Origin of the sequence: Cloacibacillus sp. (assembly GCA_036655895.1) — a bacterium.
In the GTDB taxonomy this organism is placed as follows: domain Bacteria; phylum Synergistota; class Synergistia; order Synergistales; family Synergistaceae; genus JAVVPF01.
Window position 1 is genome coordinate 1 of sequence record JAVVPF010000009.1, and the last position, 57,671, is coordinate 57,671.

48 protein-coding genes and 3 tRNA genes (1 of these 51 running past the window's edge) are annotated in these 57,671 nt (G+C 52.5%); 15 read left to right on the forward strand and 36 right to left on the reverse strand.

The window, feature by feature from the left end:
* From RRY12_04270 to RRY12_04375, 22 genes are all read right to left on the reverse strand, one after another.
* The coding region (locus tag RRY12_04270) for a CvpA family protein (GenBank protein MEG2183872.1) at positions 1 to 189 on the reverse strand (189 nt) is incomplete at its 3' end.
* Complete coding sequence (locus tag RRY12_04275) at positions 186 to 479, reverse strand: hypothetical protein (GenBank protein ID MEG2183873.1); 294 nt, start codon at positions 477 to 479, stop codon at positions 186 to 188. The genes RRY12_04275 and RRY12_04270, both read right to left, overlap by 4 nt.
* A 10-nt stretch (positions 480 to 489) precedes the next feature.
* Complete coding sequence (locus RRY12_04280; GenBank protein ID MEG2183874.1) at positions 490 to 783, reverse strand: hypothetical protein; 294 nt, start codon at positions 781 to 783, stop codon at positions 490 to 492.
* Between the two features lie 81 nt (positions 784 to 864).
* Entirely contained in the window at positions 865 to 3,291 is a 2,427-nt protein-coding gene (gene pheT / locus RRY12_04285) for a phenylalanine--tRNA ligase subunit beta (GenBank protein ID MEG2183875.1), read from the reverse strand.
* Positions 3,292 to 3,305: 14 nt separating this feature from the next.
* Entirely contained in the window at positions 3,306 to 4,391 is a 1,086-nt protein-coding gene (locus RRY12_04290; GenBank protein MEG2183876.1) for a phenylalanine--tRNA ligase subunit alpha, read from the reverse strand.
* A gap of 24 nt (positions 4,392 to 4,415) precedes the next feature.
* The gene (locus RRY12_04295; protein ID MEG2183877.1) at positions 4,416 to 5,123 is read right to left on the reverse strand and encodes a TrkA family potassium uptake protein; all 708 of its coding nucleotides are present in this window, start codon (positions 5,121 to 5,123) and stop codon (positions 4,416 to 4,418) included.
* Positions 5,124 to 5,142: 19 nt separating this feature from the next.
* Positions 5,143 to 6,468: a potassium transporter TrkG gene (locus RRY12_04300; protein ID MEG2183878.1), complete on the reverse strand. Its 1,326-nt coding sequence runs from the start codon at positions 6,466 to 6,468 to the stop codon at positions 5,143 to 5,145.
* A gap of 33 nt (positions 6,469 to 6,501) precedes the next feature.
* A complete protein-coding gene (gene rplT, locus RRY12_04305) occupies positions 6,502 to 6,852 on the reverse strand; it encodes a 50S ribosomal protein L20 (GenBank protein ID MEG2183879.1) in 351 nt (116 codons plus the stop codon).
* A gap of 49 nt (positions 6,853 to 6,901) precedes the next feature.
* Positions 6,902 to 7,099, reverse strand: coding sequence for a 50S ribosomal protein L35 (gene rpmI, locus RRY12_04310; protein ID MEG2183880.1), 198 nt, complete (start codon positions 7,097 to 7,099; stop codon positions 6,902 to 6,904).
* 49 nt (positions 7,100 to 7,148) lie between these two features.
* The gene (infC, locus tag RRY12_04315; GenBank protein MEG2183881.1) at positions 7,149 to 7,829 is read right to left on the reverse strand and encodes a translation initiation factor IF-3; all 681 of its coding nucleotides are present in this window, start codon (positions 7,827 to 7,829) and stop codon (positions 7,149 to 7,151) included.
* A gap of 231 nt (positions 7,830 to 8,060) precedes the next feature.
* Complete coding sequence (locus RRY12_04320; protein MEG2183882.1) at positions 8,061 to 9,602, reverse strand: acyl-CoA carboxylase subunit beta; 1,542 nt, start codon at positions 9,600 to 9,602, stop codon at positions 8,061 to 8,063.
* A gap of 100 nt (positions 9,603 to 9,702) precedes the next feature.
* Positions 9,703 to 10,695, reverse strand: a complete 993-nt coding sequence (locus tag RRY12_04325; protein ID MEG2183883.1) for an amidohydrolase family protein — start codon at positions 10,693 to 10,695, stop codon at positions 9,703 to 9,705.
* 52 nt (positions 10,696 to 10,747) lie between these two features.
* Positions 10,748 to 11,533 (reverse strand): enoyl-CoA hydratase-related protein, encoded by a 786-nt coding sequence (locus tag RRY12_04330; protein ID MEG2183884.1) that lies wholly within the window; start codon positions 11,531 to 11,533, stop codon positions 10,748 to 10,750.
* Positions 11,534 to 11,579: 46 nt separating this feature from the next.
* A complete protein-coding gene (locus tag RRY12_04335) occupies positions 11,580 to 12,764 on the reverse strand; it encodes a thiolase family protein (GenBank protein MEG2183885.1) in 1,185 nt (394 codons plus the stop codon).
* A 28-nt stretch (positions 12,765 to 12,792) separates the two neighbouring features.
* The gene (locus RRY12_04340; protein ID MEG2183886.1) at positions 12,793 to 14,001 is read right to left on the reverse strand and encodes a CoA transferase; all 1,209 of its coding nucleotides are present in this window, start codon (positions 13,999 to 14,001) and stop codon (positions 12,793 to 12,795) included.
* Positions 14,002 to 14,023: 22 nt separating this feature from the next.
* The gene (locus RRY12_04345) at positions 14,024 to 14,476 is read right to left on the reverse strand and encodes a cobalamin B12-binding domain-containing protein (GenBank protein MEG2183887.1); all 453 of its coding nucleotides are present in this window, start codon (positions 14,474 to 14,476) and stop codon (positions 14,024 to 14,026) included.
* 15 nt (positions 14,477 to 14,491) lie between these two features.
* Complete coding sequence (locus RRY12_04350; protein ID MEG2183888.1) at positions 14,492 to 16,087, reverse strand: methylmalonyl-CoA mutase family protein; 1,596 nt, start codon at positions 16,085 to 16,087, stop codon at positions 14,492 to 14,494.
* Positions 16,088 to 16,124: 37 nt separating this feature from the next.
* Positions 16,125 to 17,711, reverse strand: a complete 1,587-nt coding sequence (locus RRY12_04355; GenBank protein ID MEG2183889.1) for a CoA-transferase — start codon at positions 17,709 to 17,711, stop codon at positions 16,125 to 16,127.
* Between the two features lie 56 nt (positions 17,712 to 17,767).
* Positions 17,768 to 18,727 carry a 2-keto-3-deoxygluconate permease gene (locus tag RRY12_04360; protein MEG2183890.1) on the reverse strand — a complete coding sequence of 320 codons (960 nt, stop codon included), beginning with the start codon at positions 18,725 to 18,727 and terminating at the stop codon, positions 17,768 to 17,770.
* A 100-nt stretch (positions 18,728 to 18,827) separates the two neighbouring features.
* Positions 18,828 to 19,931: an NADH:flavin oxidoreductase gene (locus RRY12_04365; protein ID MEG2183891.1), complete on the reverse strand. Its 1,104-nt coding sequence runs from the start codon at positions 19,929 to 19,931 to the stop codon at positions 18,828 to 18,830.
* Between the two features lie 87 nt (positions 19,932 to 20,018).
* Complete coding sequence (locus RRY12_04370; GenBank protein ID MEG2183892.1) at positions 20,019 to 21,731, reverse strand: AMP-binding protein; 1,713 nt, start codon at positions 21,729 to 21,731, stop codon at positions 20,019 to 20,021.
* Between the two features lie 216 nt (positions 21,732 to 21,947).
* The gene (locus tag RRY12_04375) at positions 21,948 to 22,367 is read right to left on the reverse strand and encodes a MarR family transcriptional regulator (GenBank protein MEG2183893.1); all 420 of its coding nucleotides are present in this window, start codon (positions 22,365 to 22,367) and stop codon (positions 21,948 to 21,950) included.
* A 176-nt stretch (positions 22,368 to 22,543) separates the two neighbouring features.
* Between RRY12_04375 and RRY12_04380 the strand changes: the two genes are divergently transcribed.
* Positions 22,544 to 23,671, forward strand: coding sequence for an AAA family ATPase (locus RRY12_04380; GenBank protein ID MEG2183894.1), 1,128 nt, complete (start codon positions 22,544 to 22,546; stop codon positions 23,669 to 23,671).
* On the opposite strand, the gene RRY12_04385 is transcribed toward RRY12_04380, so the two are convergent.
* The 7 genes from RRY12_04385 to rpsO all read right to left on the reverse strand — a co-directional run bounded on the left by RRY12_04385 (position 23,664) and on the right by rpsO (position 33,327).
* Positions 23,664 to 24,467, reverse strand: a complete 804-nt coding sequence (locus RRY12_04385) for a nitrilase-related carbon-nitrogen hydrolase (GenBank protein MEG2183895.1) — start codon at positions 24,465 to 24,467, stop codon at positions 23,664 to 23,666. The two genes, RRY12_04380 and RRY12_04385, sit on opposite strands and share 8 nt — an antisense overlap.
* A 68-nt stretch (positions 24,468 to 24,535) precedes the next feature.
* Positions 24,536 to 25,615 (reverse strand): butyrate kinase, encoded by a 1,080-nt coding sequence (gene buk, locus RRY12_04390; protein MEG2183896.1) that lies wholly within the window; start codon positions 25,613 to 25,615, stop codon positions 24,536 to 24,538.
* A 163-nt stretch (positions 25,616 to 25,778) separates the two neighbouring features.
* Complete coding sequence (gene thrS / locus RRY12_04395) at positions 25,779 to 27,668, reverse strand: threonine--tRNA ligase (GenBank protein MEG2183897.1); 1,890 nt, start codon at positions 27,666 to 27,668, stop codon at positions 25,779 to 25,781.
* A gap of 352 nt (positions 27,669 to 28,020) precedes the next feature.
* A complete protein-coding gene (locus RRY12_04400) occupies positions 28,021 to 30,033 on the reverse strand; it encodes a BACON domain-containing protein (protein ID MEG2183898.1) in 2,013 nt (670 codons plus the stop codon).
* Between the two features lie 146 nt (positions 30,034 to 30,179).
* On the reverse strand, positions 30,180 to 30,617 hold the full coding sequence (gene dut / locus RRY12_04405) for a dUTP diphosphatase (protein MEG2183899.1): 438 nt from the start codon (positions 30,615 to 30,617) through the stop codon (positions 30,180 to 30,182).
* 2 nt (positions 30,618 to 30,619) lie between these two features.
* Positions 30,620 to 32,947 (reverse strand): polyribonucleotide nucleotidyltransferase, encoded by a 2,328-nt coding sequence (locus tag RRY12_04410; protein MEG2183900.1) that lies wholly within the window; start codon positions 32,945 to 32,947, stop codon positions 30,620 to 30,622.
* 113 nt (positions 32,948 to 33,060) lie between these two features.
* Positions 33,061 to 33,327, reverse strand: coding sequence for a 30S ribosomal protein S15 (gene rpsO, locus RRY12_04415; GenBank protein ID MEG2183901.1), 267 nt, complete (start codon positions 33,325 to 33,327; stop codon positions 33,061 to 33,063).
* A 329-nt stretch (positions 33,328 to 33,656) separates the two neighbouring features.
* On the opposite strand from rpsO, the gene pgsA reads away from it, so the two are divergent.
* Positions 33,657 to 34,208 (forward strand): CDP-diacylglycerol--glycerol-3-phosphate 3-phosphatidyltransferase, encoded by a 552-nt coding sequence (pgsA, locus tag RRY12_04420; protein ID MEG2183902.1) that lies wholly within the window; start codon positions 33,657 to 33,659, stop codon positions 34,206 to 34,208.
* 53 nt (positions 34,209 to 34,261) lie between these two features.
* Positions 34,262 to 34,347, forward strand: a tRNA-Leu gene (locus RRY12_04425).
* A gap of 143 nt (positions 34,348 to 34,490) precedes the next feature.
* Here the strand turns inward: RRY12_04425 and RRY12_04430 are convergent.
* The 3 genes from RRY12_04430 to RRY12_04440 form a co-directional block, all read right to left on the reverse strand.
* On the reverse strand, positions 34,491 to 39,548 hold the full coding sequence (locus RRY12_04430) for a PAS domain-containing protein (protein MEG2183903.1): 5,058 nt from the start codon (positions 39,546 to 39,548) through the stop codon (positions 34,491 to 34,493).
* An 85-nt stretch (positions 39,549 to 39,633) separates the two neighbouring features.
* On the reverse strand, positions 39,634 to 42,492 hold the full coding sequence (locus RRY12_04435; protein ID MEG2183904.1) for a response regulator: 2,859 nt from the start codon (positions 42,490 to 42,492) through the stop codon (positions 39,634 to 39,636).
* Entirely contained in the window at positions 42,482 to 45,280 is a 2,799-nt protein-coding gene (locus tag RRY12_04440) for an EAL domain-containing protein (protein MEG2183905.1), read from the reverse strand. Before RRY12_04440 ends, RRY12_04435 begins: the two co-directional genes overlap by 11 nt.
* 233 nt (positions 45,281 to 45,513) lie before the next feature.
* On the opposite strand from RRY12_04440, the gene plsY reads away from it, so the two are divergent.
* Positions 45,514 to 46,119 carry a glycerol-3-phosphate 1-O-acyltransferase PlsY gene (plsY, locus tag RRY12_04445; protein MEG2183906.1) on the forward strand — a complete coding sequence of 202 codons (606 nt, stop codon included), beginning with the start codon at positions 45,514 to 45,516 and terminating at the stop codon, positions 46,117 to 46,119.
* A 90-nt stretch (positions 46,120 to 46,209) separates the two neighbouring features.
* Here the strand turns inward: plsY and RRY12_04450 are convergent, their stop codons facing one another.
* Positions 46,210 to 46,389 (reverse strand): hypothetical protein, encoded by a 180-nt coding sequence (locus tag RRY12_04450; GenBank protein MEG2183907.1) that lies wholly within the window; start codon positions 46,387 to 46,389, stop codon positions 46,210 to 46,212.
* 409 nt (positions 46,390 to 46,798) lie between these two features.
* On the opposite strand from RRY12_04450, the gene RRY12_04455 reads away from it, so the two are divergent.
* The 8 genes from RRY12_04455 to RRY12_04490 all read left to right on the forward strand — a co-directional run bounded on the left by RRY12_04455 (position 46,799) and on the right by RRY12_04490 (position 53,976).
* Positions 46,799 to 47,716, forward strand: coding sequence for an ABC transporter permease (locus RRY12_04455; protein MEG2183908.1), 918 nt, complete (start codon positions 46,799 to 46,801; stop codon positions 47,714 to 47,716).
* A 12-nt stretch (positions 47,717 to 47,728) separates the two neighbouring features.
* Positions 47,729 to 49,000: an ABC transporter permease gene (locus tag RRY12_04460; protein ID MEG2183909.1), complete on the forward strand. Its 1,272-nt coding sequence runs from the start codon at positions 47,729 to 47,731 to the stop codon at positions 48,998 to 49,000.
* 9 nt (positions 49,001 to 49,009) lie between these two features.
* On the forward strand, positions 49,010 to 50,047 hold the full coding sequence (locus RRY12_04465) for an ABC transporter ATP-binding protein (GenBank protein MEG2183910.1): 1,038 nt from the start codon (positions 49,010 to 49,012) through the stop codon (positions 50,045 to 50,047).
* A complete protein-coding gene (locus RRY12_04470) occupies positions 50,037 to 51,005 on the forward strand; it encodes an ATP-binding cassette domain-containing protein (protein MEG2183911.1) in 969 nt (322 codons plus the stop codon). Before RRY12_04465 ends, RRY12_04470 begins: the two co-directional genes overlap by 11 nt.
* A 146-nt stretch (positions 51,006 to 51,151) precedes the next feature.
* Positions 51,152 to 52,840 (forward strand): peptide ABC transporter substrate-binding protein, encoded by a 1,689-nt coding sequence (locus RRY12_04475; GenBank protein ID MEG2183912.1) that lies wholly within the window; start codon positions 51,152 to 51,154, stop codon positions 52,838 to 52,840.
* A gap of 284 nt (positions 52,841 to 53,124) precedes the next feature.
* Positions 53,125 to 53,200: transfer RNA gene (locus tag RRY12_04480), tRNA-Lys, on the forward strand.
* Between the two features lie 9 nt (positions 53,201 to 53,209).
* Positions 53,210 to 53,285, forward strand: a tRNA-Glu gene (locus RRY12_04485).
* 82 nt (positions 53,286 to 53,367) lie between these two features.
* Positions 53,368 to 53,976: a nucleotidyltransferase domain-containing protein gene (locus tag RRY12_04490; GenBank protein MEG2183913.1), complete on the forward strand. Its 609-nt coding sequence runs from the start codon at positions 53,368 to 53,370 to the stop codon at positions 53,974 to 53,976.
* A 74-nt stretch (positions 53,977 to 54,050) separates the two neighbouring features.
* Here the strand turns inward: RRY12_04490 and RRY12_04495 are convergent, their stop codons facing one another.
* From RRY12_04495 to RRY12_04505, 3 genes are read right to left on the reverse strand one after another with little or no spacing between them, the layout of a single operon-like run.
* Positions 54,051 to 54,959 (reverse strand): MBL fold metallo-hydrolase, encoded by a 909-nt coding sequence (locus RRY12_04495; protein MEG2183914.1) that lies wholly within the window; start codon positions 54,957 to 54,959, stop codon positions 54,051 to 54,053.
* Between the two features lie 15 nt (positions 54,960 to 54,974).
* The gene (locus RRY12_04500; GenBank protein ID MEG2183915.1) at positions 54,975 to 55,721 is read right to left on the reverse strand and encodes an ABC transporter ATP-binding protein; all 747 of its coding nucleotides are present in this window, start codon (positions 55,719 to 55,721) and stop codon (positions 54,975 to 54,977) included.
* On the reverse strand, positions 55,718 to 56,485 hold the full coding sequence (locus tag RRY12_04505) for an ABC transporter permease (protein ID MEG2183916.1): 768 nt from the start codon (positions 56,483 to 56,485) through the stop codon (positions 55,718 to 55,720). The genes RRY12_04500 and RRY12_04505 overlap by 4 nt, the downstream gene beginning before the upstream one ends.
* A gap of 120 nt (positions 56,486 to 56,605) precedes the next feature.
* Between RRY12_04505 and RRY12_04510 the strand changes: the two genes are divergently transcribed.
* The 3 genes from RRY12_04510 to RRY12_04520 all read left to right on the forward strand — a co-directional run.
* Entirely contained in the window at positions 56,606 to 57,163 is a 558-nt protein-coding gene (locus RRY12_04510) for a flavin reductase family protein (protein MEG2183917.1), read from the forward strand.
* A gap of 7 nt (positions 57,164 to 57,170) precedes the next feature.
* Positions 57,171 to 57,332, forward strand: a complete 162-nt coding sequence (locus tag RRY12_04515; GenBank protein ID MEG2183918.1) for a hypothetical protein — start codon at positions 57,171 to 57,173, stop codon at positions 57,330 to 57,332.
* A 271-nt stretch (positions 57,333 to 57,603) separates the two neighbouring features.
* Positions 57,604 to 57,671, forward strand: the 5' portion of a protein-coding gene (locus tag RRY12_04520; protein MEG2183919.1) for a 4Fe-4S binding protein. Its footprint extends 322 nt past the window's final position; 68 of the gene's 390 nt are visible here — the first part of the coding sequence; the start codon lies at positions 57,604 to 57,606; the stop codon falls past the right edge of the window.

The following is a 57,671-nucleotide window of genomic DNA, read 5'->3' on the forward strand; positions in this document are numbered from 1 at the left end:
TGGGTTTATTCCCATAGAGTGCGCGATGATGCCGCTCATTGCTCCGCAGTAATGGAACGAGAGGTAAAACGATGCGAGGAAGCCGGCAAGAGTTATCACTTCGCCGACGAAGCCTCTGCAGCAGCCCCGGATGATGAAATAACAGCCCAGGATCAAAATGAAGAGATCCCAGTAGTTCCATCCGCTCAAAGCGCGCAGTCCCCGCCGTTATGCCCCTGAAATTTATTTTTCATCTCTTCCGCGCGCAGCCCAAGCTCCTGCATCTGGTGCGTAAGCGCCATAAGTGCTAGAAACAGCCGTTCGTCCTGGCTTAAGTTCTGCGGGAACATCTCGACCAGAGCGCGGGCGCTTTCAACGTCGCGTTTTAAGCTCTCAGCCTTCAGCTTCGTGGTCAGGGTATATTTCTGGCGTCCAACCCAAAAGGAGTATCTGCCCTCTCCCAGGGACTGTATTTCGGACGTTTCGTCCATCTGTGTCATAGACTAATTATTACTGCCGCTCTTCCGCGGCGGGGGCGGTTTCTTTCTGCTGAGCCGTTATTTTGCACATGCGGCCAAGCAGGCCCTCGAGGCAGTTGCCTATTTCTTCTTTTTCGGCCTTTGATTCGGCCGCGAGCTTTTCGGAGTCCTCCTGAAGCTGGAGGATCTCAAGATCCCTGTCCTCTATGATGCCTTTAAGTTCGCCGACTTCGCGGCGCAGCGTTTCGTTTTCCGCGTCTTTTTTGCTGAGCATAGCCTCAAGGCTGTCCAGCGCTTCGGCAAATTTTTCAAACTGCTCCATCATATCAATGCACCTCCGGAATATTATCCTGCAAATAGCAAAAAAGGGAGAGAGTCTTACTCCCTCCCATAGTCTATCAGATTTTTAGGCTCCGCGGACATCTCCGCCGAATTTCTTGCCTATTTTTTTAACGGTCTGTTTCGACGCGGTCTCAATTTGCTCCGATGTGAGCGTGCCCTTGTCCGAGCCTATCCAGACGCGGAAGGAGACGGATTTTTTGCCAGCTCCTATCTGAGCGCCGCGATATTCGTCAATGAACATTACTTTTTTGACGAGGTCGACCTTTTTTACTATAGCTTCGATGTCGGCCCAGGCCACGCCGTCGTCAAAGACGATGGAGAGGTCGAAATCAGAGAGCGGATACTCTGGCAGATGCGTAAATTCGTTCTGGCGCGAGGGCAGAGGCGCGAGCTTTTCGACGTCTATCTCAAAGAGCACGGCGAGGCTTCTTTTGATGCCGGCCGCCTTTGCGCTCTTTGGCGAAACTAGAGCTATACTGCCTATCGTCTGTCCGCAGCAGGCGACGTTGACCCACAGCTTTTCATCGGCCCAGTCGGGCTTTGTCTCCTGCGCAAATGAGAGCGGCTCCATGCGCGCGCCCCTGTGCATATATTCCAGCACGCCTTTTGCTTCGCGGAATAACTGACGCGCGTCCCCTCCCACGAAGGCAGCGCCAAGGTGACGCGCCATCTCGGGCAGCATTTCATCGGTTCCGCTGGGGCTGGTGTAGTTTCTGTCAAAGAAGACCTGCGTCAGCTCAAATATTTTAAATTCAGAATAATAGCGCAGGTTCGTCGTTATCGCTTTGAGCAGTCCCGGCACGAGCGACGAACGCAGATGGCTTTCGTCCGGCGCGGGAGGCGTTGAAAGCTGAAGCATTTGAGCCTCGGGAATGGCGGCCGCCTTCACGTATTCGTCCTCTATCCACGGGTAGGTGAAGACCTCCTGCATGTTGCAGCGGAAGGCGAGGTATTCGCGCACCGCTCTGTCGAGTTCCGGCTTTTTCTGGTTGACCGCCTTCTCCAGCACTACGGTGGGCGGCGCGTATTCAAAGTTCTCGTAGCCCATAAGACGCGCGACCTCTTCCAGAATGTCGTCGGGCAGCGAGATGTCGCCTGTGGAGCGCCATGTGGGCGCCTCTATGTGCAGAGTCTCGCCGCGCGCCTCAGTTTTGAAGCCAAGCAGCGAAAGTATCGAGATTATTTCATCCGCGCCTAGTTCCTTGCCAAGGCGTCTTCTCAGGAAGCCGAGTTCCACGTCGACTACGGCACGCGCTAGCGGCTTTGGATAATTATCGGTGTAAGCTGTTACACGCGCCTCCGGGAAATACTTTTTGAAGGCGTCAATCGCAATAGCAGCTGCCTCGTCCGCTCTCTGCGGGTCGATGCCTTTTTCGTAGCGCGAGGAGGCCTCGGTGCGCACGTCAAAACGCTGGGAGGTGCGGCGGATGGAGAGCGCGTCGAAATTCGCAACTTCGAGGATGAGCTTCGTAGTATCGTCAAGGATTGAGTCAAGTTTTCCGCCCATGACGCCCGCAAGCGCGACCGGCGCTTTGTCGTCCGCGATGACTAGGTCTTCCGTCGTGAGGTCCAGCGTTTCGCCGTCAAGAAGCTGTAACTTTTCGCCGGAAGCCGCGCGGCGCACCGTTATGCCGCCGCTTATGTGGCTGCTGTCAAAGCCGTGCGTCGGCTGACCGCTGGCGAGCATGACGTAATTCGTGATGTCGACCGGAAGGTTTATCGGGCGAATGCCGACGCGCCAGAGCAGGCTCTTTAATTCAAACGGCGACTCAACGTTTTTCACGCCGTCGATGACAAGGCCTATGTAGCGCGCGCATCGGTCAGGCGCTTGAATATCCACCTTCAAGGACTCGGGAGCTGCCGCAAAAGTTGCCGCCTCTATCGGCTTCAGCGGACATTTATAAATGGCGGCAAGCTCGCGCGCCATGCCGTAGTGTCCCCAGAGGTCGGGGCGGTTGGTCATTGATTTGTTGTCTATCTCAAGGATGATGTCGTCGAGGCCGAGCGCCTCCGCTACCGCCGCGCCGGGTTTTGCGTGAAACTCAGTTATGTCCATGATGACCGCGTGCTCCGCAGGGAACAGTTCTCCAAGCCCCACTTCGCCGGAGGAGCATATCATGCCGAAGCTCATCACTCCGCGCAGCTTGGCGGGCTTTATCTCGACAGGTTCGCCCTCGCCGTGCCATTTCACCCACGCGCCGGGCTTTGCCACCACAACGTCCTCTCCGGCGTATAGGTTCACTCCGCCGCAGACAATGACGGAGGGCGCAATGTCTCCCGTGTCCACCGTGCAGATGCGCAGTTTGTCCGCGTCGGGGTGCGGCTCAACCGTCAGTATGCGTCCGACTACGAGGCCCGCCAGGTTGTCAGCGAGGCTTACCGCGTCTTCCACTTCAACGGTAGACATCGTAAGGTCGTAGGAAAGCTTGGCCATTGTGAGATCTGCCGGAAGCTCCGCGTATTTTTTTATCCAGTTGTATGAAAGTTTCATATTATCACCAAGCCCTACTTAAACTGTTTGAGGAAGCGCAGGTCGGCGCTGTGGAAGAGGCGCACGTCGTCGACGCCGTATCTCATCATGACGAGACGGTCGAGGCCGATGTTGATGTAAAAGCCGGACCACACCGCCGGGTCGAGCCCCGCCGCGCGAAGCACGTTAGGATGCGGCGTGCCGCCAGGCATTACCTCTATCCAGCCCACATGCTTGCAGACTTTGCAGCCGGCTCCGCCGCAGACCTGACACTTCATGTCTATCTCAAAGCCGGGCTCGACGAACGGGAAGAAGCCTACGCGCATACGCACGTCAACCTCGTGCCCGAAGACCTTTTCGAGGATGGTCTTTATGAGCACCATGCCGGAAGAGAAAGAGAAATCTTTATCCACGATGAGCGCCTCGTACTGGAAAAAGGCACGTTCGTGACGCGCGTCGGTAGTCTCGTTGCGGTAGACGCGCCCCGGATAGACAAAGCGCGCCGGCGCGCCGTGCTCCCTGAGGTAGCGGACACTCGCGCCGGTCAAATGCGGCCTCATGCAGAGGCGTTCCGCTCCGCGGACTTCGTCGTGGCCTTTGAGCCAATAGGTGTCCATGCTCTCGCGCGCGGGATGTTCCGGCGCGAAGTTCAGATTGTCAAAGGCAAATTTTTCGCTCGTTATCTCGTCCTCGGAGAAGACCTCAAAGCCCAGCGAACGGAAGGCGTCGTTCAGATCGTAGCACATCTGAGTGACTGGGTGCAGCCCGCCTGAGGCAGGCTCTATGCCCGGCGCCGTGATGTCGGCCGCGCCCTCGAAGGCAGACAGCGTATCAAGCAGCTCGGCGCCGCGGTTGTCCACCGCGTCGCTCAATATCTGCTTCACTTCGTTTGCGGCCTGTCCAAGCACCTTGCGAAGCTCGGGAGCGGCCTGCCCCACGCTCTTTAATATGTCAGTCAGTTCGCCCTTGCGCCCCAAAAGATTGGCGCGCACAAGCTGCAGCTGGTCCGGCAGCGTGCTTTGCGCTATTTTTTCAAGGCCCGCCTCTTTTATCATCTCGAGACGTTCAATGAGCCCGTTTCCTTCGCTGCGCGGGCTCTGTGTCGTTCCGTTTTCCTCCATAAATAATGCCTCCTGTATATGGCGCTATTTAGGCGCGCCGGGTAAGTTCATATCCATTATTTGCGCCATGTCTTCCTTCGCGATGATGTCGTCCATATCTCCGACATGGCCCAGCACCCACAGCTTATCGCTCGGCTCGAAAGGACGCGTCGGGCACGGCGTGTGCTGCGTGCCGTCGTACTCCATCAGTATAACAATTACTTTGTATTTCTGTGAAAACTTAAGTTCGGCCATATCCTTGCCTATCATCGAGGGCAGTGGCGAAATTTTGCCGAGGACGAAATTCCCTCCCTCGATGCGCGTAAAGGTGGAATACCACGGATAGACCAGAGACTCTGCTATCCTGTGCCCCATGTCCCATTCAGGCGAGATGACCTTGTGCGCACCGACGCGTTCAAGGACCCTCGCGTGCAGCTTGTTGGAGGCGCGCGCTATAACGATAGGGACGCCCATCTCCACCAGCAGCGACGTGCAGAGTATGCTGTGCTCCACCGCCTCGCCGATAGTGACGACCGCTACGTCCACGTCCTTCGCGCCTATTTTGCGCAGAGAATTTTCGTCGGTCACGTCCATCTGCGCCGCCACGGATATTTTATCGGAAAGCTCCATGACGGGCGCCGCCATGCTGTCTATTCCGATAACATTCTGACCGAGGGCCGCCAGCCTCTCACAGAGCGCCGTTCCAAAACGGCCCAGTCCAACTATAAGAAAACTTTTAACTTTTGTCGCCATATCAAGAGCGCTCCCTTCGTTAACCTATCGGAATATGCGTGTCGGGATAATGGATGCCCGAGTCTCCGTCCGCCGTCACAAGCGTCGAGATGAAAGAATAAAGCCCGACGCGTCCCCAGAACATCAGCAAAATTATTATGAGCCTTCCCGGCACCGACAGTTCGGAGGTAATGCCAACCGAAAGGCCTACCGTGCCCAAAGCGGAGGCAACCTCGTATAGTATCGCCGAAAACGGGATATTTTCAATGAGCGTAAGCAGCGTGCTGCCCACAAGGATGGTAAAGAGGTATATTGCAATTATGGCAAGCGAGCGGCGCTCCGTGCGCCCGGAGATGCCGCGGTTCAGGAAGGTCGTCTCGCTCCTCATGTGCAGCTCGCTCCATACTGAGATGGCAAGCACGCCGAAGGTGGTAGTCTTCACGCCGCCGCCCGTAGAGGCGGGCGAGGCGCCTATTATCATGAGCACTATCGTAACTGCCTGGCCAAGCCCGGAGAAATTCTGCGGCGCGATTGTGTCGAAGCCCGCCGTCCTCGCCGTAACTGACGCAAAGAGCGCGTTCCACACCTTCGCCCACACGGGAAGCCCTTTGAGCGCGGCGTTCCAGTCAGAAAGAAGAAAGAGCGCCGTTCCGCCGACGATCAGGCCGCCTGTGATAACAAGCACCAGTTTTGAATAGACTGACAATCTTTTTTTATGCTTCAGCGCTGTGGCGCAGTCGGCAAAAACTGGAAAGCCAATGCCGCCCGTAACGATAAGCCCCATCACCACAGCCGGGATGATTATCGTCATGTGATAGTTTCGAAGTCCGCCCTCGCATACGGAAAAGCCGGCGTTGCAGAAGGCGCTGACCGCGTGAAAAACCGCCATATAGGCGGCGCGCGGGATGCTTTCACCGTTTAGCAGAAAACCCGCAAAAAGCATCGCAGACCCAAGCCCCTCCAAAAAGAAGGTGTATTTGATGACCGTGAAAAAGAGTGCCACGGCGCCCTGAACGCCGTCAACGCCGAGGCCGCCCAAAAAGAAGATACGGCTTTTAATGCCTATCCTTCGTCCTACGGCGATGGCAAGCAGCATCATACCAGTCATAATACCGAGGCCGCCTATCTGGATCAGCGCAAGCAATATCATCTGCGAAAGCGCCCCGAACTGCGTCGAGATGTCAACGACGCCGAGGCCTGTGACGCAGACCGCCGAGGTAGACATAAAGAGCGCATCTACCGCGGAAAGCGGCATACGGTACAGCAAATTATTAGAGAGCCATAAGAGAAAGGCTCCCGCCAGTATGACCAGCAGGAACCCTGTAACAATGACTCTTTCAACCTTATATGAGGTATGAAAACGCAATGTCTTCCACTCTTTGCTAAAATTTAGGCAATATTACAGAGCGGCGCGCGCCTTTTCTACAAGCTGCGTGAAGGCGGGTGCGTCGTTCACCGCGAGATCGGCCAGCATCTTGCGGTTAATCGTGATATTCGCTTTCTTGAGGCCGTTGATGAGAGCGCTGTACGCGATGCTGTTCGCACGTGCGGCTGCGTTGATACGGACTATCCACATTCTGCGGAAATCGCGCTTCTTGAGCTTGCGGCCCGCAAAGGCGCTTGTCAGAGCGTGCAGATAAGCTTCGCGCGCGCGGCGATAGACATTCTTTTTACGTCCCCAAAAACCCTTTGTAATGCTGTATAATTTTTTCTGCTTATTGCGGCTGGCGCTTGAACCCTTAACTCGCATTGTATGTCACTCCTTGAATTTTTTTAAATGATTTGCGTCGTCCCTTAGCTTACGCGTAAGGGAGCATCTTCTTGATGTGCGCTTCGATGCCTGTCGGAAGGATACCCTTCTTCTTCAGAGCGCGAAGGCGCTTTGCGTTTTTGCTGATAAGAAGATGTCCGCGGCCGCTCTTCTTGAAGCTGACCTTACCTGATCCCGTTACGGTAAAGCGCTTTTTTGTGGCGGAATGTGTTTTCATTTTAGGCATTGCAATGTTCCTCCTCTAAATTATCTTACCCGTAGGGTAATTTTAAATATTAAATTTTATCGGCGTCGAGCGTGAAGGAGCTTTTCACCTTAGGAGCCTTTACCGCCTGCGCGCCGCCTGCTGCCGGCTGCTGCTTTGCCTCTGCCGCTTCGGCGTCAGACTGCGCTGCGGTTTTCTTTATAGGAAGCTCCGAGTTCGGCGCTATCATTATCCTCATGTAGGCGCCCTCCATGCGGGGCTCCATCTCTATCTTGCCAAAGTCGTCCACTGCCGCCACTACCTTGTTGAGCACCTCACGGCCTCTGTCAAGGAAGGCCATTTCACGGCCGCGGAAGAAAATCGAGACTTTGACGCGATGCCCTGCCGAAAGGAAGGTCTGTATCGCCTTGACCTTGAATTCATAATCGTGCAGGTCTATCTTCGGACGCATCTTTATCTCTTTGACGACCTGATTCTTCTGTTTCTTGCGCGCGTCCTTGTCTCTCTTCTGCTGCTGGAAGCGGAACTTCCCGTAATTCATTATGCGGCATACCGGCGGCGTCGCCTGAGGCGCGACCTCGACTAGGTCAAGTTCTGCTGCTTCAGCCATTTTGAGCGCTTCCTGCGTATTCACCACTCCGCGCTTTGCATTCTGCTCGTCAATAAGGAGAATTTCCGGACACTTGATCTCGGAATTTACGCGCGGTTCGTCTTCCCTGGTATTTGCTATGGTATTGCACCTCCTGATAATTTTTTGATCAAAATAAAAAGGCCCGAATGCATACGAATGCACCGGACCCTACAAAGACTTCTTCGGGGGCGGACCTGACAACAACTTTCATCGGCAGGCGAGAGGCGCATCCTCTGCTTAAAACCCATTGATAACAATCAACTGATGAATAGTAGCACAAGATGCGCCAAATAGCAACCGTTTGTGCAGATTTGGAACGGCGGCTATGAGCAGATATTTCAAGATACAGGCTTACAAAGGTATATTCCCGTGCTTGCGCGCGTGGCGCTCCTTTTTCCTGCCCCAAAACATGCGCAGCGTTTGAATGATTTTTATTCTTGATTCGGCCGGCTCAATAACATCTTCAAATTTTCCAAGCTCCGCCGAACGATAGGGGTTTAAAAATTCTGTCTCATACGCCTGCTTGTATATCTCCCTCGCCGCGGCGGGGTCGGCCGCCTGTTCGATCTCATTTTTATAAAGCACATTCACGGCGGCATCGGGCCCTACCACAGCACGCTCGCAGCTTGGCCATGCAATGACGAAATCCGCCTTCATGTCTATGCTGCACATCGCCGGCGTGGCTCCGCCATAGGACTTCCTGATCGGCATTACGATTTTGGGGACTGTAGCCTCCGCCCACGCATAGAGAAGTTTCGCTCCATGTCTGATGATGCCGTCATGTTCCTGATTGACCCCTGGAAGATATCCGGGGACGTCTACAATCGACAGAAGCGGAATGTTGAAGGCGTCACAGGTTCTGATAAAACGCGCCGCTTTGCAGGAGGCGTTGATGTCAAGACAACCGGCCAAATAGTTGGTTTGACTGGCGACGACGCCGACCGGCATACCGCCCATACGAATGAACCCTACCACGATATTGCGCGCATACATCGGAGAAATCTCAAAGAAATAATTATTATCGGCGATCTTTGTTATAACATCTTTCATATCATAGGATTTGCGCGAACTCTCTGGAATAATGTCATTGAGTTCTTCTATCCTCCGGGAGACGTCATCGTTGTTGGGATAGATCGGCGGAAGCTGCTGACAGTTATCAGGAAAAAAGCCAAGCAGGCATTTGATCTGCGCGATGCAGTCATAATCGTCTCTCGCTATCAGATGAGAAAGCCCAGATTTTGTGCTGTGCGTCATGGCTCCGCCCAGCGTCTCAAAGTCTACGACTTCGCCGGTCACTTCTTTGATGACGGCGGGGCCGGTGATAAAGGCTTTGCTGGTCTTGTCAACCATGATGATATAATCATTGAGAGCGGGAGAATAGGCCGCGCCGCCAGCGCAGCTCCCCATGAGAGCCGAAATCTGCGGAATGACTCCAGAGGCCGCAACATTGTTATAAAAGATAGTACCGTAGACTGCAGCTCCCGGCCCTTCCTGAAGTCTGCCTCCGCCGGAATCGTTGAGCCCTATGATCGGCGCCCCGACTTCCAGCGCCAGCTCCTGCATTCTGGCAAGCTTCAGTCCATGCATTTCACCCATTGATCCTCCCAGCACGGTGGCATCCTGAGAATAGGCAAAAGCTTTTCTGCCGTTGATAAGTCCGTGCCCTGTGATTATCCCGTCTGCGGGAGCGTCTACTTTATCCATGCCAAAACGCGTAGCTCTTGGTTTTACAAACATGTTGTATTCCACAAAGGTACCCGTGTCAAACAGCAGGTCTATTCGCTCGCGCGCCGTCAATTTGCCTTTAGCATGTTGTTTGTTGATTTTATCCTGGCCGCCTTGAAGCATAATGTGCGCCTTTTTATCAAGCATGGCTTGAAGCTTTTGGTTCATAGGACTATCCTCCCAAAACTTTGTTTTTAAAGAGCGTGACCGTACCTGCAATGCAGTTTATATGGCGAAAATCCAACGCGGCGAAAAAGCCGTCATCCCGTCAGATTGATCCTTTCCAGGGACTAAGATCCAGCCCGCACTTCTCAAACCTTTCTCCAAGGAAGTTCAGAGCGTTCTTATACATGACCTTTTCTATGACGCCCGGCCTTAGATCCAATTCTTCCCACTGTTTCAATATCTCGCTGAGCTTGAACACTCCCCACTCAGAACCGAAGATAAATTTATCCTGCAGACGTCTGTTCATATCGTACGTCATGCACTGTGGGAAATATTTGGGCCACATGCCGGAAGTTTCGCGCATCACGTTCGCCTTGTGCATTGCGACATGGTTGATAACTTCCGGCCAAGGTTCTCCAACATGCAGAGCTATGATCTTCAGGTGCGGGAAGTCTGCGGCGACTTCATCAACGTCAAGAGGCTGGCAATAGGACATACTGTAAAGCCCGTCGCCTCCGGGAGCTCCACTGCCCATTCCAGTATAGCCGATATGGAACTGGACCGGCGCTCCAAGCTGCTGACACAGATCCCACAAAGGATAGAACCGTCTGTCATTGACGCGGAATTTCTGCGTGCACTGCTGGAATTTCAAACCAATCAGCTTCAGCTCTGTGATAGCTCTTTCCGCCTCATGAAGGGCCTTCTGTCCCTGCCACGGATCAACCGAGCCCCAAGCGCCGAAAAACGCGTCTGGAAACTCCTGCCACAAACCGTAGACAAAATCATTGCTGGTTGGCGGCTCACCCATGCCGCTTGACGCGTCCCAGCCGACCGGTTGCATTTTAACGCCATGAGCAAGGGCGTCATTTGCCATTACTTCTTTTGCAGTCTCATCAAACTCCGCGTACAAATCTTCAAGTGTGCCCTTTCCAGACTTACCTGTCCAATTTGGCTGGGTGTATTTTCTTGAGGCCAACATGGCCTTCATTGCGGGCGGATATCCACCCTTAACAAAGGGATGTGCGTGGACGTCTATAATATGATAACCTCTTTCTTCAAGAGTTTTAGGGGTTCTGTCTTCCTGCGGTTTGGCCATAGCTCATTTCTCCTTCCAAAATTAATGCCGGGGCATTAAAAATTCAAACAAATCAACGGTATTGGGCGACATCAGGATCTCTTTTTTCGCCAAACGCTCTGCCGCATTCCTTCGCTTCATCAGTATTAAAATACATATTTAGCGCAACGCCAGCCATGGACTGGATGCCCCAGACAGACGCAGAGTCCGCGTTGAATGACATTTTCAGCGCAGCAAGAGATGTCGGGCTGGATTTGACAATGGCGTCGACCCATTTGTCAGTCTCCTCCATCAGCTTTTCCGGCGCGACTACGGCATTGATAAGCCCCATCTGCAAACATTCCTCCGCGGTATATTTCTTACACAAGTACCAGAATTCTCTTGCCTTCTTCTCACCGACGATACGCGAGAGATATGCGCTGCCGTATCCGGCGTCAAAACTTCCGACCTTGGGGCCGACCTGGCCGAACTTTGCGGAGGCGGCGGCTATAGTAAGATCGCACACCACCTGTATGACGTGACCGCCGCCGATAGCATACCCGTTGACGGCGGCTATGACCGGTTTTGGAATGGTACGGATGGTATGCAGAAGCTGAGCGAACAGACTTGGCATCGGCAGCTTTTCAACAGGATGGGCGTCAGCGGAGACGTCGCATGGAACGCCTCCAATTGTAAACGCGCGACTTCCAGCCGCAGTAAGGATGACAGCACCTACTTCCCTATCCGTCCACGCGCTCTGAAGCGCTGTTATTATTTCACTCAAGGTGTGATTAGTGAACATATTCATCTGATCAGGTCTGTTGATGGTTATTTTTGCCCGGTCATTATATTTTTCATACAGGATATCCTGAAAATCCATATCCGCAACCTCCTTCTTCACATACGTATGGATGGCCGGCTAGCGTTTAGACTTTGATGATGAAGGCTTCGCTTTCGCCGACGCCGCCGCAGATGGTGCAGATGCCATAGCCTCCGCCGCGACGCTGTAGCTCATAGGCCATGGTCATCACGAGACGTCCGCCTGTAGCGCCGGTAGGATGTCCGATGGCGATCGCGCCGCCGTTGATATTGGTCTTGGCGCGAATAGCTTCGACCTTAGCCGGGTCTTCTTCTCCAAGAAGTATCGTGGAGGCGAGAGGCATTACGGCGAAGGCCTCGTTGATCTCGATGACGTCCATCTGTTCGATGGTCATATTCGCCTTGGCAAGCGCCTTCTGCGCGGCAAAGGCCGGTATCGTCGCAATGTATTTCGGATGTCCCGAGGCCTGGGCGTGCGCTACGATTGTCGCAAGCGGCTTAAGTCCGCGTCTGACCGCTTCGCTCTCACTCATCAGCACGAGCGCGCTTGCTCCCGTGTTGAGTCCTGGGGCGTTGCCTGCCGTGACGGTCGGGCTTTGATTGACTGTCTTGAGCTTCGCAAGCCCCTCAAGCGTAGTGTCTGCACGCGGCGACTGATCTTCGGAGATGATGACATCTCCTTTTTTTGTAGAAATCGTGTAAGGTTTTATCTCATCGCTAAATTTTCCGGTTTTGAAGGCCTCCTGATAAAGCATCTGGCTGCGATAGGCCCATTCGTCCTGCATCTCACGGCTGATGCCGTACTGAAGGGCGACCTCTCCGGCCTGTTTAGCACGAGGTTCGCCGGTGTAGGGGCACGAAACGACCATTATATCTTTGAGGGTGATGTCGCCAAGGCGTTTGCCCCATCTAAGGTCTTCTACAAAATAAGGGACATTGCTCATGTTTTCCGAGCCGCCGCCTATCGCGACCTTTGCATCTCCAACTTCTATAGCGCGCTTCGCCATTGCTATAGCTACCATGGACGAGCAGCAGGCGCGATCTACAGTCGTAGAATTAGCTTCAGGCGGCATACCTGCGGCAAGCGATATTTGACGCGCTATAGAACGGTTTGCCGTCGGCATGTTTATGCCGATATAGGTCTCCTCCACATCTGACGGGTCGAGCGCGGCTCTTTCCATCGCCTCTTTGACTACGAATGATCCAAGTGAAACGGTGTTTTCGCCCTTCATAAGGCCGCCGAATTTATCGAACGGCGTGCGTACCGCTGATATGATTACTACTTTTTCCATCTTATTTCACCTTTCTTTTATAAATAATCTAAATGACGCCTCTGGCGTGCAGGTCGGCTATCTTTTCTTTGGAATAACCGATGCTTCCCAACACGTCGTCCGTATCCGCTCCAAGGTTTGGGAGCGAGCTGTATGCCGCTTCGTGCTCTTCCATTTTTATCGGGCATCCCACTACTGTTAGTTCTCCGACGATTGGGTCGGGAATTTTCACCAGCATCTGGCGTTTCTTTGTGTGTTCGTCATTAGCAACGTCTTTGGAATTTTGCACAGGCCCACATGGAAGTCCCTGCTCCATAAATATTTCACAGGCTTCTACTTTGGATTTATCAGAAAGCCATTCGTTGATGACGGGACGTATCAGCGTCTCCATATATGCGCCTCGCCCTGGGCCAGACTGGATATCGGGGTTCTCCAGCAGCTCCGTGTGCCCTATCGCCGTAAGAAATTTCTTCCACATAGATTCCGTCGGAACAATTATCGCCACATAGCCGTCCTTGCATTTAAAGGGCCCCCATGGAGCGATGAGCTTGTCAGGGCCGCGCGTCACCACGTTTCCGGTAAAGGCGTGGACGTTGTGCGAACGCTCGGCGAGCGCCACCATGCAGTCGTACATAGATACATCAAAGTATTCGCCGCGTCCCGTACGAAGTTTGTTGATGTAGCCAAGCATCGCCGCGTAGGCCGCGTATACGCCGGTGCCGGAGTCTCCAAGCGCAAAGCCGAGCCATGTCGGAGGTCCCTCCGCGTCGCCGCCGCAGGTGTGCATCAGCCCCGCCATAGCCTGCGCGATGATGTCATAGGCAAGACGTTTTGCGTATGGCCCCTCATATTTTTTCGAACGTCCAAAGCCGCTTATTGCGACATAGATGACGCCTGGGTTTATTTCTTTGATCTTTTCATAGGTGAAGCCAAGTTTGTCCATAAGGCCGGGCTTTACATTTTCGATGATTATCTCTGTATCTTTTATAAGGTCCCATAACACGGCCTGTCCTTCCGGAGACTGCATGTCGACGGTGACACTCTTTTTACCGCGGTTGAAGCGCGCGAAATATCCGCTCTGTTTATCACCTTTTTCGTTTTTGAGCATGGGCGCCATCTCGCGCGCCGTATCTCCGCTTCCCGGACGTTCAATTTTTATTACATCGGCGCCCTGATCGGCAAGCATCATGGTGCAGGTCGGCCCTGCCACCTGCTGCTCTATCCCAAGAACTTTTACTCCGTCTAAGATCCCTTTCATTTTTTGACCTCCTATGTAATTTTTATATATTCGATGATTTATTTGTCATGTCGGCAAGCGCGGCTTCAGCGAGCTGCTCCGCTTTCACAAGCGCCACCTGCTCAAAGGCAAAATCAGTCACCGCATCTAGCGGCGTACCGGGGCCGAAAACACCGTGCACGCCCTTTTCAAGCAGCGCTGGAATGTCCTGCTGAGGGATGATGCCTCCCAAGATAAAAACGGTATCCTGCATTCCCTCTTTTTCTTTTACGCAGTCGATAACTCTGGGCATCAGGGTGTTATGCGCTCCGGAAAGCAGGCTCACGCCAACCACATCGACCTTTTCACGAACCGCCGTCTCCGCTATCTCCTCCGGCGTCGCCTGAAGCCCCGTGTAGACAACTTCGGCTCCCGCCTCCTCAAAGGCGCGCGCTACGACCTTAGCGCCCCTGTCGTGCCCGTCCAGTCCAGGTTTTGAAATCAAGACTTTTACCATAATGGCCGCCTCCTTTTAATAGATCTTCATCGGCGAATATTTACCGTAGACGCTTTTAAGTACGCCGCAAATCTCTCCGAGCGTGGCGTAGGCCTCCGCGGCCTCGATCATGTATTCGCCAAGGTTTTCATTCTTTTCAGCGGCAGTTTTTATTGCATTAAGCGCTCTTTGGACACGATCGTTGTCACGTTTTTTCTTTAGTTTTGCCAGCTTCGCCTTCTGCTTCACGGCAACCTCTTCAGAGACAGAGAACGCCGCGCATTCGATTGGCTGTTCGTCTTTGAACCGGTTTACGCCGACCACAGTGCGCGCGCCGTCGTCTACGCTCTTCTGATATTTATATGCGTTGGCCGCAAGCAGCTTTTGCTGGAAGCCCTCTTCTATACATTTCACAGCCCCGCCCTTTGCCTCTATCTCAGCAAGCAGGCTCCATATATCTTTTTCTATCCGGTTGGTAAGAGCTTCTATCGCGTATGAGCCTCCCAAAGGGTCGACCGTCTCTGTGATGCCCGATTCGTAGCCAACTATCTGCTGTGTACGCAGCGAAATCGTTACAGCCTCCTGCGTCGGAAGGGACAGCGCCTCGTCGTAAGAAGATGTAGCCAACGTTTGGATGCCACCGGCGATTGCCGCCATCGTTTCTATCGTCACGCGAATGATGTTGTTCATAGGCTGTTCTGCGGTCATCGCGGAACCGTTCGTATAGGCGAATATTTTCAGACGCTGAGGCTCTTCGTCCGTCACTCCGTAACGTTCTTTCATTATTTTTGCAAATACTCTGCGAGCGGCGCGAAATTTAGCGACCTCCTCAAGAAAATCCATCTGCGCGCCAAGGAAGAAATAACTGTTGCTGGTGGCAGAAACGATGTCCACCCCGCGTGCCACGGCGGCGTCAAAATAGGCCGTCATGTCTGCCACAGTAAACGCTATCTCCTGCGCCGCGGTGGCGCCAGCTTCGCGGATGTGGTAGCCGGAGACGGCTATCGGCGTCCATTTGGGCAGATGTTTCCCACAGTACTCCAGCACGTCTACAGAGAGCTTTACTCCGGCAGCGGGCGGAAAAATATACGCCCCGCGGCACATATATTCCTTCAGTATGTCGTTCTGGAGGAAGAAACCTATCGTGTTTGGGTCTATTTTGTTTTTCTTGGCAAAGGCAACGTAAAACGCAAGCATTATTATTGAGTTTGCGTTGGCCGTTGTGCGTATCTGACGAACTTTCTCAAATGGAATACCCTTAAAAAGCGCTTCAACGTCTGCAAGCGAGTCTATCGCCACGCCTACCTTGCCGACTTCGCCATCGGACATTGCGTCATCCGAGTCGTAGCCCATCTGCGTCGGAAGGTCCAACGCCACGGAAAAACCTGTCTGTCCCTGTTCTATCAGATAACGGAAGCGCTCGTTCGCCTCTTCAGCGGAGGCAAAACCTGAATACAGCCCCATCGTCCAAAGGGAGTCACGGTACATATTTTCGCGTATGCCGCGCGTGAACGGATAATGTCCAGGCTCGCCCAGCTTATCCTTCATGTGCTCTCCGTTCAGATCCTCCGCCGTATAGACATTTTTGAGCTCGTAACCCGATAAAGTTGTGTGTTTCCTCTCTTCTGCCATCTATAACGCCCCTTTCATATTTTTTATTTCAAACGTCTCATTCTTCAACGAGACGCATCTTCATTTTCTGTGGACGAAATAGCCCCGCATCCATCAACTTAAGCTGCGGTGAAATAAGCGGCGTAAATTCCATTTTTTCAAGAATGTCTTTTTTCAAATCAACGCCTGGAGCTATCTCTGTAAGTTCCAGTCCGCCGCAATCGGCGAGTCGAAAGACCGCGCGTTCGGTTATATAAATGATCTCCTGCCCGCGCTCCCTTGCGTACCGCGCTGAGAATGTGACCTGTCCGACTCTTTTTATAAATTTGACGCCCGGGCCGTCCTCTCTGATTTCAAGCCTGCCGTCATTGATCCCAAAATCAGTTTTTCCAGTTGTGAATGTACCCATAAAACAAACCTTGCGCGTCCCCTGCGTGATATTTATGAAACCACCAGGCCCTGTGCAGCGAGAGCCAAATTTCGATACGTTGACATTGCCTTCCTCGTCTACCTCGCCCATACCAAGAAAAGCGGCATCAAGCGCACCTCCGTCATAGATATCAAAATTATCCGTAATCGGAAGAATTGCATCGGGATTGACCGATGCGCCAAGTCCCACGCCGCTGACAGGCACTCCTCCGTAAACGCCGGTATCAACAGAAAAAGTGACATGATGGCTCAGACCCTCTTCATTAATGACGCTGGCCACGCTGTCTGGCATTCCAAACCCAAGGTTTACAAGACCGCGGGCCTTTACCTCGCACGAAGCCCGCCTGCCGCATATCTTCCGCACCGAAAGAGGCATTGGGTCTATCATCTCAAGCTGCGTCCTTACTTCGCCAATCAGCTCAGGCCGAAAAGGCGAACCGCCGTAAGACTGCAAATGATTCTCAGGCTTTGCGAGAACGATATGATCGACCAGCGCTCCCGGGATCGCTACACGGCGCGGGTCCAGACCTCCGCGTTTAAATATTCCCTTGACCTGAACAATGACGACGCCTCCGCCGTTATGCACAGCCGCCGCCATTGCCGCCTGTTCGCTGTATATAGCCTCTTCTTCAAGCGATACATTTCCAAATTCATCCGCATAGGTTCCTCTTATGATGCACATGTCTATGTGAAAACTCTTATAGTGCAGATATTCTTTGCCATCTATGTCTATAAGGGAGACAACCTCGCGGCCTGAGTCGTGCGCCGCTTTATTGACACGGCAGCCATCAAGCCTTGGGTCGCAGTACGTCCGCAAGCCAACTGTCGTAATGACGCCGCTTTTTTTCGCCGTGATTGCACGAAGAAGCTCTCCGTAAACGCCTAACGGGATCGTATAAGCTGCTATCTCTTCGTTGATTACGGCGCGTCCGATTGCTGGAGACATGCCTACGTACGCCGCATATATAGAAGAAATAATGCCGGGTGCCTTTATGATACTCAATCCATATCCATTTTCAGTGAGGTCGCCCGGGGCAATGCCGGAGACGACGTGTAAATTCCTAGGGCTTTGAGAAACAGAATATGATTTCGCAAGTTCGAGCAGTATTTCGTCAGGAGCGGAAAAACCTCCAAAACCACCGATACCGATCGTCATATTATCTCTAATTAGTGATATAACTGCGAACGACGAAATAACTTTGCTCACGTTTTTCACCTCATGTTTTTCGTTCTCCCGCCGTTTAGGCGCGGCGGGAGAACCGCATAAATTACTTAATTGCTTTTTCCTATCGGCTGCACGCCGCTGAATTTACCGACTACAAATTTTGTGATGTAAGGGAAAACGAAGATGCAGAAGACCAGCGTTACCGCCATCTGAGCTGTAGCAGATTCTACATACGGTTGATACTGCGGCAGCCGTTCTCCAATGATACGCGGAGCCACTACAGACAGACCGCCCAAACAGGTGGCGGCCACCGCGGCGTACCCAGGCCGTTTTAAAATGAGTTTGTCCGCCGCAATCATTATGGGCAGGAAAACGCAGACGATAAGGATGACAAGCACCACGTTGGCGGCTCCCGCCTGAGACAACGCCTTGAGGTTGATGCTGGCGCCAAGGCAGCAGCCCAGGAAAAATAGGACTACCGGCGTCGCCGTAGAAAAGAGCTTGCGCACTTTCTCGTCGGAATTCGCAAGCACCATGCCAAGGACAAAGGGAACGAGCGACGCGACCACGCTCATATAGTCAAATCCGGTGCCGTCGGCCATGCCCAATATAACAAGCGGGGTGGCGGGAACTGCGATCAGGTTGAGAACGCCCATTGCAGCTTTATCGACATTATCTCCGTACGACTGCATCAATCCTGCATAAACACCCGGATTGCAGCTTGCCAGAGCGATAGTTATTGCAAGGGCTGACGCGCCCCAGATACCTCCAATACCAAAAAATTTCAGTGTAAGCCAAGCCCCCGTAAAGGCCACCGCGAGACGCACCAACACCAACAAACCGCCGCGCGCACAAACAGCGCCAAGGTCGCTGTATTTAGTCTGGCTGCCCGCGACAAACAACAGCATTCCGATCGTAGTCATAGCCCCTACGCCGCTGAAAGCCGCGCTGGTCGGCCCGCCTATCTTAAGAGCCGCTGGGACAAAGGTGTTGATTAGAGCGGTGATGATCATTGGAACTATCATTATTCCGCCCGGAACTTTATTAACTTTACCTAGAATATCCATAGCCTGCCTCCCTTTTTCTCATAACGTCTATCTGGGAATTTCGCGAACTCGGCGGCGCGCTTTATGCCGCCGGCGTTAGCAGGGATATATGCAGCCTGCCTTAATGCTGTGCGACGGCTTTACGCTCTGCGATCTTATCCGCTATCACGCAGTTGACCGGCTCATGCTTCTGGTCTCGCACCAAGCAGCCGTTACAATAGATACATTTAACGATCTCTTTTTCGCGTCCCTCGATCTGCTTCGTTATCCATTCGGGGTCGGCGAGCGCGGGGCGGCATACGCCGATGAGGTCGGCCTTGCCTGCTTCAAATATCTCTTCACCGTGCGTAAGATCCCTGACCTTGCCGGAGACAACGACGGGAATTTCGGAACCAATTTCGCGCAGCGCTTCTTTGATGCCGGCTGAGAGGTAGACGTGACAGCCATAGGGCAGGTTGGCCGTCGCCATGCAGCGGCTGCCGCTGTATCCCGTATACCAAGGGCCGTCTTCGGTCTTGCCGCCAGCCGACACGCTGATGAAGTCCATACCGGAACGCGCGAATATCTGCGAAATTTCCGTCGTCTGCTTCAGCGTGTTGCCGCCTGCGACAAATTCTTCGCCAGATATGCGGCAGCCGACGCAGTAGTCGTCGCCCACCTCTTTGCGGATACCCTCCATGATTTCAGTGACGATGCGGCAACGGCCCTCTGTATCGCGGCCATACTTATCGGTACGCTTATTGAGCAGGGAGATGAAGGAGGAGAGAGTATAACCATGCGCCACATGCAGCTCGACGCCGTCGAATCCAGCCTTTCTCGCTCTTACGGTGCTGTCGATAAACTCCTGTTTGCAAGTCTCAATCTCTTCGTAGGAGAGTTCTTCCACTGGCTGTTTCCATCCGGTGCGAACAGACTGCTTCACATAATGGATGAGCTGGACCGTCATTTTGCAGCCTTCGGCATGGACGGCGTCCGTCATCTCTTTGAGTCCAGGGATGAACTTGTCATCGCAGATGCGCAGCAGGTTTGGGCTTTTGCGGTCAAGTACGCCGCAGGCCTCTACATCTATGAGGCCGAAGCCGCCCTTGGCGCGCGCTACGTGACGTTCGATAAGAGGATCTGTGACAAAACCGACTTCGTCGGCAAGACAGCTTACGGCGGGAAGCCACACCAGACGGTTTTTGAGTTCAAGATTTCTAAATTTGACAGGTTCTAAGATTTTCATGGATTTATTCCTCCAAATCATCATGGGTGTGAAGGGCAAAAAGCCCTTCACGCGTTTTACAAGTGGCCGAACAGGGAAGTGTTCGGGTTATGCTTTATTTTTTTCTTCCTCCGCCATGATCGCGTATATTTCCTGGCGCAGCTCTTCTTTTCTTACTTTTCCTATATTTGTGTGCGGGAGGTCGTGGCGTATCTCAAGACGTTCCGGCAGCTTGAATTTAGCAAGTTTCCCCGCGAGGAACTCCAATATTTCTTTCAGCGTCAACGTGTCCTCTGGGTTTCTAAGCGATACAAAAAGGCAGGCTTTCTCACCGAGTACATGATCCGGCATAGGGACAAGGGCCGCGTCGTGTACCTTTTCGTATTTAAGGACGAGATTTTCGACCTCTTCGCAGCTGAACTTTTCGCCTCCGCGGTTAATGGCGTCCTTGATGCGTCCCATGATGACGAAGCCGCGCCCGCTCTTATGCACCGCGGCGAGGTCGCCGGAACGGTAGAAGCCGTCTTCTGTGAAAGCTTTCTGATTATGTTCATAGGCGTCGTAGTAACCTCGGATCGTATATGGGCCACGGAAGATTATCTCCCCAGGTTTTTCTGTATCACCAATAAAGAGCGCGCTTCCGTCATGCACGCTGGCCGCTATCAACGAACCGTCGTCCTTATCTATTATTTTCCATTCGTCGGCTGGAGATACGGGAAAACCTATCGTATTGTAGATAACATCTTCTTCATCAAAAAGGCTTGTCTGAGTAATGGTGCCTTCGGACATCCCGAACTGCGAAACCAACCTACAGCCTAATTCAGGACAGACGCGAGCCGCTACGACCGGTTCTATTTTTGAACCGCCGTTTATGACTATTTCCCATGAAGAAAGGTCATACTTGCCTCTGTCTTCAAAGTTCAGCATATTGATTATCATTGCGGGGACCATGGGGATATGAGTGATTTTTTCTTTTTCGATGAGCTTGCAGATATCCTCAGTTTTTGCGGAGGTAGACATCACGACCTTGCCTCCGAACGAAAACGCTCCCTGAATGCCTGGCGCTGCAAGTACCATATTATGAGCTACGGGTGCCACCGCAAGCTGCACTGTGTACATGTTATAGCCAAGTTCGCGGCTTGATTCCTCCGCTACATAGCGGTATGCGTTGTACTCGCGAGGGATGAGTTTAGGTATGCCTGTCGTTCCTCCAGAAAGAAGAAGAATACATACGTCATGCGGGTCAGGAAGGTGCTTTGCTAAAAGCTCCGGGTCGCCTTCGCCTTCCGCCGCAACAGACAGCAGATCATTGATATATACATATCCGTCCGGTATTTCCTGTCCCAGGCCGGCTATCATCTTGAATTTCATATAGGGAAGTTCTGATGCGACTTGATCTGCCAATTCTGCATAGTTATATTTATTGGCATAACCGGGTATAATATATCCGACCGCCTTTGCCTTTGCTGCGATCTGTGATATCTCCGTATATCTGTGCTGTGCCAAGCACATAACGGGAATAACTCCGATTTTCTGAAGTGCGAGGTAGATAAAAACAAACTCTGGAATGTTTGTGAGCTGAACTATAACTCTGTCTTCGTGCTTGAGCCCCATATTAAGAAAATGCAGTGCGAGGCGGTCAGATCCCTGTTTAAGCTCGCCGTATGTAAAACGCTGCTCGCCACCTACAAGCGCCTCTTTATTCCAAAAACGCTCGGCGATATTATCAAAGACCTGTGAGAAGTTTTCCGACTTCCAATAGCCTTTTTCTTCGTATGATTTTGCAAGTTCGGGTTGATACGCTGTCCAATGTTCTAGCATAATTTCCCTCCGTTCGACAATAATAACAACTTTTGTGATGTGTGTGCGGTTTTTTGTTCTTAGCGAATAATAAATTACCCTCCAACAAAAACTGCTGCGACGATAACCACCTCTTTACATTATTATTTTGTCTAAAGAGTGCAGACAACCTGTACCAATATCACTAATTAGTGATACTTATATAACCAAAACAATATAACGTCTCGTCCACGTATTTTATTTCAACTTTTTAAGGAGACTTACGATCTGTTCTTTTTCCTCTGTCGTCAGTCTGGAAAACGCCTCGTTTATGTTCGCCATATGTTTTTTGAAAATCTCGTCCATAAGCGACCGGCCCTTTTGAGTGATGTCGATGAGATAGGAGCGTCGGTCTTCTGGGTTTTCCCTCCGTTCGACTAACTCCATGTGCTCAAGGTTCCTGACCACCACTGTGATGTTACCGCTGCTGGAAAGAACTTTGTTTATGATCTGCTGTACCGTCTGTTCTCCCCTGTTATACAACAGCTCCAGAACTGTGAACTGAGGAAGCGTCAGCCCCTTCTCGCGAAAAAGCTCGTTTGAGCTTCTATGTGCGTTGCGATAGGTACGTCCCAGAGCGATGATGAGCTTTCCGTTTAAACGTTCATTTGAATCCATATTGCACCTCGCCAGTATTTCTCAACGGATTGACTTATCACCTGTTGGTTGTAGAATAGCACTAGTTAGTGATAATGTCAACAAAGTTATCAGATAAATCAGATTTAACTAAAAAGTAACATATAAACTATTATAGTTCATTTCAGGATATTTATCCAGCAAGGAGAATGACAATTATGATAAAAAAAATCATTATATACGACGGCCCTAAAGTAAATTTCAAAAAACATCTGCCGAGAAAACTCACAATGACTACTATCAGTGAGCTTGCCATTTACAGTGACAGGAAAATGCGTGAGCACACATTTAAGATGCAGAGCAGAAAACTCGACGCTGAGGTTGAAAGAGGCGAACATAAACCGCATATCCCGTGCCTTGTCGGCTTCTCAGATGAATATGCGGCGCTCAGTTCAAGCGCTCTCAACGCGTTTTTAAGTTTTATCGGTCAGTTTGAGATAGACATACTGTGTCTTCAGAACCCGCCGATGCAGATAAGAGCGCAATTTCAAAACCTGCACAGTAGGGTCAAAGAGATAGAATATCCATACGCGCGACTGGATCTGGATATACTAAAGGAAATATACAACGGCTATTCCAGAAAAATAATCGGACAGGAGAGAGCTCTGCTATCCATACTGACGGCGCTCTACCCTCTTGCCGCACAGAAGAGGGATAAGCCGGCGGTGCTTCTTTTTTACGGCCCCACTGGCGTAGGCAAATCTGAGACCGCTAAATATTTGAGCGGCGTAATGGGACAGCCGCTCTTTCGCAGGCAATTTTCTATGTTCCACAGTGGAGAGTTCGCGACATATCTCTTTGGCGCAAGGCATACGGAAATTTCCCTTGCAAAAGAATTGATGGAGCGCGAGTCAGAGATAATTTTATTTGACGAATTTGACAAGCCGAGCCCAATCTTTCACAGCGCATTCTATCAGCTGTTTGATGAAGGGATATACGAGGACAAGAACTATAGGGCCAACGCACGCGGGGCGGTGATCATCTGTACGTCGAACTACCTATCGGCTGAGGAGGCGCGGGAAAAACTTGGAGCGCCTCTTTTTGCCAGATTTGACGCAGCTATCTCCTTCAACAATCTCTCCAACGCGGCGCTTGATAAGATACTCCGAATCAAATGTGAAAGTGAATGTTCAGCGCTTTCGGAAAGCGAACGCAGCTTAGTCTCGGCCGAAGTTTTGTACGATCAGCTCAGAGAAAATTTATCCGGCACGGACGGCGCTCGCGGTGTCGAGCATCAAGTCCGAGCCGCGTTGTCTCTGAGGCTGTTGGAATCCGCGCTTAATTAGAACGGGCGAAATCTGGTTTTCTCAGCAGACGTATGTCATTAAATACAGGAAAATCTGCGCGCATCCGGCGTATATCTTCCACGCAGAATTTTGCGTGCAGTATTTCTTCCTCTTCTTCAAGCGCCGCTAAAGGCTCTCCCCATGTGTCAAGAACAGCGCTGCTGCCGGCCATTTGAAGGGATTTATAGGGCCCGGTAAGGTTGCACGACAGAAGCACCGCTGAATTTTCCATAGCGCGCACTCTGTTTAACATCCGAAACGCGTTGCCGCGTAATGAATTCCAGGCCGCCGGCACTATGAATATTTCGGCCCCATATTCGCAGGTCATTTGCCTGAACAATTCCGGAAATCTGGCGTCATAGCAAATGGCAAGGCCGATTTTCCCAAGCTCGGTTTCCGCTACCACTATTTTATCGCCGTGGGAAAACATCACAGATTCTCTTCCTATGCATGAAAAAAGGTGTATTTTCCTGTATTCCGCTACGTCATTTCCGTTTCTGTCAAAAAGGATGCTGGTATTGAATAATTTATCGCCGATTCGATTTACAAAACTCCCGCAGTGAATAAAGGCTTTGAGTTCTTTGGCCTTCTCGGATACTAGGGTCATAAGGGCCCCGTATTTTGACTCCGCGATATCGTATATCGTTTCATAACTCAGTATTCCAGCATGCCAGAGTTCAGGCAATACAATAAGATCAGATCCCGCGCAGGAATCAACCATAGCCATAACTCTGGACAACAGCGCCTCTCGGCCCTCGTCTTTGTTCATTTTAAGCTGTATAAGCGATGCTTTCATATGATCCCTCTGTCCGTTTCAAAGTACGCTCATGGTATATTCTTTTTTTGATATAAGCAAGTTATTTTTTAAGCTTCGTACTCGAAGACGCCGGCTTTCTCTTCTCCTTTAAGAATGCGGAAGGCGCCGTGCGCGAGGGACTCCATTTCGTTTTCTCCGGGGTAGAGCATAACCGGCGCTATGAAGCCTATGCGACGCTTTATTTCGTCGGTCAGCATCTTTGAATGAACGAGGCCGCCCGTGAGTACGACGGCGTCCGCTTCGCCGCAGACGGAGGCGGATAGGTTCGCTATTGATTTGGCTATTTGAAGCGCCATTGCGTCGTAGATAAGTTTTGCCTCTTCGTCTCCGGCGGCTATCATTTTTTCGACGGCGCGCGCGTCGCTTGTACCTAGATATCCGAAGAGGCCGCTGTCGCCGCGCATGACGCGAAGTTTGTCGCGCATGTCGACCTTGTTTTTCCTCACAAGGAATTTAACAAGCTGGATTATCTGTTGGCCTCCGGCGCGCTCCGGCGAGAAGGGGCCTTCATCGTCGCCTACGACGTCCGCCACGCGGCCGTTTTTATGCAGAGTCATGGAGATGCCGCCGCCAAGGTGCGCTACTATGAAGGTGCATTTGTCATAATCCTTTTTTAAGTCGGCGGCTGCGCGGTGCGCGGTGGCCCGCATGTTGAGGCAGTGTGTGATGGAAACGCGCGGCATGTCGGGTATGCCGCTTATGCGCGCAATCGGCTCCAGCTCGTCCGTCGAGATGCCGTCGTAGATGTAGGCGTGCGGTATGCCGTATTTGCCGCGCAGCTCGTAGGCTATGCAGGCCGCGACGTTTGAGGCGTGCTCTTCCTGACAGACGTTCAGAAGGTAGTCCACCATGACGTCGTTTATTTCATATCCGCCTGAATGTATCGGCGGAAGGATGCCTCCGCGCGCGACTATGGCGTCAAATGCGCCGAAACGCTCTAAGGCCTCCTTTGTAAACTGGTCGGCGAGCTCCTGTCTCATCGGAAGCTGGTCCGCCATGTATGGATATTTTTCAAGAAACGGCTTCGTATGTTCAAACTCTTTTTGTAAAGCCCTTTCTCCGTCTATATAGACCGCCATTTTTGTTGAGGTCGAACCAGTATTCAATACCAAAATTTTATATGACATGACAATCGCTCCCATTATAATCAGACTTTTCTATCTTCTTTATTTTATCACGCGCCTTTTCAAAACGGTAGAAAAATATTATCCACGCTCCGTCCACAGGTTACGAAAAGGCCGGCGTATCGTGGATACGCCGGCCTTTTATAAATACGATGCGCTTTAACGGTTACAGCGGATCAAACTCTGTTTTCGTCTGTGCGATGAACTCTTCAAAGCTCATTGAGCCAAGGTCGCCTTTGCTGCGCTCACGCACCGCAAGAGTGCCGTTTTCGGCCTCTTTTGCGCCGATGACGAGCATGTATGGCACCTTCTGAAGCTGTGCGTCGCGTATTTTTTTGCCGAGTTTTTCGTCTCTTGAATCGATTTCGACGCGGACGTCGGCGGCGCGCAGACGCGCTGCCATCTTTTCCGCATACTCTACATAGTCTGCACCCACCGGCAAAAGCCTCGCCTGTACAGGAGCCAGCCAATACGGGAAGGCTCCCGCGTAGTTTTCGATAAGAATGCCCATGAATCGCTCAAGGCTTCCTAGCACCGTTCTGTGAAGCATGACGGGACGGTGTTCCGCGCCGTCTTTGCCGATGTAGCTCATGTCGAATTTTTCGGGCATCTGGAAGTCAAGCTGTATCGTTCCGCACTGCCATGTACGGCCGATGCAGTCTTCAAGGTGGAAGTCTATCTTCGGGCCGTAGAAGGCGCCGTCTCCGGGGTTGAGCTTGTAGGAGGTACCGGTTTCTTCGAGCGCCTCTTTGAGGCACTGTTCCGCGAGGTCCCAGAGCGTCGGGTCGCCCATGGAGTCCGCCGGACGTGTCGAGAGCTCAACGTTGTATTTGAATCCAAAGACATCCTGATAGAAATAACGGTCAAGCTCCATGATGGCCTTGATTTCATCTTTTATCTGTTCCGGCGTGCAGTAGATGTGCGCGTCGTCCTGCGTGAAGGCGCGGACACGCATGAGGCCGTGCAGCGCGCCTGAACGCTCGTGGCGGTGCACAAAGCCAAGTTCCGCCATGCGCAGAGGAAGCTCGCGGTAGCTGTGCAGGTCGTTTTTATAAACGAGGATGCCGCCCGGGCAGTTCATCGGCTTGATTGCAAAGGGCGCTTCGTCTATTTCAGTAAAGTACATGTTTTCCTTGTAATGATCCCAGTGGCCGGACTGTAGCCAGAGCGCGCGGTCAAGTATCATTGGCGTCTTTATTTCGACGTAGCCGCGCCTTGTATGCTCCTTGCGCCAGAAAGCCTGTAGGGTGTTCATGATGACCATGCCCTTCGGGTGGAAGAATGGAAATCCGGGGCCTTCGTTGTGTATAGAGAAGAGGTCAAGCTCCTTGCCGAGCTTGCGGTGGTCGCGCGCTTTTGCCTCTTCAAGGCGGCGCAGATAGGCTTTAAGTTCGTCTTCCGAGCCGAAGGCCGTTCCGTAGATGCGCGTAAGCATTTCATTTTTTTCGTCGCCGTGCCAGTAGGCTCCGGCAAGCGAAAGGAGCTTGAAGAACTTGCAGCAGCCGGTGTGCGGTACGTGCGGGCCGCGGCAGAAGTCAGCGAAATCGCCCTCCGAATATACGGAAAGAGCCTGCCCGTCTATTCCCTCGATAAGCTCGACCTTGAGGTCCTCGCCCATGTCGGAAAATTTCTTTACGGCCTCTTCCTTAGAAAGTTCGCTGCGCACAAGCGGTATCTTTTCCTGCGAGATTCTGCGCATCTCCGTCTCTATCTTTGAGAGGTCGTCCTCAGATATCGGCTGCGGGAAACGTATGTCGTAATAAAAGCCGTCTTTGATGGCGGGGCCGATTCCAAATTTTGCCTCAGGGTAGAGGCGAAGCACGGCGTGCGCAAGAAGATGCGCCGTCGAATGGCGAAGCAGCGCAAGCCCTTCCTCCGTATCGGGGAAAAGCGGGTCTATCTCCGTGTCCGCGGTAAAGACTCTGTCGCAGTCTGTGAGTTCTCCGTCCACCTTTGCCCCTATAGCCTTCTTCAAATGCCATTGCTCAAGGAGCTGGCGTATCGAAGCGCTCTCCGCCTCGTAACTTTTTCCATCTGTTGTTGTAAAACGTGCCATAGATATTCCTCCTTAAAAATAAAAAGCCGCCCCCTGATGTCACTCAGGAGGCGGAAAATTTCCGCGGTTCCACTCCAATTCGGTTCCCTGCGGGAACCCTTGAACGCGCTGTAAAGGGCGCAGCCCTGACGTCTTATCTCCTGCGAGCTTCGGCGTCCGCTCCGGGGCGGTATTCGATCGGACGGTACGGAAACCTTTCAGCGCCGCTTTCACGGGATTTCCTCTCTGTCTTATGATTTTTCCGTTCTACTCTTCCCCATCATCGCGCATGTCGCATATAAATCAACATCTGCGTTTATACCGCTCTGAAACACTTTTGTCAAGTAAAAACGCAAAGCTTGCACGCTTTGCTTTATTGGGCGGATAGCGAAGTTATGAGCTGCGTCACAGCGATGCTGCCGTTATCCGCAGTGTTGTTCCTCGTAATTTTTATGCTGCCTTTGCGAGCCGCGCCGCTTTGGTTCTCCATAACAGATATGTAGAGCTGTCCGCCATTTTGTGTAACGCTGAGCCATTCTGAGCCGGCCGTCACTGCAGCAGTCCATGCTCCCTGTGAGCCGATCCGAACGATTTTGCTTTCTGGCGCGTTGCCAAATGAAACATTATTATTCTCTATTGCCAAAAGCGGCGGTTTGGGGAAGTTGACGGTTAGCGTCGTGCCTTCTCCCGTTTTAGTAATTATACGGGGTGAGATGGATCCCGAATTTCTCGTAATTACCGATTCAGCGGTCGGTATGAAGTTCACATTGAACGATTCGTACTTTGTTCTTTCTGACGTGGGCACTGACCATATCCACATATTGGTAGGAGTAAAGGTGGTGTGGCCAAGCACGGCGCCGTCGTATAGGCGCTGCCATTTGCCAGCGCGTCCGTTCTGCCTCGCGGCGGTAAAATCATAGCTCCAGTTGAGCACAGTGCCGCTGTTGTTAAGTCCGCTTAGGCTCGGCTCGACATCCTTCGTGTTAAACGTTTCCGTGTCAGAACAACTGTATCCGAAAGAGAGCGAGCCTGAAAGATTCCATCCTCCACCGTTCGCAGATGTATATCCTCCGCTCATTCCTCCGCCAACGTTCCACCCCATTGTTGATGTCGTCGTATTGTCATGATTAGACGCCGTAGGAGAAGGGTTCCTTTCTATTGCTAAACCGATGGGTACAGCGTTGAAGGTGTTCTTCATTTCATACTTCTTGATATAATTATCCGCTACTTCCCCCTGAAAGACACGATAAGTTTTGCCATCAAGCCTGCACGTGTATTTCCAACCGGCCCATTTCTTCACATAGTTGCCAGAACTGTCGAGAATGCCGCGCTGCTCAATATAGTAATAATCAGTGCCGCCAGTCGCTGAACTTTCATCTTCAAACTTGTGGCAGGCAACGATGTAATTGTTCACTAAGAATGATTTTCCAAACTCATTGTTGCTGAGAGTCATTTTATATTGTTTGGCCAGGGTTATCAGATTTTTCTTTGCATCAAATTGTGCTTTATCGGATGCGCTCTTGAAACTGGCATTTGTCTCTGTAGAAGGCTCGCCTACATCGAGGTCGTCTCCGTCTCCGAGTAACAGCCAGTTTTTGAGGTTCACAATGCCTGTCATCAGGTTTGGTGAGGACACTCCAGTATCATCACTGGATATCTCGGTCTCAATGTCATAACTCACAACAATGTCTTCGCTGACGGCGTATCCAATTTTGCCGTCCGAAAGCCCCAGGCAAGATACCACAGAACCGTCTGTCATCGTTATTTTTATTGGCGCTTGTGTTACGTCTGCGGCTTTTCCCGCCCCCAGCAATTCGTCTCCACTGATAACTTCGTACAAATCGCCTGATCTAACGGCAAATATACCAGACGAAACAACTGACGCTTCCCCATCAAAGCTATCACTATCCTGCTGGTGACAGAAGAAATGAGAATCTCCGTCTTTTTCCAGTTCCACTCCAAAAAACAACGTGTCAGCAGGCAGCTCGGTAAGCAACGCCTCCTCGTCTGGCATTCCAAGAATAGAGACAAGCCTCGCCGCATCCCCGGATGCAGGCGACATTAGGATGACAGAACCGTTGCTTGTGCAGTTTTCTTTTATTGTCTGCGCAACGGAGTCTCCTGAGGATATTTTTTCCATCTCTTTTGGCGCAATAAGCAAAGTGCCTCCACTGTGGAAGACATCTTTATGATATGGGACACAGACGAGATCGGCAGAAGCAAAGAGCTCCGTGTACCCATCCGGAAGTTCCCCAATGACATAGACGCTGGCCCCTTTCGCGCTGTTTTCACTCGATCCGCCGCCGCAGCCTCCTGATAAGAAAAGGGCGAATACCAATAAGAATAATACAAGCGTACCTTTTGCGTTTTTAAGAAATCCGGACATTTAAACATACCACCTTTCTTTTACGCCATAGTTTGGTAATAGTATATATCCACAAAGCTTTTTTAGATTAATGAGAAAATAAAAAAACTCCGCTCTTCATCAATAAAGAGCGGAATAATATGCGAATGGTCAAAAATACGGCGCGTTTATTTTTTTCCGGTGCTGCCGAAGCCTCCGGCGGCTCGTTCTGTTTCGTCGAGTTCTTCCGCACGGTCCAGCGTTACCTGCGTTACGGCGGCAAATACCATTTGGGCTATTCTGTCGCCGGGTTCTATTGCAAAATCTTCGTCCCCCAGGTTCGCCAGGATGACGCGTATCTCGCCGCGGTAGTCCGAATCGATAGTGCCCGGGGTGTTGAGCACTGTAACGCCGTGTTTCAGCGCAAGGCCGCTGCGCGGACGAATCTGCGCTTCGCAGCCTTCCGGCATTTCAAGGTAAAGGCCTGTGCCTACGCAGCCACGTTTACCGGCTGGGATGCACGCCGCCTCTTTGGCGCGTATGTCCATGCCGGAGGAGCCGGGAGTTGCGTAAGCGGGGAGGGTTACCCCCTCCTCCGCCTTGATCTTAACTTTCATTTTTTCCATTTTTAGTTCTTGCGGTCTCTCTCAAAGCGGCGCGCGGGCCTGCCGTTCGCGTCGCCTCCGCGGTCTCCGCCTCTATTTCCGCCGCGGTCGTTTCTGTCGCCGCGGGGTCTGTCATGGTCGCCGCGCGGGGCGCCTTCTCTGCGGGGAGCGCCGCCGTCGCCTTTCGGAAACTGCGAGTATCTTTCTTCGCGCTCTTTTTCAGCTGGTACCTGCTCCGCAAAGGCAGGGTCAAGCGCAAGGGTGTCGAGCTGGTCGAGCAGGCGCTTGCGGCTTAAGTTGACGCGGTGCATGTCGTCGATCTCTTTGACCGTTACAAGCACTTTGTCGCCTATCTTAAAGGCGTCCTCAAGCGTGGGCACGCGATAGTTGCTCACTTCGCTTACGTGGAGCATTCCATCTTTGCCGGGGAGCAGTTCTATAAAGACGCCGAAGGAGAGCATCCTTACAACGGTCCCTACGAACGTCTCGCCGACTTCGACTTCGCGGACGAGGTCTTTGATTATTTTGACGGCCATTTCGGCAGCCTCTGTGTTGACCGCGGCAACGCATACGCGTCCGCTGTCCTCAACGTCGATCTTGGCGCCCGTCTGCTGTACTATGCCGCGGATCGTCTTACCGCCGGAGCCGATGACGTCGCGGATCTTTTCGGGATCGATGTTGAACGTGGTGATCTTAGGCGCTGTGGGAGCAAGCTCCGTCCTCGGCGCGTCAATGGCTTTGTCCATGATGTCGAGTATCTCAAAGCGGCCTTTTCTCGCCTGCGCAAGCGCTCTGGTGAGGATGTCGCGGTTTATGCCTCCGGCTTTGTTGTCCATCTGGAGCGCGGTCACGCCGTCGCGCGTACCGGCCACTTTAAAGTCCATGTCGCCGTAATGGTCCTCCAGGCCCTGAATGTCGGTGAGGATGCAGACCTGTCCGTCTTCGGCTACGAGGCCCATTGCGATGCCAGCTACGGCCTTCTTGACGGGAACGCCGGCCGCCATCATGGCGAGGCTGCCGCTGCATACCGATGCCATCGAGCTTGAGCCGTTTGATTCAAGGATGTCGGATACCTGACGCACTACGTATGGGAAGCTGTCTTCGTCGGGGAAGGTTGAGCGCAGCGCGCGTTCCGCGAGGGCGCCGTGTCCTATTTCGCGTCTGCCCGGGCCGCGCATCGGGCGAACTTCGCCTACAGAATAGGGCGGGAAGTTGTAATGAAGGATGAAGCGCTTTGACGGTTCGTCAAGCTTCAGTCCGTCCATCACCTGATCGTCGGAGCCCATCATGCCAAGCGTGGTAACTCCGAGAGACTGAGTTTCGCCGCGTGTAAAGAGCGCGGAGCCGTGGGTCATGGGCAGGATATCCAGCTCGCAGGTTATCGGGCGAAGCTGATCCATTGAACGGCCGTCAGCGCGCATCTGGTCTACGAGCAGCAGCTTGCGCACGGCCTTTTTCACCAGTTCGTCCATTTTAGTGGCGATGTAGCCCGCGGACTCTGGATATTTTTCGGCGAAGGCGTCTTCTGCCTTCTGCTGCGCCGCAGATATCGCGGCTCCGCGAGCCTGTTTCTGGTTTATCTGGACGGCCTGATATATTTCATCTGCAATATTTTGTTCCATCCAGTTGTCTATTTCTTCATTGACCGCGGGTGCGGGAAGCTGCGCCTTGGGCTTGCCTATTTTGGACACTACGCCGTCGATGAAGTCCACTATTTTGCGGACGGCTTCGTTTGCAAGCTCCATAGCGTCTACGAGCAGTTCTTCGGAAACTTCGTGCGCTCCGGCCTCGACCATCGTGATGCCGCCTCTGTGGCCGGCGACTACAAGGTCGAGCGTGCTCTCTGCAAGTTCTGATTCGTCGGGGTTTACAACTAGCTCTCCGTTTATGCAGCCGATGCGGACGGCGCCTATCGGGCCTCCCCACGGGATGTCGGAGATGGCGAGCGTGAGGGACGCGCCGTTTATTCCAAGGATGTTTGCTGGGTTTTTCTGGTCTACTGACATTACCGTCGTCACAACGTGTACGTCGTTTCTCATCCACTCGGGGAAGAGTGAACGAATCGAGCGGTCTATCATACGTCCGCTGAGTATCGCGGATTCGGAGGGGCGGCCTTCGCGTTTGATGAAGCCGCCGGGCACTTTGCCCGCTGAGTAGTAGCGCTCTTCAAAGTCCACGAGCAGCGGGAAGAAATCCAGCCCTTCGCGCGCTTTTTCTGAGAGCACGGAGGTGACGAGCACCTCTGTATCGCCGTGTCTGGCAAGGGTCGAAGCGTTGGCCTGCTTGGCAAGACGGCCGACCTCAAAGGTCATTTTTTTACCGTATAGATCTAACTCAAAAGTTTCTTTCATATTCTTCCTCCTAATTATTGTCTTCACAGTAAGAAGAATAGCACAAAAAAACAAAAAATGGCGAAAGGATACGTCCTTTCGCCATAAAAACTCTTAAATTTGCGTGGTTTTGATTAGTGACGCAGGCCGAGGCGCTGGATAAGCTCCTGATAGCGGTTGAAATCTCTGCTCTTTAGGTACTGGAGCAGCTTGCGGCGCTTTCCGACCATGATGAGGAGGCCGCGGCGGCTGTGGAAGTCCTTTTTGTGGGACCTCATGTGCTCCGTCAGCTCGCGGATACGCGCTGTGAGAATAGCTACCTGGACCTCTGTGGAACCTGTGTCCGCTTCGTGTGTCTTGTACTCTTCGATGATACCCTGTTTCTTTTCCTTTTCGATCATATCGATCACTCCATTCTGGGCCTGTTACGCCCGATTGCCATCAACTCAGGCAGGTGTGAAGACGCCTGTCCGTGTAAAAGGCTCATGTATACTACCAGAAAAGAGATGATCCGGCAACCTCCGCCGCAAGATATTCCCTCCACCTCTCCAACATGCGCAAATATCAAATATTTGACTAATTTTTTAGGAGAAATTATCGTCGTAACGCTCTTTATTTTATGCAAAAATAGTAAATATATGTTATAACTATTGGACAAAGCAGAGGACTCATGGCACTAAAACAGTCCAGACAGACTAACAGTTTCATATTTATAAAGGAGAATTAGTCAATGCCGTCACCGTGGAATTTGCCAAATATGCTCAGTCTTTCGCGTGTCTTCCTCGTACCCGTGATTTTAGTGTTTCTTACGCTCCGCACCCAGTTTGGGTTTGTGGACGGCACCAACATAAACATCGGAGATATAATCGCCGGCATCGTTTTCATCATAGCGTCGATAACGGACGCGGCTGACGGATATATCGCGCGTAAAAGAAACATAATAACGAACATGGGAAAGTTCATCGACCCTCTGGCTGACAAAATACTCGTTATCGCCGTGCTGACGGCGCTTGTCGACCTTCACCGCTTCCCGGCGTGGATGCTTGTAGTCATCATCTCCCGCGAGTTCATAGTCTCCGGCCTGCGTATGGTGGCCGCCTCCGAGGGAGTTGTCGTGGCCGCCTCAAAGGGCGGAAAATTGAAGACCGTGAGCCAGATAATAGGCATCGTCATGCTGCTTTTCAACATCCCGGGCGCGATGGCCGTCATGTGGATAGCTGTGATACTGACCGTATGGTCCGGCGTGGACTACGTCGTCAAGGGCGCAAATCTTCTGGGCTGATTTTGTATGTTGACACATTAGCCTATGAGGCGGTATAATTCCTCTCGTCCCGTGGGGGGATGGTGGAATGGTAGACACGCTGGCTTCAGGAGCCAGTGGTCGCGAGGCCGTGAGAGTTCAAATCTCTTTCCCCCCACCACTTAAATAGCAGACCAAGAAGAGTTCGATTTTTTCGAGCTCTTTTTTGTACCTCTTCTGCGCCATGCGCGGCGACAGGAGGGCCGCATGATACCGGCGGCCCTCCTGCTTGATTTTTTATTCAGCGTTTATTCTTTCCTGTCATTAAAGTTCATCAATTATTTTATTTTCCGGGAGCGTTTGTGCGTAACGTGCGAGCGCGGCGTAGAGACGTTTGGGGTCTATCGGCTTTGCCAGGTGGTCGTTCATGCCGGCGCTCAGGCTCTTTTGCACGTCCTCGGCAAAGGCGTTTGCCGTCATTGCGAGTATCGGGATCGTGCGCGCCTGCGGATGAGCGCTTGCCCTGATGCTTTGGGTCGCCTCATATCCGTTCATGACCGGCATCTGGACGTCCATAAGTATCACGTCGAAAGCGCCTGTTGGACTTTCGCTGAAAAGTTCGCAGCCTCTTTGTCCGTTTTCGGCGACGGTCACTATGACGCCGGCCCTCTCGAGGATGCGCTCGGCCACCTTCTGGTTGACAGGATGGTCCTCACAAAGGAGCACGCGAAGGCCAAACAGAGCGCTTTCCGCCACCTCCGGCTCCACGGACGGCGGCTGCTCGTTATGGTCGGCTTCGGCAAGGCGGAGCGGCAGTTCTATGACAAAGGTTGTGCCTGCGCCTGCCTCGCTCTGGAACGATATCGTCCCGCCCATGCAGTCTACGATGCTTTTTGCGATGGAGAGGCCCAGGCCGGTGCCCTCCGTGCGCGATGTCATGGAACTTTCCACGCGGTAGAACGGTTCAAAGATATGCGGCTGCTCCTCCTGCGGGATGCCGATGCCGGTGTCCGCTATCTCAAAACGGTAGAGCGCGAAGTTCTGGTTCTGCATCGGCAGCTCGGTGAGGCTGCACTTGATGGAGCCGCCTTCTGGGGTAAACTTGACGGCGTTTGAGAGTATGTTGTCAAGCGCCCGATGGATGCGCGCGACGTCGCCGCAGCAAAGGTTGTGGCGGATGTTGGAGCAGATTTTGAGCTGCTGGTTTTTACGGCTGGAGAGCCCGCGGATGGCGTCTACCGCTATGTGGCACTGTTTTGCGATGGAAAAGGTCTCGTCGGCCAGCACCATTTTACCGCTTTCAATGCGGCTCATGTCTAGAATATCGTTGATGATGGAAAGCAACACCGACGATGAGCTTTTTATTATCTGCAAGCTCTCGTGTACCTGCTTTGCGTTGCTTTCGTCGGAGACGGCAAGCTCCGTCATGCCGATGATGGCGTTCATCGGCGTGCGTATGTCGTGGCTCATGGCCGACAGGAAATCTGACTTTGAGTGATTCGCCTTTTCAGCTATGGAAAGAGATTCCAGCAGCGCGGCCTTTTGGCTCTCCTGCTGCGATATCATCTCCGTCACGTCTGTGCGGCTGATGACGGCTATGCCGGCCGCTCTGTCCTGCGCCACGATACGCAGGCGTTTCGTGCGCATGCGCCCATCCTGCTCCCTCATGTGGAAGGTAAATTCGTAAAAGTCCTTCCAGCGCAGCTCTTCTTCCACGTTTCTTATGTCGAGCCTGCGGAGGTAATCCTCACGCTCGCCGGGCACGACGCTAAGTTTCGCCGTCTCTTCGCTGACGTCGCTGAATGTTGAGGGCGTGCCGTACAGATAGCGCGTAGGCTCCGCGGCGTAGCTGCCGCTTTTATAGAGCGTGATTGCGCCGCTTCGCAGATTCAGATGGCCGACGTAATCATAGTCGCACTCTATGACAGATTCCAGCACCTGTTCCTGCATCTTGGTATCGGTGATGTCGGTGACGGTGAGAAAGCCTATCAGTTCTTTTGAGAGAGGCTCTTCCGCAGCGTCGATGCAAACAGAGACCCAGCGCAGGTTCGAGCCTGAGGCCGCGACGTTTATCTCACAGACTGCCGTGCGCTGCGTGATGCCAAGACCGAAGTTGGCGGTTACGCTGTCCCTTAGGGCTATCCCGTAAAAGGCGCGCCGCTGTTCTGCGTCTGGAATGAGGGCGCCGATGCCCTGGAAAAATTTTTCGCGGTCGCTGCCGAAACGTTTCAGCAAAGCCGCCCCTGTTTTATCACAAATTTCGATAATTTTATTCTGGGTTATGTTGCAGTGTCCAGCAAGCAGCACGTTGTCTCCGAGGGATCTGTATCTGTATTTTATCGCGTTTTCATATTTTTGTTTCGCTTCGACCTGCTCGGAAACGTCTACGGCGCTGCCAAGCGCGTAAGTTGGCTGTCCATCCCTGTCGGGGATGACGGTATAGGTGCACCGCTTCCACTCATAGCAGTGCTTTGGTTCGCACCAGAGCCTGATGACGGCCGATATCTGCTTCTCTCCGTCGTAGAGCCTTTTATAAAAATCGCGCAGTTTGTCCGCGTGGTCAGGGTGACATATACCGCTCTCTATGAGACTTTCGGGGACATTTTCTATCTCGTCTCGTTCTATGCCGCAGTTGGCTTTGGAGTTGTAATTTTGTATCATTACGCGGCGCGAGATGTCGTAGAGCCACGTAACGATGCCGTTTTGGGCAAGCACCGTTGTAAAGCGGCTTTCGAGCTCTTTGTATTCGGCTATCTCCTCAGCCGTGCAGACGGCGCGCGTCACCGCTCCGTTTTCAACGGCGGTCGCCGTGAATCTCACGCGCATCCAGCTGTAGCCATGCTGAAGGGTCCTGACGCGGACGTCCGTCTCCGTGTAGCCTTCGCCGGAAAGCAGCCGCTTCACGCACTCCTGGTATTTTGGGACGTCCTCTTCCGCGACGAACTCCTCGTCGAAGTAGCTGGCTGGATAATGCTCCAAAATAGCTGGAACGCCGAAGGCCTTCTGGACGGCGGCGTTTACGTATACGCGCCCTGTCTCGAATTCAAACTCCCAGTAGTACATTTTTGCGTGTTCCATTGCGATGGCGAGATTGTTCTCCGAGGCGATGCGTTTTTCTTCGTTCGTTTTCTGACGCGTTATATCGACAAAGATGCAGTAGAAAAATTTCTCTCCCGCGTCGTTTACAAGAAGCTGCGCTTTGACGGATATCCATTTGACGACGCCGCCCTTGCAGATAAGGCGGTGCTCGTTTTCCAGCAGCTTCTTTCCGCTCTCAAGCTGCGATACGACAGAGCCTCCCATTACTGCAAGGTCGTCGGGATGGGTGACGGGCGCCATTTGATTGCCCATCGCGGAAAATTCCTCGCGCGTGTAGCCCAGGAATTTATAGAGGCCGTCGTTTGCCGAGATAACGGACCAGCCCTCGTCGAAGCGGCATTGGAAGACCGCGCCCGGTATATTGTTGTAGATGCGCCGAATTTCCGTGTTCGCCTTTTTTTCTTCGGAGATGTCCGACAGATAAACGACGTAGGCCGGAAGGCCTTCCCACTCTATGGAGCGCGATACGACGGAAAAATATTTTCCAAGATGGGCAAAATATATTTCGCGGGGGACGCCCTCGTCCGGCGAGAAAACGGCGCACTCTTCACACGGTTTATCGCAGAGGCGCAGCGCCTCGTGGCATTTGTCTCCCACGCGCAGGCTGTAGCCTCTTTCTTCTAGCGACTGCTCCATCTGATGATTCATGTAGAGTATTTCGTAGTTCAACTTGTTGACGACGTATATGCCGTTGATCGCGTCGTTCGCTATCTCGCGGTAGAGGCGCGACTCGTCGGACATTCCCATGAATACGGCATACCACACGGGATGTCCGTTCTGGCGCCCTATCGTCTTCGCGTTCAGATGGATGCCGGCCACATGGCCGTCTTTTCTTGTTATCCGGTAGGAATAGCGCAGCACGCCGTCTGTTGTCATCGCTTTGACGAGGGATTTTGTAAAGTTTGCCACGTCGTCCTTATATATTATGTCAAAGGCGTTATATTTGAGGGCCGCTTCGTAATCCTCGTCGTTGTAGCCGGTCATCTCAAGCAGCCCTTTTGAGCAGCGCAGCGTCTTTATTTTCCCATCCACGTACTGAAAGGTGGCGACGCCGCCAGAGATGGAATCAATGAGGTGTTCGTTGAGCATTTCGTCTTCTTTTAGTTTTGAGATGTTGTGAAAGACGCACTGAATGAGCGGGCAGCCGTCCTCTTCGCCTATTTTCACACCCTGGAGATGCACCCAGACGGTGTGTCCGTCGCGGTGGATCTTTCGGAACTCAAAGTCCGCTACGGTGCCGTGCGAGCAGACGTAAAGCATCTCGCGGACGACCATCTCCCTGTCGTCCGGGTGGGTCATATCAGCGGCGTCGCCCTTTACCAGCTCGCGGTACTCTTCTACTGTGTAGCCGGAAAGCCCGGGCACTCCGTCTGAAAAATATACAGTCTCAAACTTGTCGGAGACTTTATAAATGGCGACGCCTCCGGGAATGGCGTTGATTATGTTCTGCATCTGGAGCGCGGTCTTTTGCAGCTGCAGCTCCGCCTCTTTCTGTTTTGTGATGTCGAAGATGACTGAGACTATAGCCTCTTTGCCGTCAGCGGCGGTCACTTTGCGCCCATGGTCCTGCACCCACAGGTAGGATCCGTCTTTTCTGAGCATACGGTATTCTACGGAGTAGCCGCCGCTCTCCGCTATGGCGCGCATTATATCTTCTTCAAGCTGCCTCCCGTCTTCTGGGTGCATACTGTTTATGATAAGTCCGCCGATATCTTCGATGAACTCTGCCTCGGAGGAATAGCCCAGATACGAAAGCATACGCTCGCTCGCAAAATAGTAGGGGAAGCCCGGCTCCATATAGCCGCCGATGGTGGCGCCGTTTATGGTTTTGTTGAGCAGGCTGTCGCGCAGCGCCTCTTCTTTTTCGGCGGAAAAGGAGGCAGGGTAATACTGGTCTTCATTTTGGAGCGCCGTAGGCACTGACATGTGGATGGTGTCCACCTTCCAGGCGCCGTCCTCGCGTGACGCCGTGACGGATAAACGGCAGTCAAGCGTGATATCCGGGCTTGACATTTTGAGCTTTACGAAAGCGGTGCTTGCGTCGGGGCCAATCGGCCGGCATTCTTCGCAGATATATTTTATTTTGTAAGGCGACGGATTTTCCGCCATCTCGTTTTGCATACTGCAGCGCGCCTCTTCGATGTTGTGCACGTCTTCGCCGGCACCCGTGCCAAACCACATAATATTTTTGGAGAGCAGCTGACAGGCTGCATCCACGTCACGCCTGATAAAATAAAGCTCACAGAATTTTTTTAAAAGACTCAGTGCGTTTTCCCGTTCCATTTAGCTCACCGGCCTTTCTGTTCCGACGTTTTTGCGTTCCCGCGCAATGCAGATTTTTCTCGTCACTGTGCGCCAGTTGATATTATCAATCATCGCGGTCCTCGTCGGCATAGATAAATTTATAGAGCGTCTCAAAGAGCAGCTTTGGCTCTATTGGTTTTGCGAGGTGCGCGTTCATGCCGGCCGCCTTGGATTTTTCTATGTCGTCCTCAAATGCGTTGGCGGTCATCGCGATTATGGGGATCGTCTTCGCGTCGTCTTTATGCCAGTGGCGGATGTTGCAGGCCGCCTGCAGTCCATCCATTTGCGGCATTCTGATGTCCATCAAAATGGCGTCGTAGTAGCCAACTGGCGAATTGGCGAACAGCTCCATTGCGCGCAGACCGTTTTCCGCCGTCTCCACAAGAAATCCTTCGTGGAGCAAAAGCCGCGTCGCCACCTCGGTGTTGAGAGGATGGTCTTCGGCGAGCAGCACGCGCTTTCCAGTGAAGTCGAAATCTTCGGTCGGCATGTGCTCGGTTTTCAGCTCTTTTTCATAGAAGACCTTTTCAAAGGCGGAGATCAGCGAAGATTTGAACATCGGCTTGTTCATCAGCATGTTGACGCCGGCCGCCTTCGCCTCATGTTCGATGGAGGCCCAGTCGTATGCGGTCATGATGATTATCGTAACGTCCGGCCCCACTATGCGGCGAATTTGACGCGCAGTCTCGATGCCGTCCATGTCGGGCATCTTCCAGTCTACAAGGATGAGATCGTAAGATTCTTTTTTCTCCCACTTTTCGCGCACGCGGTTCACCGCCTTGCGTCCGCTGTCCACCCATTCCGATTTGATGCCTATTTCTTTCAGCGTTATGACGGCGTGTTCGCAGATGATCACGTCGTCGTCCACAACGAGCGCCTTAAGGTCGGTAAAATTATGGTGCGGCCTTTTTGCGTAGCGCCTTTTATTTTCTTCCGTTATCCCGAGCTTCACTTCGACGGTGAATTCCGAGCCTATGCCTACTATGCTGCGCACGTTTATCCTGCCGTCCATCATATCGACGATGTTTTTGCAGATGGCAAGGCCCAGCCCCGTGCCTCCGTACATTGCGGTGGCGCCTATGTGCTCCTGTGCGAACGGCTCAAAGAGGTGCGGAAGAAATTCCTCAGAGATGCCGCAGCCTGTGTCGTTCACTGTAAAGCGAAGCACTGCGTCGTTTTTGGTCTTTTTTATCTGCCGCACGCCGAGCACGACGCGGCCGCCCTCCTGAGTGAACTTGACTGCGTTGGAGATGATGTTGATGATCACCTGCTGGAGCTTCATCGCATCTCCGATGTAATAATCCTCCATGCCCGGGTCCACTATATTCTCGTAGTCGACATTTTTAGCGTGCGCCTGCGTGTAGCAGATAGAGTTCACACCGCTGATGAACTCCTCAAAGGGTATCTTTTCGTTTTTGAGAAGCACCTTTCCGCTTTCGATGCGGCTCATGTCGAGTATGTCGTTTATAAGCGAAAGCAAAAAGCGCGACGATATGCCTATCTTTGAGATACAGTCCGCCACCTGTTCGTCGTCGCCCAGGGACTGCGCGGCGATGGCGGACATCCCGATGATGGCGTTCATCGGAGTGCGTATCTCGTGGCTCATGCGCGAAAGAAAGTCGCTCTTTGCGGCGTTTGCCTGCTCCGCGGCTAAAAGCGCGCTGCGAAGCGCCTGCTGCTGCATCTCCTGCTCCACGAAGAGCGCGGTGATGTCGCTTCTTGTGTAAAATATGGCCGTTTTTGTGTCGTCCAGATATGCATAGGTCCATTTGCGGTAGCCGGTTCTGCCGTCCGCCTCGCGAACAGGGTAGCTCAGTACATAGGTGTCGTTCTCTTCAAGAGCGGCCACTACCGCTTCAAGCCTGAATTTCGGAAGGCATTCCGCAAGCTTTTCCTCCACGACGAGACTGCTTATGACCTGATCGCATGCGGGGCCGTAAATGTCGTTTTCCTGCATGTGCACGGCAATGCCCGCGGTGTTCTGCGTAAAGAGGAAGACTCTCTGCGTCTTGACCTCTACCACAGCGATGAACTCATGTTCAAGGTCTACCAGCCTGCCGACTATGGTTTGCATTATCTTTTCCCTGTTGATGTCGTAGGTGTACATAAAGGACATGACGTCGTTCGTTTCAGGGTTTTGGTATGAGTTGACTATCGTGTTGACCCATATCGCGGTGCCGTCGCGCCTCTTGCGCTGGTATTCCACAGTGTAGTGCGTCTCGCCCGCCGCGAAAGCCTTCAGCACGCGCTTTCTGTCCAGCGTGGCGCGTATGCACTGCTGCTGTTCCATCGTGAGGCCGGTCTGCGCCAGATGCTCTACAGCCTGCGTATAGGGCGTTCCCTCCGTGGCTATGGCGACATTTCTTTTTGCGATGTATGACTCGATGAGGTCCTGAGTAATGTTGGAACGTACCTTTACCATCAGGTTCGGGCTTACGTCGGAATTTTGGAAGGACACTTCGTCCTGATATTTTTGTTCAAGCGATTTTTCGGCCGAAACGTCCATGAAGCTGCCTATAGCGTGATATGGGCGTCCGTCTTTGTCAAAGACCGTGGTGTAGCATATTTTTTCCCACCAGTAGTCGCTGTCGTTCGAACTGCGCCACCTGATGGTCTCCATAGCTGTCTTTGCGCCTTCGTGAATACGAGCGTAGAGTTTCCTGAATTTTTCAACGTCGTCCGGGTGAACGAAGCCGCGCTCGATAAAACTCTCCGGGATATTCGTCTCGACGGGCGCGAGGCCGAAACGTGCGGCGCCGCTGCCCTTTATGCTGAGGCTTTTGTCTTTGAAATCATATATCCACACTGAGGCGCCGACCTGCGAGACTGCGGTCGAAAACTGCTCCTCCAGCTCCCTGTATTCATTGCTTGAGGCTGCGCCTTTCATATCGTTCATCTTGTAGCCCGCGTCTTCATTCTGCATCTGGAGGGTCTCCTTTGAGAGGATACTTTTTTCTGCCGCAAAAACCAGCGCGGCGATCGCCTGCGTTTTCATGGCCGCCTGAGTCATTGTCCGCGTTTTTCTGTGATGAAGGCGGGCTGCCACGGAGGTCTTCTGTACCGCGGTTTTCCGTCCCGTATATTTTCCAGCGGTTCTTCCCAAGACGTTTTGCCGTAAGCAGCGCCATGTCCGAGTTGTGATAGAGCGTCTGATACCCGGTTCCATGCTCCGGCGCGATGCTGGCCCCTATGGAACACGATATCTCCGTGTCCTCAACGGACGCGCGCAGCCTGGCGCACATCTGCTCCAGCCTGCGGGAAAGATGCGCTTCGTCCATCCTTGCCTTCATAAAAACGGCAAATTCGTCGCCGCCCATGCGGCATATAAAGTCGTCGTCGCGGAAGAGCTCGCGCAATTTCGCGGAAACCATTTTGATGACCTCGTCGCCGCGGTCGTGGCCGTAGAGGTCGTTTATATTTTTAAAGTTGTCGATGTCGAGCATGAAAAAGATGGCGTTTTCGCCCTCTTGCCCGCAAAAGAACTCCTGCACGCGCCGTTCCATCTCCGCGCGGTTATATAGGCCCGTAAGCTGATCCAGCCGGGCTTCAAGCGCAAGCTGCCTCATCTTGGACAGCATACGTTTTTCACGTTCAAGCGTCTGGATGGTGTTGCGCGCAGTAACGTTCTGCACGCGGTGCACCGCGATATCCATGTTGTACGGAGCGGGCAGAAAATCGCTTGCGCCAAGCGCAAACGCGCGAACTTCAAGCGCCTCGCACGCAGCGCCCGTAGCTATCACTGGAATAGAGGCAAACTGATGATTGACCCGCAGCTTTTCAAGCAGATGAAATCCGTCCGCAGGAGGCAAAGCGAGGTCAAGCATGACGATAGCTATTTCGTTGAAATGTTCTTCGATGTATTTGTAGGCGGCCGGCGCGTTGTCGGCCTCCACGATGGAATAGGCGTCCTCAAAATATTTCGCAAGCTTTGCGCGGTTTGCCTGCTCGCCGTCCGCAATCAGCATCACTTTGGCGCCGGCCTTGCCGCCCGCCGCAAGCGCGCCGTCCAGACAATCGCTCTGGTCGGATACAAGGTGGTCGGCAAGCTCCGCGTTCATCACAAGCTCGGCAAATTCGCGCTCCGACATCGGCTCCGCGTAATAATAGCCCTGGACGTACTGGCAGTCCATCGAGCGCAGCATCTCTATCTGCTCGTGCGTTTCAACGCCCTCGGCTATGACGCGCAGATCCATCCATTTCGCCAGACTGATTATAAAATTAAGGATGTTGCGGCTGGTGGCAGAGTCAGTTTTCTTCTGGATGAACCGCATATCCAGCTTCAAAACGTCTATGGGCAGTTCTGAGAGCATGTTGAGCGACGAATAGCCGCGCCCGAAGTCGTCCATACCAATAGAAAAACCAAGCTGTTTCAGCTCATCCACGACGGAAATGAGCTGTTCCGGGTTTTCCGTGTAGGCGGCCTCCGTTATTTCAAGATGGAGCTGGTTCGGGCGAAGCCCGTGCTTTTTTACGATGCCGGCCAATATCTCAGGCAGATTCGACTGGTAGATGTCTTTTCGTGAGACGTTGACTGAGATTGGCACATATTTTTTGCCCTCTTTTATCCAGTTTTCAACTATCTCGCAGGTTTTGTCCCACATATAACGGTCAAGTTCCGTGATGAAGCCGTTGCGTTCAAAAAGAGGAATGAAGTCGCAGGGGTACATGACGCCAAGCTCCGGGTGCGCCCAGCGCGCGAGCGCCTCCGCTCCCGCGACGCGTTCGCTCCGAATATCGTATTTCGGCTGAAAGTAGACCTGAAAGTGCCCAGAGGACAAAGAGTGTTTCATAGTATCGGTGATGGCCTGCTCGCGTATCATCCGCTGGCGGATGGAGTCATCATAGTAGGCGCAGACGCATCTGTACTGCCCTTTTAAGCTGTCCGAGGCAAGCATCGCGCGGTCGCACATCAGGGCTACTGAGACGTCGCGTTCGCTCACCGGATAGACGCCGAATTTAAGCGATATCTTCATGCTGAGCGGATAGTCGGCAAGGCTTCGCTCCGCTTCTTCCAGCACAGGACGGAAGGCCGCTTCGTCCATCTCCTCGGGAATGAGCGCCGCGAAATGATCCGCGCCGAGCCGCGCACAGATACCGTTTTTGCTCTGCATGTTTTGATAAAGATTTTCAGCGATATATTTGAGCAGCTTGTCGCCCTCAGCCAGGCCAAAGCTGTCGTTTACAAGCTTGAAACGTTCGATGTCGGTCACTACCAGAGTGTAGCGCCCGTTTCCCTCGGCATCCATAAATTCTTCGGCGCGGCGGCAGAAGGCGTCTTTATTGTAGAGCCCCGTCAATAGATCGCGTTCGCTCCTGTGGATGCGGACGTTTGATTCGTAAAGCTCTATAAGGTTCGCCAGCCGTTTGCGCAGCACGGTCGGGTTATAGGGCTTTGAGACGAAATCCCTTGCGCCAAGCTCCAACGCGCGGCTTTCTGTCTCCTTTTTGTCTTCCTGAGTGGCCACGATGACCGGTATCTCAGAAAGACACTGGTTTTTCTCCATCGCCTCAAGGACGCTGTATCCATCCATCACGGGCATTATGAGGTCCAAAATGACCGCGGAGAGGCCGGCGCTCTGCTTTTCCAAAACGGCAAGCGCCTCCGCTCCATTCTCAGCCTCAACTATCTCATACTGATCACAGAGCAATTTTTTTAAAATGCGGCGATTGATAACCTGATCGTCAACTATTAGGATTTTCTTGGGCATCATAAAGTCCTCTTTTTCCATCACGATTATTTCAAGGGGCAAAATGCCTGTCTATGTGCAACATTTCTTTGTTATATTCTATTCTCATACAATGATAAAAGCAAGATATATTTAAAAGCTGTACAAAATAACTAAAACGTAAGAATTACAATAAAGACTTTAAATTATGATCGCGCAGCGCAGAGATTTGACTATAAAGACGCTCTATCATAAAATTTACGCAAGGAGATGGTGAGATGGCCTTTTTGTTCTGGATGGCCGCCGGGTATCTGGCGGGTTCGTGCCCCACGGGGTTCCTTGTCGCGAAATACATAAAGGGCGCCGACATCCGCGCGTTTGGCTCAGGCAACATTGGCGCTACAAACGTCGGAAGGTTCATGGGAAGAAGCTGGGCCATAGCCGTCGCTGTCTTCGATATGCTGAAGGGCGGCCTCGTAGTGCTCGCCGCGTCGCTTTTCACAGAGGACGCCTCGCTGCTGGCCGCGGTTGGAGTATGCGCCGTGATCGGCCACAACTACCCCGTATGGCTCGGCCTTCGCGGAGGAAAGGGAGTCGCTACCTCCTTCGGCGTCATCGCATTTTTCAACTTCTTCATGCCGTGGCCCGCTCTCTTGGGCGGCTGGGCGTGGTACATAATCATGAAGACCACCAAATACGTCTCCGTAGCCTCAATGGGCGGCCTTTTCATCGCCACGCTGTTCACAGCCGCATTCGGTATGCCCTGGCAGTATACTGCGGCTTCGCTTTTTCTGGCCGCGCTCTCGGTGTGGCGCCACAGAAGCAACATCGCGCGCATCATGGACGGCTCCGAAGTAAAGGTAAACTCAAACAAAAAACATTGATGGACTGTGTCTGGTGATTTTTTGTTGTTTGGCGATAAGGCATAAAAAAGACCATCCTCGCGGACAATCATATTGTTTTTTGATTTGTAGCTAAGCTAGCACGGACAGCAAAAACGCCATAACGAATATCGCCAAAGCGATAATACCTTTAGCCTGCCAATCTTCTTTAGAGGCTGGTTCAAATATCTTGTTATTATTGGCCGCTGCTTGTCTCTGCTGCACTAATATTGACATCATAGCAGGGTCGTCGTATATAAATTTATCGGACATCAGAACCCCTCCCCTTTGTGGACAATTAAAACTCTTTTTAAGATTTAGTCAAGAAGAAGTATCGGTTCCGACTGCGCTTGAGTGATATTTTTTCAGGCGATTGACACAAGCTTATTTTTTCACTTGACTGAAAATTCAGAGCGTGATATATTCTCGCAAAGACGTTGGATGAACCTTAGGTACTACCAGATTGAAATGTATACCTAGTATTCAAGTGACATTAAGTCTGCATGTACCATTCGTTTATACAACAACTTTACACTAAACTAAAAAAACATATTGAGCAATGTCTTTGGAAGGCGTGATGCCGTTTACCAAATACCAGACGTTTTATTACATCGTCCTTATGTAAGAGGTAATTTGGAAGTTTCAGAATCGTAAAATATTTCTGCCAAAGGATGTGTTAAGATTGCTAAAATATATTTTAAAACGTACCTTTTCCGCACTGCTGACCCTATGGTTCATAATAACCATCACCTTCCTGATAATGCACAATCTACCCGGAAGTCCCTTTACGGGCGCACGAGGACTGCCCGACGAGACGCGAGTGGCGCTTGAGGCCAAATACGGGCTCGATAAATCTATCGGCGAGCAGTACGTCACCTATCTTTTTAATTTTGTGCGCGGCGATTTCGGCGTATCGTATTTAAAAAGGGGTGTGACGACGCGCGCCATCATCGAAAGCGGCTTCCCGTATTCGGCAAAGATAGGCCTTGTGGCGATCGCCATGATAACGGCCTTCGGCATTTTCTTCGGCGTCTACGCCGCGCTGCGGCAAAATAAGTTTTCGGACAGAGCCTCGATGTTCCTTGCCACGCTCGGAACGACGATCCCCAGCTTTGTTTTGGCCACTCTTTTCTTGTACGTCTTCAATAAAAAACTTGGGCTGGTCCCCTCTTACGGAGCGGAGAGCTTCAGCCACTACATAGGCCCCGCATTTGCCATTGGAGCATTTTCCATCGCCTTCATCACAAGGCTCACCAGGACGTCGATGCTCGAAGTGCTGCAGCAGGATTACATAAGGACGGCGCGCGCGAAGGGACTTTCTAATTTCACGGTGATGACGAGGCACGCGTTGAGAAATGCGCTGATCCCAGTCGTTACCTACCTTGGCCCGTGCGTGGCGACTATCGTCACAGGCTCGTTCGTCGTTGAGAAAGTTTTTGGCATTCCTGGCATAGGCTGCCTTTTTACCACAAGTATTTTAAACAGGGACTATTCGCTGATTTTGGGCGTCACGGTATTTTTCGGTTTCCTGCTTGTCTTGATGGTGCTGCTGGTCGACATCCTTTATGTGCTGATCGATCCGAGAATCAAATACGAATAGGGAGCGATGACAATGGCAGATTACGACCTCAACGACAGATCTCTCTGGGAAGAGACTGCGCACGACTACTCAAATTCGGAGAAGATAGGGCGAAAAAGCCTCACGTTCTATCAGGACGTCTGGAGAAGGTTCAAACAAAACAAGACGGCGATGGTCTCGCTTGCCTTTATAGCTGTGATGACGCTTGGCGCCGTCGTCGTCCCTTACTTCTGGCCCTACTCGTATTCGGACCAAAACCTCGCCTACTCAAACATCCCCTATAGGCTGGACCTTTACGAACTTCCGGGAACGGACAAAACATTTTACATAACGGGCGACTATAACGTTTTGCAGGTCTCAAGAAGCGGCGAGCTTGGCAAAATGGCGGAGGTCGCTTTGGACGACCCGATAAACAGAAAAAAGAATTTCCTGCTGGACGGCAAGACTATCGACGTCGACTACAGTAAATATTTCCAGGCGAAAAAGAAACTCTATTCCATAAGGAAGGCTGCCGCGCGCGGAGAGAAGGTAAATCTCGCGCAGGAGGAAAGCGCCCTTGAAAATATGCAGAGATACACCGTTACGGCGGACGGCAAAGAGATAGAGCCTACGCTTAACGTAAGAAATAAAAACTATATCCTTGGCAACGACGCGCTGGGGCGCGACCTCTTCATCCGCATCATCTACGGCGCGCGCATTTCTCTTGCGGTGGGCTTTGCAACCGCGCTCGTCTGCTTCATCATCGGGGTCATATTCGGCGGCGTATCCGGCTACTGCGGAGGCAAGGTCGACGACGCTATGATGCGGTTCGTGGACATAATAAACACGATACCGACTTTGCTGTTCGTCATACTTCTGCGCGTCCTTTTCGACAGCGGCGGTGTTACGACCATCATCCTCACGATAGGGCTGACCTACTGGGTCGGGATGGCGCGGCTTGTGCGCGGACAGGTGCTTTCGCTGAAAGAACAGGAGTTCGTGCTCGCTGCAAGGTCGCTTGGCGCGCCGACCAGCTACATCCTCTTCCGGCATCTTCTGCCAAATATAATGGGGCCTATCATGGTCACAATAACGATGATGATACCGAACGCGATTTTCACAGAGGCCTTTTTGAGCTTCGTCGGCCTTGGCGTATCCGCGCCGGTGGCCTCATGGGGGACGCTCTGCAACGACGCGCTTGAGGGGCTGTACACCTTCCCTCAGCAGCTCCTCTTCCCCGCCGCCGCCATCTCACTCACAATTTTGACCTTCAACCTGCTTGGGGACGGCATGCGCGACGCGCTTGACCCCAAACTAAGAAAGTAGGGCTGAAAAATGTCTGCTAAAGAAACTATTTTAAGTATGCGCGGCCTTTACACCTCGTTTTTTACCCATCTTGGAGAGGTAAAGGCGTTACGGGGCATCGACCTTCAGGTAAATAAGGGAGAGGTGCTTGGGATCGTGGGCGAATCCGGCAGCGGCAAAAGCGTTACGGCTCTTTCCGTGATGCGCCTTCTGCTACACCCCGGAAAGGTGACCGCCGGAGAGATTTTTTTCAAAGGCACCGACCTGCTCAAAAAAAATGAAAATGAGATGTCGCGGATACGCGGCAACGACATAGCGATGATCTTCCAGGACCCTATGACGTCGCTGAACCCCGTTTTGAAGATCGGCTTTCAGATTGAGGAGGTGCTCAGAAAGCATCAAAACCTCTCAAAGAAAGAGGCGGAGGAAAAGGCTGTGCAGATGCTTGAAAAGGTTGGCATACCCGACAGTGAACGCAGAGCTCGCTGCTATCCGCACGAGTTTTCCGGCGGAATGCGCCAGCGCGCGATGATAGCTATGGCTCTTTCGTGCGAACCGTCGCTGCTAATAGCGGACGAACCTACGACGGCGCTCGACGTGACCATACAGGCGCAGATAATACGCCTCATCCGTGAACTGGGCGCAAGCACAGGCGCCTCGACGATACTGATAACGCACGATTTAGGCGTCGTGGCCGACATCTGCGACAGGATAGCCGTCATGTACGCGGGGCTGATAATGGAAGAGGGCACGGCGGAGGACATTTTCTTCAATCCGTCACATCCGTACACGATGGGGCTGCTGAAATCCATTCCAAACGCCGCCGCGGGCGAAAGAGAACGCCTCATACCTATTCCCGGCACGCCGCCCGATCTGCTCAACCCGCCGCAGGGCTGCCCGTTCTCCCCAAGGTGTTCCTTTGCCATGAATATATGCAACAAACTTCAGCCTGGATACTACGCCCAAAACGACGGACACCGCGCGATGTGCTGGCTTCTTGACGACCGCGCCGCAAAAAACGAACGTTACTGCTCCATGAAGGGAGGCGTCGGCTCAAATGAAAGATAACGTTTTGATCGACGTAAAAAATCTAAAAAAATATTTCTATAAGGATACCGGCATCATCTCAAAAAAAATGCAGGAGATAAAAGCGGTGGACGACGTCAGCTTCTACATCAAAAAAGGTGAGACGCTGGGCCTCGTCGGTGAATCGGGATGCGGAAAGACCACCGCGGGCAGGACCATAATGCGGCTCTACGAACCCACCGGAGGCCAGATACTATACAACGAAACGGACATCGCAAAGCTCAGCCAGAAAGATTTTATGCCTTACAGAAAAAAAATACAGATGATATTCCAGGACCCCTACGCGTCGCTTGACCCGCGCATGACGGTGGCGGACATAATAGGCGAACCGCTTGACATCCACCACCTGGCCTCCGGCAAAGAACGGCAGGAGAGGATATTCGAGCTGCTCGACAAAGTAGGGCTTGGAAAGAACCACGCAAACAGATATCCGCACGAATTTTCGGGCGGCCAGCGCCAGAGAATAGGCATCGCAAGGGCGCTTTCCGTCATGCCTGAGTTTATCATCTGCGACGAGCCGATATCGGCGCTCGACGTCTCCGTGCAGGCGCAGGTGGTCAACATGCTGGAGGACCTCCAGCACGAGATAGGGCTGACCTATCTTTTCATCGCGCACGACCTTTCGATGGTGCGCCACATATCGGACAGAGTGGGCGTCATGTACCTGGGCAGCCTGATGGAGCTGACAACGTCGGATACGCTTTACAACAACCCTCAGCACCCATATACGCAGGCGCTTTTGTCCTCCATCCCGATACCGAACCCGCGCGCCGAGATAAAAAACATAATACTTGAAGGAGACGTGCCAAGCCCGCTCAACCCGCCATCAGGCTGTAAGTTCCGAACGCGCTGCCGGTACACAAAAAAAATATGCGCCGAAGAGACGCCGCGCCTGAAAGAGATAGGCGCAGAACATTTTGCGGCGTGCCATCTGTTTTAACAATTTCCAAACGATATAAAAAATCTGAAGGGAGATATGCCGTGCGGCAAAGATAGCGCTTGATAGGGATAAACTGGTACAGGCGGCGTTTCACGCAAAAGACGGATATGGCGAAATCAGCCTTGAAAGAGAGAGGAGAATTTACTATGTCAAATAAACCTGTTTTAAGATTTATGCTCTGCGCGGTACTTGCCATGGCGGCGCTCTTTGCCCCGGCAGCCGAATCATGGGCGGCTTCAGATTCAAAAGTCCTTGTCTTCAACCACGGCAAAGAACTCAAATCATGGGATCCGACGATAGATGATTCGGGCGGAAGCTTCGTCATCGGCAACATCTTTGAGGGACTGATGCGCGACACAAAAGAAGGCAAGCTTGTTCCCGGCCAGGCTGAAAAATACAAAGTCTCTGACGACGGCCTCACCTACACATTCTACCTTAAGCCAAACATCGTATGGTCGGACGGAAAACCCGTCACCGCCTACGATTTCGAATACGCGTGGCGTAGACTGGTCGACCCCAAGGCCGGCGCGGAATACTCGTACATGGGCACCTCGTACATAAAGAACGCGAAAGCCTTCTTTGAAGGCAAAGTGAAGGCCGACAAGCTCGGCGTCAAAGCCATAGACGCGAAGACCTTTGAAGTCAAACTTGAATCAAAGACGCCCTTCTTCCTCAACCTCACATCATTTTTCTGCTTCATGCCAGTGAGAAAGGATATCGTTGAAAAGTACGGCGACGGCTGGGAGAAAAACCCCAAGACCTGCGTCTCAAACGGCCCGTTCGTTCTTGAATCATACAAATTAGGCGACAACCTCACAATAGCCAAAAACAACAAATTCTATGACAAAAAGCTTGTCAAGATAGACAAAGTCAAGATGGTCTTCGTCAACGAGCAGACGACGGCGCTCAACGCCTTCAACGCGGGCGACATCCACGTCAATCCCGAGATCCCGCCCTCCGAGCTCTCAAAGCTCATAGCGGAAGAGCCGAACCTCGTCTTCACGCCGAGACTTCAGACAGCCTACATAATCTTCAACGTTGACAAGGCTCCGTTCAACGACCCGCGCGTCAGAAAAGCATTCTCACTCGCTCTGGACAGAAAAGCCATCTGCGCCTCCGCTCTTAAGGGCGGCGAAACTCCGGCGACAGGCATCGTGCCCCCCGTACTTTCCTTCTCCGACGGCAAGAGCTTCAGAAAACTCGACGCGTCAGGCAAGCCCGCGGCTGAATACGGAATAGATCCCAACGCGGCACGCGTCAAAGAGGCGCAGAAGCTTCTGGCCGACGCCGGCTATCCAAACGGCAAGGGATTCCCGAAGATAACCTACAGCTATGTAACAAAAGAATCGCTCAAAAAGATGTCCGAAGCAATCCAGGAGATGCTTAAAAACAACCTCAACATCAACGTCACGCTCGACAACATGGAGTGGCAGGTGCTCGTAGACAAGCGCAAGAGGGGCGACTTCCTCATCAGCGGAGGAAACTGGACCGGCGACTACTCAGACCCAATGACCTTCTTTGACGCCTTCGCAGCCGACAGCAGCTGGAACGAATGCCAGTGGAGAGGAACGAAGTCAAAGGTAGCTCCGCACGACAAGGTCCTCAACCCCAAGCAGAAGGCCTTTGGAGACGAGATAGCCAAAGCTCAGAGAACCATGGGCAAAACGCGCGATGAGCACCTTAAAAAGGCTGAAACCATCCTCATGGAGGAAATGCCGATAGCTCCGCTCTATTACGGCAACTTCTGCTACCTCGTCAATCAGGACAAGGTGACGAACGTATGGAGAAACAAAGTCGGCGAATGGAAGTTCTGGGACGCGACATTAAGTAAATAACCATCGTAAAATTCCATCACAAGCCGGTCCGCGCACTATTTTCTTGGGCGCGGACCGGCTTGTTCGCGCAATATATTACGGCGCAGAAAACATGGAAGAAAATAATCGATAGAATGGAATAAGGCGCGCCGCGTGCCGGCATGACGAAAACGCTTCGCGCGTCGTCTTCCGACGGCCCTCTTTTGCATGAAATAACACCTGAAAAATTTCCGAAAAATTTCGTGAAATATTAGAGTTGACAAAATAGCAAAATGCTGTAAAATAACTCCTCGTGGTAGTTGAGTGAGCTGTTAGCTCAGTTGGTAGAGCACCGGACTTTTAATCCGGGTGTCTCGGGTTCGAGTCCCGAACGGCTCACCACTTTTTGACGGTCCTATCGTCCAGAGGCCAAGGACACCGCCCTTTCAAGGCGGCGACACGGGTCCGAATCCCGTTAGGACCGCCATTTTTGCAAATATACGCAGTCATCTTAAAGGTGACTGCGTTTTTTGTCTACGATGCTTTTAATTTTTTTCGGAGGCGCGGCGATGGATATCAAAATATGGACAAAAACATTGACGGAGAAATTACTGGCGGCCTTTGGCGACAGGGTAGTTTTTATCGGCCTTCAGGGCAGCCGGGGCCGCGGCGAAGCTCGTCCCTCAAGCGACATCGACATGGTGGTCGTTTTAAACGAGATGACCTTTGAAGACTTAAGCGCCTACGGCGCGCTGCTTGAGTCGATGCCGGAAAAAGAGCTTGCCTGCGGCTTCGTATCAGGAAAAAAAGAGCTGCTGGGATGGCTCCCCTCCGAACTTTTCACGCTCTATCACGACACCGTCCCCATCTACGGAACGCTTGATTTTATTAAGGGATATTTCACAAAAAACGACGCGGCCGCGGCCGTCGCGACATCTGCCTGCGCCATATATCACGGATGCTGTCACAATTTTCTCTATGAAAAAAGCGGCGAGCTGCTTTCTGCTTTATACAAATCGGCCTTTTTCACGCTCAGAGCAGAGCTCTATTGCAAAACAGGAAGATACGTCAAAAGATCTGACGAGCTTGAAGGCCTTCTGTACGGCGCAGGCCGCGACGTGCTTTCCTTTTTACATAAAAACTTTGAACGAAAATATCTTGCGGCCCGAGGTTTTTAAAGAGGGCTCCGAACTGCTTCTGAAATGGAGCGCGGAGCTTATCAAAGAGCGGGCCTAAGGCCGCGCGCCGCCTGCTATCCGCGCCGCACCCATCCGAGAAAACCTTTCGCCGACTGCCTTAGAAAGAACAGTTCGCGTTCCCTCACCATCTGCGGCAGGCGGTCCAGCTTTTTCAGCATCGGGTCACGGACTGTGAGCCTTTTTACAGCCTCATCCGCGTCGGCCTCAGCAGGCAGCTCCTGCGTCACTTCAAGCCAGAGTTCGAGCTGTTTTTTCGCTTCAAGCATCACGGCCATCGGGTTTTTGATGTATCCAGAATGCGGGAAGCAGGCCAGCTCTATATCCTCAAGCGCCAGCAGTTTGTCAAGCGATGATATCTCCGTGTCGTAATAAAATTTGTGCGGCGTTGCGGGGCGCATGAAGAAGTCTCCGTCGTCAAGGGGAAAGAGGCAGCCCGCCGCCTCTCCGGGAAAGAGTATGCGGCGTCCGTGCGTTTCGTAGATATATGAGCTGTGATGCGGCGCGTGCCCCGGTGTGTCTATCGTTTCAAGGCCCTTTATCTGCGAACCGTCTTCAAGTATATTTTCCAGCGGCACCGGCCGCGGCAGCCCGTATGCGTCGCAGAGGCCGCCTAAGCTCGCCCTGCTTCCCGATATCAGCTTTTTAGGGTCTACAAGATGCGGACGCCCGCGCAGAGGCGCAAGGACTTTAGTCTCTGGAAAATGTTCTATGAAATGACCCGCGCCGCCCGCGTGGTCAAGATGGATGTGCGTATATATGAGATAGTCTATCTTTGCGAGGCCAAGCGACGCAAGCTGCAAAAGCAGCTCAGGCGACGCCGAGGCCGGCCCTGTCTCCACCAGTATGTTTTGTCCGCGCTCCTCGTCCTCGATGAACCAGCCGTCCAGAAAAGATTCAAACCCGCCGCGCGGTATCGGGAGGCTTATCCTGTAAAGGCCGGGAAATAATTCTGTCGCCGCCATTTTTCACTCTCCGCTCTATTCTTCGCTTTCTCCAATAGCCGCGAGCACGCTGTCTATAAGGCGCTGGAACTCTGGGGTGCTGCGAGGCCTCGGATACGGCATACGCACACGCACCTCATAGGCTACGGCGCCGTCTTTTAATACGATGACGTGCGTGCCGAGGCGCAGCGCCTCCCCCACGTCATGAGTCACCATTATGAAGCTCTTTTTTTCTTCCCTGTATATGCGTATCAGCTCGCGCTGCATCGTCCTTCGCGTGAAGTAGTCGAGGGCGCTCAGCGGTTCATCAAGAAGTATCATCTCCGGGTCTTTTATGAGCGCGCGTCCAAGCGCTACGCGCTGCGCCATGCCGCCCGAAAGCTGCGACGGCAGCGCCTCTTCGTAGCCTTTGAGCCCTACAAGGGCTATCATTTTTCGCGCCTTTTCCGCCTCAGACGCGCCCCTCTCCCGCGGAGGATAGGCGAACAATATGTTGTCGACGGCGGAGAGCCACGGCATGAGCCTCGGCTCCTGAAATACCATCCCGGCAGGCAGAGGCGCCTCTTTGCCGCAGACGGCCCCTCCGCACGTTATACGCCCCTCCGTCGGCTCTTCAAGGCCCGCCAGTATCCTGAGCAAAGTCGTCTTTCCTGAGCCGCTCCTGCCAACTATAGTGACAAATTCATTCTCGCCTATTTCAAGGTTGATATTAGAAAGCGCGTTTACCGCGCGGCCTTCTATCTCAAATCTCTTCGATACTCCGCTCAATATCAGTTCTTTCATTTTTCAGCCGCCCTTTTGAAGGCAAATTTTGAGGCGAGCGCGAAAATGCAGTCAAGAGCCGCTCCAAGCGCGCCAATGACGAATATCCCCATCAGCACGACGTCCGAACGTGAGAGCTGCTCCGCGTCAAGTATCATGTAGCCCAGGCCGGAAGAGGCGGCGACAAGCTCAGCCGCGACGAGCGAACGCCAGCTGTAGCCAAGCCCGAGGCGCAGGCCGGTGAAGATGGAAGGCAGGGCGGAGGGAAGTATGACGCGGCGGCACGTCTCCCATTTCGTATAGCCGAATACGCGCGCCACCTCTTTCAATTTCGGGTCGCAGTCCTTTATGCCCTGAAGCGTATTTAAAAATACGGGAAAGAAGGTGGCGAGGATTATAAGTATTATCTTCGGCGTCTCGCCTATGCCGAACCACAGTATGAGCATGGGGATGACGGCCATCGGCGGGATGTGCCGCAGAAATTCAAGCGTAGGCTCAAGCTGCCTGCCGATAAACGGAAAGGCGCTTGTAAAAAAAGCAAGCGCGAGCGCAAGGACCGCGGAGAGCCCAAAGCCTACGGCGATACGGCTTACGCTGGCCCAGAGGTTGTGCGGCAGAGTGCCGTCCGCCATAGCGTCATTGAATGCGCGCAACACGTCGTAAGGCGCCGGCAGCAAAAAGCTGTTCCACCATCCGCGCGCCGCGCCGTACCACCAGAGCGCGAGCACAAGCAGAGGAAATATGAGGCCGCCTTCTATCAATTTTTTTAACGCAGAATTTTTCATCCGGCAAAATCCACCTTCGTCTTTCGCAGTTATTGTACCTTGTATAAATGAGAATGGCACTATAATATGTATTGGTTTTGCGAAAAGTTTTGAAAGCGGGGTGTGGTAATTTTGGCAAAAGTGACATGGAAGCCCGGCACGATGCTCTATCCTCTGCCGGTCGCTCTTGTATCATGCGGGACTGCGGAAAAATCCAACATAATCACGGTCGCGTGGACCGGCATCGTCAATTCTGAGCCGCCTATGACCTATATATCCGTCAGGCCGGAACGTTATTCCTATGGGCTGATCAAGTCCACGGGAGAGTTCGTCATAAATCTCACTACGGACAGGCTCGTCTGGAACGCTGATTTCTGCGGCGTGAAATCCGGCCGCGACGTAGCTAAATTCTCGCTGCCGGGGCTTACGCCGGGCGCCGCCTCAAAGGTGAGCGCGCCGTTGATAGAGGAAAGCCCCGTCAATCTGGAATGCGTCGTTGAAAAGAGCCTGCTGCTTGGCAGCCACGAGATGTTCCTTGCGAAGATAGTGGCGGTCGACGTAGACGAAAAACTTCTCGACGCAAAGGGCGTGCTGCATCTTGAAAAGGCGAATCTTACAGCGCTTGTGCACGGGAAATATTTTACGCTCGGACGTCAAGTCGGCACCTTCGGCTGTTCCGTGAAAAGAAAGGGAAAGTGATAACCAAATGTTAAGATGTGCTATCTGTCAAAAGCCTCTGCGCGAATGCTGCGACCTCTTTCACGAGGCGGAGGACGAGGATGGAAACAGCGTAGTGATATGCTACGAATGCGCCGACAAGCATCAGATACCGTTTGAAAACGAGTCGGGCGACGAAAGCAATAAATAATACGATGCGGGGCGCTTTTGCATGAGGCGCCCCGCCGTTTTATCTCCCTCACAGGCCGCGCCCGCGCCGCACACAGCCCTAAAATGATTTACCCACTTATATGATTTCAATTATGTTCATTTTTAAAAAAACAAAAGTGAGCAATATTAATTATCTATGGAAATAGCCCGGCTATTTGTGATAAAATTTTCACATTGGGGAAGATTGTCCGAACGCAGGTTCGGGCCGTCTTAAAAAATTTTATACAGTGGAGGGATTTTGTGTGAAAGTGATGCAGGTAAACGCTGAAAAATGCGTTAAGTGCGGAGCGTGTATGGAAGCGTGCTCCAAAGCATATTT

Coding starts and splice junctions, on each gene's coding strand:
- RRY12_04345 (MEG2183887.1), bottom strand. CDS start 14,476: ATGGTAAAAGTCTTGATTTCAAAACCTGGACTGGACGGGCACGACAGG.
- RRY12_04435 (MEG2183904.1), bottom strand. CDS start 42,492: ATGCAGAATGAAGACGCGGGCTACAAGATGAACGATATGAAAGGCGCA.
- RRY12_04290 (MEG2183876.1), bottom strand. CDS start 4,391: ATGGAGGAAAACGGAACGACACAGAGCCCGCGCAGCGAAGGAAACGGG.
- RRY12_04500 (MEG2183915.1), bottom strand. CDS start 55,721: ATGAAAGAACTGATATTGAGCGGAGTATCGAAGAGATTTGAGATAGAA.
- rpmI (MEG2183880.1), bottom strand. CDS start 7,099: ATGCCTAAAATGAAAACACATTCCGCCACAAAAAAGCGCTTTACCGTA.
- RRY12_04410 (MEG2183900.1), bottom strand. CDS start 32,947: ATGAAAGAAACTTTTGAGTTAGATCTATACGGTAAAAAAATGACCTTT.
- RRY12_04505 (MEG2183916.1), bottom strand. CDS start 56,485: ATGAAAAATTCTGCGTTAAAAAAATTGATAGAAGGCGGCCTCATATTT.
- RRY12_04470 (MEG2183911.1), top strand. CDS start 50,037: ATGAAAGATAACGTTTTGATCGACGTAAAAAATCTAAAAAAATATTTC.
- RRY12_04380 (MEG2183894.1), top strand. CDS start 22,544: ATGATAAAAAAAATCATTATATACGACGGCCCTAAAGTAAATTTCAAA.
- RRY12_04295 (MEG2183877.1), bottom strand. CDS start 5,123: ATGGCGACAAAAGTTAAAAGTTTTCTTATAGTTGGACTGGGCCGTTTT.
- rpsO (MEG2183901.1), bottom strand. CDS start 33,327: ATGATCGAAAAGGAAAAGAAACAGGGTATCATCGAAGAGTACAAGACA.
- RRY12_04460 (MEG2183909.1), top strand. CDS start 47,729: ATGGCAGATTACGACCTCAACGACAGATCTCTCTGGGAAGAGACTGCG.
- RRY12_04450 (MEG2183907.1), bottom strand. CDS start 46,389: ATGTCCGATAAATTTATATACGACGACCCTGCTATGATGTCAATATTA.
- RRY12_04275 (MEG2183873.1), bottom strand. CDS start 479: ATGACACAGATGGACGAAACGTCCGAAATACAGTCCCTGGGAGAGGGC.
- plsY (MEG2183906.1), top strand. CDS start 45,514: ATGGCCTTTTTGTTCTGGATGGCCGCCGGGTATCTGGCGGGTTCGTGC.
- RRY12_04340 (MEG2183886.1), bottom strand. CDS start 14,001: ATGAAAGGGATCTTAGACGGAGTAAAAGTTCTTGGGATAGAGCAGCAG.
- RRY12_04350 (MEG2183888.1), bottom strand. CDS start 16,087: ATGGCAGAAGAGAGGAAACACACAACTTTATCGGGTTACGAGCTCAAA.
- RRY12_04280 (MEG2183874.1), bottom strand. CDS start 783: ATGATGGAGCAGTTTGAAAAATTTGCCGAAGCGCTGGACAGCCTTGAG.
- dut (MEG2183899.1), bottom strand. CDS start 30,617: ATGGAAAAAATGAAAGTTAAGATCAAGGCGGAGGAGGGGGTAACCCTC.
- pgsA (MEG2183902.1), top strand. CDS start 33,657: ATGCCGTCACCGTGGAATTTGCCAAATATGCTCAGTCTTTCGCGTGTC.
- RRY12_04400 (MEG2183898.1), bottom strand. CDS start 30,033: ATGTCCGGATTTCTTAAAAACGCAAAAGGTACGCTTGTATTATTCTTA.
- RRY12_04430 (MEG2183903.1), bottom strand. CDS start 39,548: ATGGAACGGGAAAACGCACTGAGTCTTTTAAAAAAATTCTGTGAGCTT.
- RRY12_04335 (MEG2183885.1), bottom strand. CDS start 12,764: ATGGAAAAAGTAGTAATCATATCAGCGGTACGCACGCCGTTCGATAAA.
- RRY12_04495 (MEG2183914.1), bottom strand. CDS start 54,959: ATGGCGGCGACAGAATTATTTCCCGGCCTTTACAGGATAAGCCTCCCG.
- RRY12_04320 (MEG2183882.1), bottom strand. CDS start 9,602: ATGAACCAAAAGCTTCAAGCCATGCTTGATAAAAAGGCGCACATTATG.
- rplT (MEG2183879.1), bottom strand. CDS start 6,852: ATGCGAGTTAAGGGTTCAAGCGCCAGCCGCAATAAGCAGAAAAAATTA.
- RRY12_04375 (MEG2183893.1), bottom strand. CDS start 22,367: ATGGATTCAAATGAACGTTTAAACGGAAAGCTCATCATCGCTCTGGGA.
- thrS (MEG2183897.1), bottom strand. CDS start 27,668: ATGGCACGTTTTACAACAACAGATGGAAAAAGTTACGAGGCGGAGAGC.
- RRY12_04515 (MEG2183918.1), top strand. CDS start 57,171: ATGTTAAGATGTGCTATCTGTCAAAAGCCTCTGCGCGAATGCTGCGAC.
- RRY12_04385 (MEG2183895.1), bottom strand. CDS start 24,467: ATGAAAGCATCGCTTATACAGCTTAAAATGAACAAAGACGAGGGCCGA.
- RRY12_04370 (MEG2183892.1), bottom strand. CDS start 21,731: ATGCTAGAACATTGGACAGCGTATCAACCCGAACTTGCAAAATCATAC.
- RRY12_04330 (MEG2183884.1), bottom strand. CDS start 11,533: ATGGATTTTCAGGATATCCTGTATGAAAAATATAATGACCGGGCAAAA.
- RRY12_04440 (MEG2183905.1), bottom strand. CDS start 45,280: ATGATGCCCAAGAAAATCCTAATAGTTGACGATCAGGTTATCAATCGC.
- RRY12_04490 (MEG2183913.1), top strand. CDS start 53,368: ATGGATATCAAAATATGGACAAAAACATTGACGGAGAAATTACTGGCG.
- RRY12_04325 (MEG2183883.1), bottom strand. CDS start 10,695: ATGGCCAAACCGCAGGAAGACAGAACCCCTAAAACTCTTGAAGAAAGA.
- RRY12_04360 (MEG2183890.1), bottom strand. CDS start 18,727: ATGGATATTCTAGGTAAAGTTAATAAAGTTCCGGGCGGAATAATGATA.
- RRY12_04365 (MEG2183891.1), bottom strand. CDS start 19,931: ATGAAAATCTTAGAACCTGTCAAATTTAGAAATCTTGAACTCAAAAAC.
- RRY12_04475 (MEG2183912.1), top strand. CDS start 51,152: ATGTCAAATAAACCTGTTTTAAGATTTATGCTCTGCGCGGTACTTGCC.
- pheT (MEG2183875.1), bottom strand. CDS start 3,291: ATGAAACTTTCATACAACTGGATAAAAAAATACGCGGAGCTTCCGGCA.
- RRY12_04465 (MEG2183910.1), top strand. CDS start 49,010: ATGTCTGCTAAAGAAACTATTTTAAGTATGCGCGGCCTTTACACCTCG.
- buk (MEG2183896.1), bottom strand. CDS start 25,615: ATGTCATATAAAATTTTGGTATTGAATACTGGTTCGACCTCAACAAAA.